Origin of the sequence: Pseudomonas sp. URMO17WK12:I11 (genome assembly GCF_007677725.1) — a bacterium.
In the GTDB taxonomy this organism is placed as follows: Bacteria; Pseudomonadota; Gammaproteobacteria; order Pseudomonadales; family Pseudomonadaceae; genus Aquipseudomonas.
Genome location: NZ_VEDF01000001.1, coordinates 316903 through 369334, shown reverse-complemented (window position 1 = coordinate 369334; position 52432 = coordinate 316903). Strand labels below are relative to the sequence as shown.

At 60.8% G+C, this 52432-nt stretch carries 73 protein-coding genes and 1 tRNA gene (2 of these 74 running past the window's edge); 33 read left to right on the top strand and 41 right to left on the bottom strand.

Translation table 11 applies throughout. The annotated features are described in order from the left end of the window. The 30 genes from FS665_RS01795 to FS665_RS01655 all read right to left on the bottom strand — a co-directional run. A protein-coding gene (locus tag FS665_RS01795; protein ID WP_145182474.1) for a phage tail tape measure protein crosses the window boundary here: on the bottom strand, positions 1-912 show its start. 2289 nt of this gene lie to the left of the window's left edge; only the first 912 of its 3201 coding nucleotides appear in the window; the start codon lies at positions 910-912; its stop codon lies beyond the left edge, outside the window. 58 nt (positions 913-970) lie between these two features. Continuing rightward, positions 971-1606, bottom strand: coding sequence for a hypothetical protein (locus FS665_RS01790; RefSeq protein WP_145182471.1), 636 nt, complete (start codon positions 1604-1606; stop codon positions 971-973). Positions 1607-1905: 299 nt separating this feature from the next. Beyond that, positions 1906-2235 carry a hypothetical protein gene (locus tag FS665_RS01785; RefSeq protein WP_145182469.1) on the bottom strand — a complete coding sequence of 110 codons (330 nt, stop codon included), beginning with the start codon at positions 2233-2235 and terminating at the stop codon, positions 1906-1908. Positions 2236-2275: 40 nt separating this feature from the next. Further along, positions 2276-2776, bottom strand: coding sequence for a hypothetical protein (locus tag FS665_RS01780; protein ID WP_145182466.1), 501 nt, complete (start codon positions 2774-2776; stop codon positions 2276-2278). A 54-nt stretch (positions 2777-2830) separates the two neighbouring features. Further along, the gene (locus FS665_RS01775; protein WP_145182463.1) at positions 2831-3217 is read right to left on the bottom strand and encodes a DUF3168 domain-containing protein; all 387 of its coding nucleotides are present in this window, start codon (positions 3215-3217) and stop codon (positions 2831-2833) included. Next, positions 3210-3710 (bottom strand): HK97 gp10 family phage protein, encoded by a 501-nt coding sequence (locus FS665_RS01770; RefSeq protein ID WP_145182460.1) that lies wholly within the window; start codon positions 3708-3710, stop codon positions 3210-3212. The genes FS665_RS01775 and FS665_RS01770 overlap by 8 nt, the downstream gene beginning before the upstream one ends. Positions 3711-3713: 3 nt before the next feature. Beyond that, a complete protein-coding gene (locus tag FS665_RS01765) occupies positions 3714-3893 on the bottom strand; it encodes a hypothetical protein (protein ID WP_145182457.1) in 180 nt (59 codons plus the stop codon). Positions 3894-3901: 8 nt separating this feature from the next. Beyond that, positions 3902-4228 (bottom strand): phage head closure protein, encoded by a 327-nt coding sequence (locus FS665_RS01760; protein WP_145182454.1) that lies wholly within the window; start codon positions 4226-4228, stop codon positions 3902-3904. Next, on the bottom strand, positions 4225-4566 hold the full coding sequence (locus FS665_RS01755; RefSeq protein WP_145182451.1) for a head-tail connector protein: 342 nt from the start codon (positions 4564-4566) through the stop codon (positions 4225-4227). Before FS665_RS01755 ends, FS665_RS01760 begins: the two co-directional genes overlap by 4 nt. 4 nt (positions 4567-4570) lie before the next feature. Next, a complete protein-coding gene (locus tag FS665_RS01750) occupies positions 4571-5086 on the bottom strand; it encodes a hypothetical protein (protein WP_145182447.1) in 516 nt (171 codons plus the stop codon). A 49-nt stretch (positions 5087-5135) separates the two neighbouring features. Further along, the gene (locus FS665_RS01745; protein WP_145182443.1) at positions 5136-6317 is read right to left on the bottom strand and encodes a phage major capsid protein; all 1182 of its coding nucleotides are present in this window, start codon (positions 6315-6317) and stop codon (positions 5136-5138) included. Beyond that, a complete protein-coding gene (locus FS665_RS01740) occupies positions 6307-7176 on the bottom strand; it encodes a head maturation protease, ClpP-related (protein ID WP_145182440.1) in 870 nt (289 codons plus the stop codon). Before FS665_RS01740 ends, FS665_RS01745 begins: the two co-directional genes overlap by 11 nt. A 16-nt stretch (positions 7177-7192) precedes the next feature. Further along, complete coding sequence (locus tag FS665_RS01735) at positions 7193-8491, bottom strand: phage portal protein (RefSeq protein ID WP_145182437.1); 1299 nt, start codon at positions 8489-8491, stop codon at positions 7193-7195. Positions 8492-8641: 150 nt separating this feature from the next. Continuing rightward, the gene (locus tag FS665_RS01730) at positions 8642-10321 is read right to left on the bottom strand and encodes a terminase large subunit (RefSeq protein ID WP_145182433.1); all 1680 of its coding nucleotides are present in this window, start codon (positions 10319-10321) and stop codon (positions 8642-8644) included. Between the two features lie 3 nt (positions 10322-10324). Then, positions 10325-10825 carry a terminase small subunit gene (locus tag FS665_RS01725; RefSeq protein ID WP_145182430.1) on the bottom strand — a complete coding sequence of 167 codons (501 nt, stop codon included), beginning with the start codon at positions 10823-10825 and terminating at the stop codon, positions 10325-10327. A 159-nt stretch (positions 10826-10984) separates the two neighbouring features. Beyond that, positions 10985-11323: an HNH endonuclease gene (locus FS665_RS01720; RefSeq protein ID WP_145182428.1), complete on the bottom strand. Its 339-nt coding sequence runs from the start codon at positions 11321-11323 to the stop codon at positions 10985-10987. Then, a complete protein-coding gene (locus tag FS665_RS23345) occupies positions 11323-11481 on the bottom strand; it encodes a hypothetical protein (RefSeq protein ID WP_178108276.1) in 159 nt (52 codons plus the stop codon). Before FS665_RS23345 ends, FS665_RS01720 begins: the two co-directional genes overlap by 1 nt. A gap of 12 nt (positions 11482-11493) precedes the next feature. Then, positions 11494-11718 carry a hypothetical protein gene (locus FS665_RS01715; protein WP_145182424.1) on the bottom strand — a complete coding sequence of 75 codons (225 nt, stop codon included), beginning with the start codon at positions 11716-11718 and terminating at the stop codon, positions 11494-11496. Next, positions 11718-11894 (bottom strand): hypothetical protein, encoded by a 177-nt coding sequence (locus tag FS665_RS23340; protein ID WP_178108275.1) that lies wholly within the window; start codon positions 11892-11894, stop codon positions 11718-11720. The genes FS665_RS01715 and FS665_RS23340 overlap by 1 nt, the downstream gene beginning before the upstream one ends. A 5-nt stretch (positions 11895-11899) precedes the next feature. Further along, positions 11900-12220: a hypothetical protein gene (locus tag FS665_RS01710; protein ID WP_145182419.1), complete on the bottom strand. Its 321-nt coding sequence runs from the start codon at positions 12218-12220 to the stop codon at positions 11900-11902. Next, the gene (locus FS665_RS01705) at positions 12220-12591 is read right to left on the bottom strand and encodes a chemotaxis protein (protein WP_145182416.1); all 372 of its coding nucleotides are present in this window, start codon (positions 12589-12591) and stop codon (positions 12220-12222) included. The genes FS665_RS01710 and FS665_RS01705 overlap by 1 nt, the downstream gene beginning before the upstream one ends. A gap of 61 nt (positions 12592-12652) precedes the next feature. Further along, positions 12653-13162, bottom strand: coding sequence for an acyloxyacyl hydrolase (locus tag FS665_RS01700; RefSeq protein ID WP_145182413.1), 510 nt, complete (start codon positions 13160-13162; stop codon positions 12653-12655). Positions 13163-13349: 187 nt separating this feature from the next. Beyond that, positions 13350-13739, bottom strand: a complete 390-nt coding sequence (locus FS665_RS01695; protein WP_145182410.1) for an antiterminator Q family protein — start codon at positions 13737-13739, stop codon at positions 13350-13352. Between the two features lie 7 nt (positions 13740-13746). Continuing rightward, positions 13747-14064: a hypothetical protein gene (locus tag FS665_RS01690; protein ID WP_145182407.1), complete on the bottom strand. Its 318-nt coding sequence runs from the start codon at positions 14062-14064 to the stop codon at positions 13747-13749. Between the two features lie 244 nt (positions 14065-14308). Then, positions 14309-15607 carry a site-specific integrase gene (locus FS665_RS01680; RefSeq protein ID WP_145182401.1) on the bottom strand — a complete coding sequence of 433 codons (1299 nt, stop codon included), beginning with the start codon at positions 15605-15607 and terminating at the stop codon, positions 14309-14311. Beyond that, on the bottom strand, positions 15604-16032 hold the full coding sequence (locus tag FS665_RS01675; protein WP_145182398.1) for a VRR-NUC domain-containing protein: 429 nt from the start codon (positions 16030-16032) through the stop codon (positions 15604-15606). The genes FS665_RS01680 and FS665_RS01675 overlap by 4 nt, the downstream gene beginning before the upstream one ends. Beyond that, a complete protein-coding gene (locus tag FS665_RS01670; RefSeq protein ID WP_145182395.1) occupies positions 16029-16325 on the bottom strand; it encodes a DUF1364 domain-containing protein in 297 nt (98 codons plus the stop codon). Before FS665_RS01670 ends, FS665_RS01675 begins: the two co-directional genes overlap by 4 nt. Before the next feature lie 2 nt (positions 16326-16327). Then, entirely contained in the window at positions 16328-17140 is an 813-nt protein-coding gene (locus FS665_RS01665) for an ATP-binding protein (RefSeq protein ID WP_145182392.1), read from the bottom strand. After that, positions 17130-17987, bottom strand: coding sequence for a replication protein (locus FS665_RS01660; protein ID WP_145182389.1), 858 nt, complete (start codon positions 17985-17987; stop codon positions 17130-17132). The genes FS665_RS01665 and FS665_RS01660 overlap by 11 nt, the downstream gene beginning before the upstream one ends. 136 nt (positions 17988-18123) lie before the next feature. Next, positions 18124-18354, bottom strand: coding sequence for a YdaS family helix-turn-helix protein (locus FS665_RS01655; RefSeq protein WP_145182386.1), 231 nt, complete (start codon positions 18352-18354; stop codon positions 18124-18126). Positions 18355-18426: 72 nt separating this feature from the next. Here FS665_RS01655 and FS665_RS01650 point away from each other — a divergent pair, with 72 nt between their 5' ends. From FS665_RS01650 to FS665_RS01625, 7 genes are all read left to right on the top strand, one after another. Beyond that, the gene (locus FS665_RS01650; RefSeq protein WP_371921210.1) at positions 18427-19116 is read left to right on the top strand and encodes a LexA family protein; all 690 of its coding nucleotides are present in this window, start codon (positions 18427-18429) and stop codon (positions 19114-19116) included. Positions 19117-19261: 145 nt separating this feature from the next. Next, positions 19262-19510, top strand: coding sequence for a DUF1654 domain-containing protein (locus FS665_RS01645; protein ID WP_145182383.1), 249 nt, complete (start codon positions 19262-19264; stop codon positions 19508-19510). 318 nt (positions 19511-19828) lie between these two features. Beyond that, positions 19829-19975 carry a hypothetical protein gene (locus FS665_RS23335; RefSeq protein WP_178108273.1) on the top strand — a complete coding sequence of 49 codons (147 nt, stop codon included), beginning with the start codon at positions 19829-19831 and terminating at the stop codon, positions 19973-19975. Between the two features lie 130 nt (positions 19976-20105). Further along, entirely contained in the window at positions 20106-21002 is an 897-nt protein-coding gene (locus FS665_RS01640) for a ParB N-terminal domain-containing protein (protein WP_256674883.1), read from the top strand. 3 nt (positions 21003-21005) lie between these two features. Beyond that, positions 21006-21389, top strand: coding sequence for a response regulator transcription factor (locus FS665_RS01635; RefSeq protein ID WP_145182380.1), 384 nt, complete (start codon positions 21006-21008; stop codon positions 21387-21389). 19 nt (positions 21390-21408) lie between these two features. Then, positions 21409-21678 carry a hypothetical protein gene (locus FS665_RS01630; RefSeq protein WP_145182376.1) on the top strand — a complete coding sequence of 90 codons (270 nt, stop codon included), beginning with the start codon at positions 21409-21411 and terminating at the stop codon, positions 21676-21678. After that, positions 21675-22160 (top strand): hypothetical protein, encoded by a 486-nt coding sequence (locus FS665_RS01625; RefSeq protein WP_145182373.1) that lies wholly within the window; start codon positions 21675-21677, stop codon positions 22158-22160. The genes FS665_RS01630 and FS665_RS01625 overlap by 4 nt, the downstream gene beginning before the upstream one ends. A gap of 22 nt (positions 22161-22182) precedes the next feature. Here FS665_RS01625 and FS665_RS01620 read toward each other — a convergent pair whose 3' ends face one another. Then, positions 22183-23238, bottom strand: a complete 1056-nt coding sequence (locus tag FS665_RS01620) for a GTP pyrophosphokinase family protein (RefSeq protein ID WP_145182370.1) — start codon at positions 23236-23238, stop codon at positions 22183-22185. A gap of 73 nt (positions 23239-23311) precedes the next feature. Between FS665_RS01620 and FS665_RS01615 the strand changes: the two genes are divergently transcribed. From FS665_RS01615 to FS665_RS01560, 12 genes are all read left to right on the top strand, one after another. Continuing rightward, positions 23312-24763, top strand: coding sequence for a DNA cytosine methyltransferase (locus tag FS665_RS01615; protein ID WP_145182368.1), 1452 nt, complete (start codon positions 23312-23314; stop codon positions 24761-24763). 251 nt (positions 24764-25014) lie between these two features. After that, on the top strand, positions 25015-25638 hold the full coding sequence (locus FS665_RS01610) for a hypothetical protein (RefSeq protein ID WP_145182365.1): 624 nt from the start codon (positions 25015-25017) through the stop codon (positions 25636-25638). Next, a complete protein-coding gene (locus FS665_RS01605; RefSeq protein ID WP_145182362.1) occupies positions 25635-26060 on the top strand; it encodes a hypothetical protein in 426 nt (141 codons plus the stop codon). The genes FS665_RS01610 and FS665_RS01605 overlap by 4 nt, the downstream gene beginning before the upstream one ends. Before the next feature lie 247 nt (positions 26061-26307). Continuing rightward, on the top strand, positions 26308-26496 hold the full coding sequence (locus FS665_RS01600) for a hypothetical protein (RefSeq protein ID WP_145182359.1): 189 nt from the start codon (positions 26308-26310) through the stop codon (positions 26494-26496). After that, positions 26493-26849 (top strand): DUF4884 domain-containing protein, encoded by a 357-nt coding sequence (locus FS665_RS01595; RefSeq protein ID WP_145182356.1) that lies wholly within the window; start codon positions 26493-26495, stop codon positions 26847-26849. Before FS665_RS01600 ends, FS665_RS01595 begins: the two co-directional genes overlap by 4 nt. Further along, the gene (locus FS665_RS01590) at positions 26846-27220 is read left to right on the top strand and encodes an ASCH domain-containing protein (protein WP_145182354.1); all 375 of its coding nucleotides are present in this window, start codon (positions 26846-26848) and stop codon (positions 27218-27220) included. The genes FS665_RS01595 and FS665_RS01590 overlap by 4 nt, the downstream gene beginning before the upstream one ends. Beyond that, a complete protein-coding gene (locus FS665_RS01585; protein WP_145182351.1) occupies positions 27217-27591 on the top strand; it encodes a DUF2591 domain-containing protein in 375 nt (124 codons plus the stop codon). Before FS665_RS01590 ends, FS665_RS01585 begins: the two co-directional genes overlap by 4 nt. Next, a complete protein-coding gene (locus tag FS665_RS01580) occupies positions 27588-27923 on the top strand; it encodes a hypothetical protein (RefSeq protein WP_145182348.1) in 336 nt (111 codons plus the stop codon). Before FS665_RS01585 ends, FS665_RS01580 begins: the two co-directional genes overlap by 4 nt. Positions 27924-27966: 43 nt before the next feature. Further along, complete coding sequence (locus FS665_RS01575; RefSeq protein WP_145182345.1) at positions 27967-28326, top strand: hypothetical protein; 360 nt, start codon at positions 27967-27969, stop codon at positions 28324-28326. A gap of 52 nt (positions 28327-28378) precedes the next feature. Beyond that, positions 28379-28738: a hypothetical protein gene (locus FS665_RS01570; protein ID WP_145182342.1), complete on the top strand. Its 360-nt coding sequence runs from the start codon at positions 28379-28381 to the stop codon at positions 28736-28738. A 35-nt stretch (positions 28739-28773) separates the two neighbouring features. Then, entirely contained in the window at positions 28774-29019 is a 246-nt protein-coding gene (locus FS665_RS01565; RefSeq protein WP_145182339.1) for a DUF4224 domain-containing protein, read from the top strand. A gap of 1 nt (position 29020) precedes the next feature. Beyond that, positions 29021-30073: a site-specific integrase gene (locus FS665_RS01560; protein WP_145182336.1), complete on the top strand. Its 1053-nt coding sequence runs from the start codon at positions 29021-29023 to the stop codon at positions 30071-30073. Positions 30074-30171: 98 nt separating this feature from the next. Here the strand turns inward: FS665_RS01560 and FS665_RS01555 are convergent. Beyond that, positions 30172-30245, bottom strand: a tRNA-Cys gene (locus FS665_RS01555). A 154-nt stretch (positions 30246-30399) separates the two neighbouring features. Beyond that, positions 30400-31419: a protease SohB gene (sohB, locus tag FS665_RS01550; RefSeq protein ID WP_145182334.1), complete on the bottom strand. Its 1020-nt coding sequence runs from the start codon at positions 31417-31419 to the stop codon at positions 30400-30402. A 195-nt stretch (positions 31420-31614) separates the two neighbouring features. On the opposite strand from sohB, the gene FS665_RS01545 reads away from it, so the two are divergent. The 4 genes from FS665_RS01545 to FS665_RS01530 all read left to right on the top strand — a co-directional run bounded on the left by FS665_RS01545 (position 31615) and on the right by FS665_RS01530 (position 34739). Beyond that, a complete protein-coding gene (locus FS665_RS01545; RefSeq protein WP_145183336.1) occupies positions 31615-32325 on the top strand; it encodes a histidine phosphatase family protein in 711 nt (236 codons plus the stop codon). Between the two features lie 56 nt (positions 32326-32381). Then, entirely contained in the window at positions 32382-32699 is a 318-nt protein-coding gene (locus FS665_RS01540; protein ID WP_145182332.1) for an SCP2 sterol-binding domain-containing protein, read from the top strand. A gap of 181 nt (positions 32700-32880) precedes the next feature. Then, complete coding sequence (locus FS665_RS01535) at positions 32881-33948, top strand: phosphotransferase family protein (RefSeq protein ID WP_145182308.1); 1068 nt, start codon at positions 32881-32883, stop codon at positions 33946-33948. Between the two features lie 23 nt (positions 33949-33971). Then, a complete protein-coding gene (locus FS665_RS01530; protein WP_145182305.1) occupies positions 33972-34739 on the top strand; it encodes an SDR family oxidoreductase in 768 nt (255 codons plus the stop codon). A 54-nt stretch (positions 34740-34793) separates the two neighbouring features. On the opposite strand, the gene FS665_RS01525 is transcribed toward FS665_RS01530, so the two are convergent. Continuing rightward, positions 34794-35144: a hypothetical protein gene (locus FS665_RS01525; protein ID WP_145182302.1), complete on the bottom strand. Its 351-nt coding sequence runs from the start codon at positions 35142-35144 to the stop codon at positions 34794-34796. A 100-nt stretch (positions 35145-35244) separates the two neighbouring features. Here FS665_RS01525 and FS665_RS01520 point away from each other — a divergent pair, with 100 nt between their 5' ends. Continuing rightward, the gene (locus tag FS665_RS01520; RefSeq protein ID WP_145182299.1) at positions 35245-35538 is read left to right on the top strand and encodes an RcnB family protein; all 294 of its coding nucleotides are present in this window, start codon (positions 35245-35247) and stop codon (positions 35536-35538) included. A gap of 194 nt (positions 35539-35732) precedes the next feature. On the opposite strand, the gene FS665_RS23330 is transcribed toward FS665_RS01520, so the two are convergent. Continuing rightward, positions 35733-35942, bottom strand: coding sequence for a hypothetical protein (locus FS665_RS23330; RefSeq protein WP_178108272.1), 210 nt, complete (start codon positions 35940-35942; stop codon positions 35733-35735). On the opposite strand from FS665_RS23330, the gene FS665_RS01510 reads away from it, so the two are divergent. The 3 genes from FS665_RS01510 to FS665_RS01500 all read left to right on the top strand — a co-directional run bounded on the left by FS665_RS01510 (position 35941) and on the right by FS665_RS01500 (position 39861). Further along, positions 35941-36333: a glycine zipper domain-containing protein gene (locus FS665_RS01510; protein WP_145182293.1), complete on the top strand. Its 393-nt coding sequence runs from the start codon at positions 35941-35943 to the stop codon at positions 36331-36333. The genes FS665_RS23330 and FS665_RS01510 overlap by 2 nt on opposite strands. A 149-nt stretch (positions 36334-36482) precedes the next feature. Next, complete coding sequence (locus FS665_RS01505; protein ID WP_145182290.1) at positions 36483-38312, top strand: SLC13 family permease; 1830 nt, start codon at positions 36483-36485, stop codon at positions 38310-38312. 124 nt (positions 38313-38436) lie between these two features. Then, a complete protein-coding gene (locus FS665_RS01500) occupies positions 38437-39861 on the top strand; it encodes a diguanylate cyclase (protein WP_145182287.1) in 1425 nt (474 codons plus the stop codon). A 1-nt stretch (position 39862) separates the two neighbouring features. Here FS665_RS01500 and FS665_RS01495 read toward each other — a convergent pair whose 3' ends face one another. After that, a complete protein-coding gene (locus tag FS665_RS01495; protein WP_145182284.1) occupies positions 39863-40621 on the bottom strand; it encodes a TSUP family transporter in 759 nt (252 codons plus the stop codon). 99 nt (positions 40622-40720) lie between these two features. Between FS665_RS01495 and FS665_RS01490 the strand changes: the two genes are divergently transcribed. After that, entirely contained in the window at positions 40721-41641 is a 921-nt protein-coding gene (locus FS665_RS01490) for a LysR family transcriptional regulator (RefSeq protein ID WP_145182281.1), read from the top strand. Between the two features lie 116 nt (positions 41642-41757). Here the strand turns inward: FS665_RS01490 and FS665_RS01485 are convergent, their stop codons facing one another. Next, positions 41758-41952, bottom strand: coding sequence for a hypothetical protein (locus FS665_RS01485; RefSeq protein ID WP_145182278.1), 195 nt, complete (start codon positions 41950-41952; stop codon positions 41758-41760). A gap of 470 nt (positions 41953-42422) precedes the next feature. Between FS665_RS01485 and FS665_RS01480 the strand changes: the two genes are divergently transcribed. Next, on the top strand, positions 42423-43202 hold the full coding sequence (locus FS665_RS01480) for a TSUP family transporter (protein ID WP_145182275.1): 780 nt from the start codon (positions 42423-42425) through the stop codon (positions 43200-43202). Here FS665_RS01480 and nudC read toward each other — a convergent pair. Together nudC and FS665_RS01470 are read right to left on the bottom strand one after the other, a co-directional pair. Continuing rightward, positions 43170-44000, bottom strand: coding sequence for an NAD(+) diphosphatase (gene nudC / locus FS665_RS01475; protein ID WP_145182272.1), 831 nt, complete (start codon positions 43998-44000; stop codon positions 43170-43172). The two genes, FS665_RS01480 and nudC, sit on opposite strands and share 33 nt — an antisense overlap. 33 nt (positions 44001-44033) lie before the next feature. After that, entirely contained in the window at positions 44034-44846 is an 813-nt protein-coding gene (locus FS665_RS01470; RefSeq protein ID WP_145182269.1) for a crotonase/enoyl-CoA hydratase family protein, read from the bottom strand. A 207-nt stretch (positions 44847-45053) separates the two neighbouring features. On the opposite strand from FS665_RS01470, the gene FS665_RS01465 reads away from it, so the two are divergent. The 3 genes from FS665_RS01465 to glpT all read left to right on the top strand — a co-directional run bounded on the left by FS665_RS01465 (position 45054) and on the right by glpT (position 48095). Then, positions 45054-45617, top strand: coding sequence for a lipocalin family protein (locus FS665_RS01465; protein ID WP_145182265.1), 564 nt, complete (start codon positions 45054-45056; stop codon positions 45615-45617). 58 nt (positions 45618-45675) lie between these two features. Next, positions 45676-46635, top strand: coding sequence for an MBL fold metallo-hydrolase (locus FS665_RS01460; protein ID WP_145182262.1), 960 nt, complete (start codon positions 45676-45678; stop codon positions 46633-46635). Positions 46636-46742: 107 nt separating this feature from the next. Beyond that, positions 46743-48095: a glycerol-3-phosphate transporter gene (gene glpT, locus FS665_RS01455; RefSeq protein ID WP_145182259.1), complete on the top strand. Its 1353-nt coding sequence runs from the start codon at positions 46743-46745 to the stop codon at positions 48093-48095. Between the two features lie 40 nt (positions 48096-48135). Here glpT and FS665_RS01450 read toward each other — a convergent pair whose 3' ends face one another. Next, complete coding sequence (locus tag FS665_RS01450; RefSeq protein ID WP_145182256.1) at positions 48136-49419, bottom strand: Zn-dependent hydrolase; 1284 nt, start codon at positions 49417-49419, stop codon at positions 48136-48138. A 10-nt stretch (positions 49420-49429) separates the two neighbouring features. Then, positions 49430-50929, bottom strand: coding sequence for an NCS1 family nucleobase:cation symporter-1 (locus FS665_RS01445; RefSeq protein ID WP_145182253.1), 1500 nt, complete (start codon positions 50927-50929; stop codon positions 49430-49432). Positions 50930-51281: 352 nt separating this feature from the next. Here FS665_RS01445 and hydA point away from each other — a divergent pair, with 352 nt between their 5' ends. Further along, positions 51282-52432, top strand: the 5' portion of a protein-coding gene (gene hydA / locus FS665_RS01440; RefSeq protein WP_145182250.1) for a dihydropyrimidinase. 295 nt of this gene lie beyond the right edge of the window; only the first 1151 of its 1446 coding nucleotides appear in the window; the start codon lies at positions 51282-51284; its stop codon lies off the right edge, out of view.

The window sequence follows — 52432 nt, the reverse complement described above, 5'->3', positions numbered from 1 at the left end:
AGTAGTGAGAGCTGCGGCACCTGCGCCTCCCATTGCTACCGCTACAAGGTCAACGTTATCCGCCAGGAGCACCAAAAACTTAGACAATCCTGCGACGGCACCGGTTTGCTCCTCCAGCTTGCCCAGGAAGGTGCCAGTGGCGTTGCTGATATTGTTCAAGGCATCTTGAACGCTGGTTGACATATCTGCAGCCGCTTTGCGGTTGACCTCAACGTTTTTCAGAAGGCCGATGTTGATGTCATCAAGAGCGAGCTTGCCCTCGCTGCCCAGCTTGCGAACCTCGTCGGTGCTCTTGCCAGTCGCTTTAGCAATCGCCTCCACCACTGTCGGCATCGCCGTTTGGATAGAAATCCAGCCGTCCGCATCCACTTTCCCAGTTGCCAGCGCTTTAGAGTAAGCATCCAGCGCCGAGCTAGCTTTGTCAGCGGAAGCGGCATTGGTGACCAGAAGGAAACTGAAGCTATCTGTGATGTCGAGCGTTTGCTGAGTGTTGAATCCGAGAGTGCGCATCACATCGGCAGTGCGGATGTAGAGTTCCTGTGCCTCCGCAAGTGGCCGGTATGTCTCCTGAGCGGTCTGCATCAGGTGCTCTTGCACCATCTGGTACTCGCCGGCACTGCCGGCTGCAGCTCTCATTCGATCAGACATCTGGCCGTATGCATCAACCTGCTTGATGATGCCGCCAACAAGACCTGCGCCCGCAACTGCTGCAAACGCCCCTCGCATAAGACTCCCGGCACTCTGGGCAGCGGCCCCCGCACGATCAAACGCTGAGTCGACCGTTGCTAGATTCCGGTCTATCGATTGACTGGTCTTGGATACTAATTGGTCAGCGTTTGCCAGCTCTCGCCTCAACTGGGCAGTCGTAGCTTCAATTTGAACCAGCATACCCTGTACTTGCTGATCGGCCATGGTCGCTCCACCCAAAAAAAAGCCCGGCTCTCAGCCAGGCTTAAATGTAAAGAATTTATCAGATAGAATTTATGATCAGATCACTTTTCCAGTCTGGGTCAAAAGTGCAGGCAGCGCGCCAATTCCTTTTAGCTCCGGATTGGCTCATTTCTTCGAATCCAAGAACCAGCCTCACGTTACCGTTCTGAGCTTTGTGATAACTAGAGTCAGACAGTTCATGAAAATTCAAAGAGACACCAGATCGATTTTGAGCATTTACTAAATCTTTGCACTTTCGGATTGCATCAGTTCTACCTATCGATTTGTCGGAATTCGAACGAACCGAACCGTTCTTGACCAAGTCGGAGCTTGTCACCTCGTAACGCTCGCGATTCTCGCAGTCCACCATGAATTTCAAGTTGTCAGCCGAGCTTTCTCGTCGAATAAAAAGAACACTTACAACATGCTTGCATTTTTTTGCCACTAATACAGCAGCTTCATTTTTCTCCCTGTTAACACGGGAAATATCATCCTTGAATTTATTGTATGTCGGATCAGCCTTGTCGCTTCCGATTATTAAAGAATTGTCTTTGTAATCCTCAAGAATCCATTCATCAATAATCCCTGAGGAACCTGAATCAGTTTTTGGATCAGAATCGCCCGCCCCGCAGCCCGCCAGGATCAGTAAGGCCCCAGCACAAATCCATTCACGCATGACAGTCTCTCCTTCAAAACGCGAAGGGTACCAAAGTCAGCCAACTGATCACTTCGTTTTTCTCCCTGTCAACGCCATCCTCAGCTTGTCGGCCACATTCGAAGCGCTTGGCTTCTCCTTCACCCCCTGCTTCTTCCCGCTGCCGAATGGGTTAGTCATCTGAGCCCATTCAATCCTGGCATCCATGGCGATGAACATTTCCGGGAGAGGCGTAGACCAGGCCACGGTGGGTGGCCAGCCCAGCCAGCCGGTGGCGATCCCGTACAGCCGGTCGACGTAGCTGCCGTTCTCGACAGCGCTTACGCCGTCCCGGCGTGGTCGTTTCCCGGGTCAACGCCTCGCGGATTGTAGAGAGCGCCAAGGTACTTGGTGACTGACGGTGTCAGCCCGGCCACGCCTTCCTGCCAGACCTTCTCAGGCAGCGCTTCGGCAGCCTTCCCCGCCAAGTCAGCGCCGGCGGCAATGATGAATGCCACCGCATCCACGCCGACTGCATGAAGGGCTCCAGATGCGCCGCGCAGGCCGCCGAAGCGGCTCTCGATTGCCCTTACCGCCTTGAGGGTAGGTTGAAGGGTAAATTCCTCATCGCCTAGCTTCACGGTGATGGTGCCGTGCAGTGTGTTGTTCATCGTTCATTCCTGTGAAGCCGGGGCCGGAACCCCGGTTCGGTTATGGGGTGACCGGCGCCGGCAGCAGTTCAAGGATGTCGGAATTGATGCCGATTGTGACGTTGCGGCGGACCACGTTGTCGGCAGCACCCGGTGCCACGGTGTTGTTCATCACCTTGCCGCGCATGTAGAACGTGGTGGGGTTGATCACCGGGATAGCGGTGGGGTCGCCGTCATTGAGGGTGATCTTGATGTTGTAGTCGCCCTTGCTACGGTCCTTGTGCGCAGTCTTGACCGCATTCTGGCCCGCATCGCCGTTGTCGAGCCCCACGGTAAGGGTCAGGTCGCCAGCGTCAGCGGTGCCCTTGTACTTGCGCACGCGGCCATCCTTCAGCGAGGTGAAGGTCACGCTGCTGAAGGTGTCGCCAAATTCGCCCAGGTCTTCGATCTCACCGACCTCTACATAGGTGTCGGCCTCATATTCAGTTTGCGTATCAGCGCCGGTTTTGCCGCCAATGAAAAAGCGGCAGCCGGCGGCTGTGTTCAGGTTGTCATCGGCCATGGGTGTTCCTCCAAAGGCACATTGGATAAAGCCGCTGGGCGGCCGGTGGTTGAATTAGTGGGTGGTGATCACGCGGACGGTGATCGATCCCTGATAGGTGACGCCGTCAGCATCGCGCTGGGCGTCGGACTGGATAACCCGCACCGACACGGCGCGCCCGACCGTCAGCGGCAGGGGCCGTTCGTCCAAGGCGGCGATAACCTCAGCGTTGATCCCTTTCACCTCGGCCTGGCCCATGGCATCGGACCAGACCGACAGGTACAGCAGGCGCTGCTCGCGCCTGCGCCCGGAGATCGGACTGACGTTGAGCGACACCTCGCGGTCAATCGACACGTAGGGCATGTCGGCATTCATTGGCGCGCCGTCGTAGATCGGGCAGCTGACCTCAGCCGTAAGCCTCGCAAATACCGCCTCCTGCAACGCCACCGAGGGATCAGCCATTGCCCACCCCCTGGCTTGCCTTGCGCAGCGTGCGCCGCACAGCTTCGTTGATGTCGGCCATCACATACTCGCGGTTCACGTCGATGGAGGGCCGAAGCCACGGGTGTGCAGGCCGCGCCGGAATGTCCGGATACTTGCCGAAGAAGTGCATGCCGTCGCTCTTGTTGGTAGCGCGCCGGTTTCTGTTGCCAGCCCGCTTGCCGCCCATATAGCCCTTGGTGCCGTACTCGATGAAGCGCAGATAGAAGAATTTGCGGTTGTCGCGCTTGCCCCGAATGCCGATCTGCGCATCCAGGCCGCTGGGAGCGACGTAGATTTTCAGCGCGGCTGCAGCGGCGCCTGTGTCCTTGGGAATGAGTTGCTGCTGGGTGGCCAGGATGCGCTCAGCCGATTTGCGCATGGCCGGCGCCAGCTCGTTGTCCATCGTCTTGTGGATGTTGCGCAGCGTGCGCCGCAGGCGAATATCGCCGCGCATCTTCGAGCGGCGGGCCATGACCTACTCCTTGGCCGGGGCAGCCTTTGAGGGCTTGCCGGAGGCAGTTGGCTCCTCCTTGATTTCCACGGCATAGCCGCGGGCGATCAGCCCCTCGCCATAGGCCTTTTCGACGACGAAAACCTCGCCTTTCTCCCGCTCACCGGAAGCGCCGGTTAATGGCCCGAGTGCTTGAATTTTCATGGTTCACCTCATGGGTTAGGTACCGATGAGCAGAGCAGCCTCATCAGGGTGTTCTCGTTGTCCCGTAACACTGCCTCGACCTGGTAGGTGCCCCCGCGCCGCGTCAGCCGAGACCCGGCAACGATGTCCAAGCGCGGCCTGGCAATGATTTCTGCCGTAACAACAGCATTCAGCTTTTCCGCGACTGCCTGTACGCGCCCTGTAGGGGTGCGGACTTCGCCCCACATTTCAGGGCGAGCTGCAGGAAGCCACGTCACTGTGGCTCCCCCGGACTTATTGCGCTCTTCATGCCGGTGGGTCACCTCGAGCCGGTGACGTAGAGGCCCGGCTCTCATACGCCCCACCCGATACGGTGCGGGGTCAGGAGCGCCTTCGACCCTTGCGGCAGTTCGGTGGCAATGGTCCCGATTACAACGTCCTCACGGTTCGCGTAAAGGTGACCGAGGATCAGCAAACAGGCAGCTTTGATCTGCTTGTTGCTGACCATGGGCGACTCGCCGGCATCCCCGGCGGCGATAGCCTCATCCAGCGCCTGCTGGTCCACATAGAAGCGGCGGTTCAGATAGTCCATCGCCTGACCTTCAGCCGCTTCGATCAGTAGTTCCAGATATGCGTCATCGTCCTCGGGATCCCGCAGGTGATGCCGGGCGATGGTCATGCTGATGACCGGCATGTCGCTACTCCTCCAACGGCTCGAATGATGCCAGCTTCCGCTCCACCAACTCCTCTGCATGCCGACGTGGCACCACGTAAGCGGGGCCGCCGCGGCGACGTAGTTCGTCCTCGTCCATGTAGGACCGCATTGGGTAGATCTGAAGAGTTGCTGGATTGGGGTTAGCCGCAATCTCACCCTCTCCAGCCGACTGATCGGCTTCGTCCGCGCTGTCGGACACGCCCGGCCCATTCTGATCTGCGACTTCCGATGCGGCCGTGTCAGCACCGGGGGCTTTGGCAATGGTGCCCAATTCGCTTGCACCGATATCCGTTCCAGTGCCCGAGTCTGCCGGTGTTTCCGGCAGCGACTGCTCTGCGCTCTTTACGGGAGCGCCCGACTCGCCAGGATTTGGCGAGGCTGGATCATCAGGCGAATGGGGCAAAGCCCTATCCACGGCTTGGCCGCCGCTGGTTTCAGTGGTCGAGACTGGTTCCTTCGGCTCAACCGTGGGTTCTAGTTTTTCCTGTTTACGTGCCATGGGAGTACTCCAATAGGGCGTCAGTGCAGACGCCCCCTTGTCAGAGAAATCAAGGAGTGATCAACGGACCGGTGACGAACGCCTCATCGCGATAAATCGCGAAAGCGAGACGCTCTTCAGCACGGATTGTGGCCATGTTGTTCTCGAAGTCCTTGTCGTTCTCGGTCGAGATCAGCACTTCGATTTCCATGCGGTCGAAGATCTGAGCGCCGAGCTTGAATGCTCCAACCAGGAAGTCGTTCTGTGTCATGGCTTGAGTGGAAACCACTGGACGATTCCAGAGTTTCGCGTTGGTGCCCTCCTGAGGCTGGCCGATGATGTAACGGCCTTCACCATCCTTGGTCAGCTCGATGGCCGCCCAGTCGATCGGGTTGAGCACGATGCCATCCGAAGGGAACTCCGCCAGTTCGGCTTGCAGCAGCGCCAGGCGCAAGCGGTCAATCCGTTGCTCGCCTACTACTGTCACGCCAGCGGGCTGGGCATACAGCTGAGCGACTGTCATCAGGCCTTGCAGGTTCGCGCCCGTGCCGCTGCCGTAGAGCAGTTGGGCTTCTTCAGCCATGTTCAGGCCGTAGCGTGCGCGAGCGTCGATGTAGCTCTGCAGTGCCTTGGCGTCATCGAGCATCTGGCGGCTCGCTTTGAACAGGTGAGCGATGGTACGGACGTTTGCGGTAGCGAGGGCGAAGGTGATATCGGAGTACGGCTTCGCGGTACCCTCCGCAACCGTACGTGCGTTGTTGGTGTAGCCAGTTTCCCGGATGTACTCGATGGAGTTCGACTCCGTCTCGCCCGGTGCCACCAGGTCGCGGATCGTCAGTCGGCGCTGCGGCGGCGCGATGACACCTGGCAAACGCTGGGCTGGAATCAGGTCGCCGCCGGTAGCAGTGGTAATAGCCGCGCGCGGCACGGAGACGCGACGCGAGCCGCGGAAGGACGAGTTCATGTCCTGCATTTCTTCGCTGCCGATTACCAAGGCACCCACCGACTTTTGCGGTTCTGCCTGATGAGAGCGGTCACGGCTCGCATTCACGAGCTTCTGCTCAGCCTCACCCAGGCGCGCCTGCAGCTCGCCCTGCTTGGTCAGCATCTCATCGACCTTGGCGCGGGTTTCGGTGTTCATCTCGCCACTGGCCTTAATCTGTTTTTCGACCGCCTCGGCCTGGCTTTTGATCTGATCGCCAATGCCCTTGAGGCTGGCATTGAGTTCCTTGACTTGGGCTTCAAAGTCCATGGTCACTTCCTTTCAGAGAATTGAGGAGATTGGTTGCCGCGCTCAGAGAGGCGGAGAGGTCTGGCGCGACAGCGCGGGGCTTATCGGTCGGGGCAGCGTTATGCGTGCCCCCGCCGGCAGCGCGAGGCATACCGGACTTGAAACTGGCGAATAGTTCGCGGCGCTCGGAGCGAGGCATTCCGCCCTTGGCCAGGGCTACGTCCATCGCCTTGAGCGCATTGGCCTGGGCGGCGTCTTCGGCTTCGCGCTCGGTGACTTCGGTGGAAGACAACAGCCCAGTGGCCAGGCCGAGTTCCACAGCACGCTTGCCGCGGATGTAGGTTTCGTCGTCCATCAGTTCGGCCATGTCTTCAGCCGACTGCCCACTGGTCTCGGCATAGAGGTCGGCCATCGCCGCGTCGAACTCCTCCATGTCGTTGGCGATATCGCGGAGGTAGTTGCGATTGCCAGCGAGCCAGGTCCAGCAGTTGTGGATCATGAGGAAGGCGCTGCTGGCTACTTCTCGCCTCTTCCCCGCCAGAAAGACAATCGAAGCAGCGCTGGCAGCCATGCCGAGCACCTTGGTGGTGACCTCGTGGCTGTGCTCTTGGAGACGGTTGTAGATGGCGATGCCTTCGAACATGTCGCCACCTGGTGAATTGATGTAGACGGTGACATCACGCTCGCCGATCGCCCGCAAGGCGGCGTCAATTCGTTTCAGGGTGACACCCTCGCCGTACCAGTCCTCGCCGATTACGCCGTACACCGTGATGGTGTCCGAAGTGTTCTCAACCGCCGCCTGGATCGCGGGGTTCCATTTATCGAGCGCGCGCGGGCTCATCTCGCTGCGAAGGCGGCGAGACTGGATTTTGTGCTTCATGGATTGCTCCCGAGATTTACTTTTCCGGCTGGTGAAGCCAGTTCATCAATGCGGCCCTTGCGGCCTGACCATCGTTTTGCTTGCCCAGCTGGTCAAGCGGCACCAGGTTCGACTGAACCGTCAGGACGTCACCGCCAGGCATGTGCGGCATGTTGTCTTTGCGGCGACCTTCGTTTCGAGTGATGAAGCCGTTCTGGGCCATCGTGCTGAGGTATGCCGCGCGCCCGGAACTGTCAGCCCTCAAGAACGCCTCAAGGGAGAACTCCGAATAGAAGTTGATCCGGTCCACCGCCGTCATGCACCACTTATTCACGCACTGCTCGATCGGCGCCGTGAAAGACATGATGCAGTAGGTGAGGAACGCGATCTGCTGTTGTTCTAGGCCGGTCCCCCAGTTACTGCCCTTGTCGGTCTTCATCACCATCCAAGGCGGGACGCCGAACCATCGGCAAATCTCCTCGATGCTGTGCCCTCTCGACTCCAGCAGCTGCGCGTCAGCGGGGTTAATGCCGATCATCTCCGGCTTCACGCCTTGCTCAAGCACCGGACTCTTGCCCGCATTCAAGGCCCCGGAGATCGTCTTGACGTACTCACGAAACTCAACGCGTTGGGCGGGGTTCAGTGTCTTGTCCACCGAAAACGCCACCGTAGGCATCATACCGTTGCGGAAAGTGCTGTTGGCCGCGTCGTCTGCCGACATCGCCGAGCCAAACACATCCGCGCCGTAGCGAATGGCCGAAAGGCCAACCCGGCCGTCTAAGGTAAAAGCCGGGATGTGCAGCATGCTCTGCCGCACAATCTCTCGGCGCTCCCCCTTTCGCGGCCTGAAGAAGTATCTCAGCCGGCCGTCATCATCAAACTCAAGGTCGACTCGGGACGGCATCAGAAAGTCCAGCGCAATGACGCGACCTGCAGATCGGTGAATCTCGCAGTAAGCATTCCCCCACAACAACATTGATGCAACGACTGCCTGCCAGAAGTGGAAGGCGGCCATGTCCTCGTTAGGGCTGGTGTGCACCACGTCGTACAGCGGGAAATCCCGTGCACTCTCACGACTGCCATCAGGCATCCTCCGGTAGATGCTCAGGGGCAAGCCCGCGACCGAGGTGGAGATGATGCGGACGCAGGCCCACACCGTGGAAAGCCGCATCGCCTTGTCGACGCTGACCGATTTTCCGCTGCTTGACTGAGCACCGAGAAACGCGCCCCAGAAGCCGCCATCTGAAAGCTTGATGCTCTTGCCCAGCCATTCGCTCATGCTGGCGGATGGCTTGGCGGCCGCAGCCCCCAAAGCCTGGGATAAGGTTTTAATCACTGGTCAGCCCTCGGCGAAGAAAACCGGCGATGCAGAAGAAGCTCACAGCTCCTGCAATCAAGGCCCAGCCAGTGCCGGCCAGTACCCATACCCCAGCACAAGCCAGGGAGAAAGCCACCAGAGCGCAGGCGATGAAAATGTGAAGTGCGTTCATGCGATCAGTGGGTCCCGAATGCCAGCCATGAAGTTGTCCATTCCCCCACGTCCCTCAGGATTGAGGCTAATCAGAGAAACGGCGTTGAATGTAGCCATCAGCGGGTCGATCTTCGCCGTGCCCGAGGCTTGCTTGGTGATCAAGAAGGCGTTGGCCGACGGCACCCCTTTGGCGTTGCCGCACGACCAGGCCATGAGTGGCTGGCCGCAATGCAACAGCGTGCCCTCAGCGAGCTTGCGCTCGGTCGTCTTGATCGCCCCAGTGAGTTTCCATCCTTGGGAGATGCCAACGACCTTTTCTTCTTCAACACCAGCATCGGCCAGGGCGTCCAGAACAGATCCAATCCCTGCCGGGTCGAGCCCGACCTTGTCCAGCAAGCCGGTCGCGTTGATGCGGGCGACGATGGCTGCGAACTGCTCCACGTCCTCACCGATGCGCTTGACAATGGTCAGGTCGCCCACCGCCTCAAGATCCTTTAGCCGCGGGGCTTCAGACTTGCGACGCTCAAGGACCGACGGGTGGGCCCAAGCGTGAGCCCAGTGGAACCACCTGCGGGTGCTCGCTTCCCGGCCAACGACGGCAAGCCCAAGCAAGTCGTCGAGCCCTCCACCATCACCACCCACATCGATGACTTCACACCGCTCAAGGATTTCATCCAGGTTGAGCCAAGTGGCTGCCTGTGGCTCCCAGAATTCGGCACCGACCCAGGCATCAGACATCAGGGCCAGTCCGATCTCGATGTTGAGGTGCTTGGCCAGGAAACCACGCAGCTCCGCCTCCCCATCGATCTCCGCCTGCATGAACAAGCGTTCAAGCGTTGGGCGGTCGACTGAGAACCCCATATTGGGATTCACCAGGTGGAAGTTCTCTGGCTTGCGGGCATCACCGCTGTCGACCATCTCCTTGGAGAATTCGTAGATGATCGGCAGGAAGCGGTTGTCGTTGATGCGTCCATCACGAACGCCGCGCGCATAGTTGAGCTTCGAACGGAACACCCCAGCTGGCGGTTCGTTTGACTGCGTGGTCAGCCAGATAACGAATCCTTCTGGCCTGGACAGCAGACCGCCGGTGGCCTCCCGAATCATGTCGGCCGCTTTCGGATTCTTGCCGAACAACCATGCCTCATCGATCAGCACGCCCACGGCCTTTTTGCCGCCCACCACGTCGCTGTCAGCAGCGACGACCTTCAGCGTGGCGCCAGTCTCCCGATGGGTGATCAGTCGAAGGTGTGGCTGCACATGCAGCAGATCCCTCAACTCGTCATCGTTGTTGACCATGTCCTTGGCCGGGACGAAGGCGTTGTCGGCAATCTCCTTGGTCGGCGCGAGGATGATGAACTCTGCCGACATCCGCCAATTCCGGACCAGGGCTGTCAGCATAATCGCGGCGGCGATGGTCGACTTGCTGTTTTTTTTCGGGATGCAGAGCATGAATTCCCGAATCAGCCGCTCACCTGTCTCGCTGTTGTAACTGCCAAACACAGCCCCTGCGAAAGCCAAGACCCATGGGGCACATGCGCTTTCGATGGTTGGACTGCCTGGGGCATCGACAATGCGAAGCCCCTTGAAAACCTCGAGGCTTTCTTCTGCCTCCTGGGGAAAGAGCGGTTCGGGGATGATGGACTCGCTGGCAGCCAGACGCCGCCACCAGTCAGGGCAGGCCGTGGTCCAAAGCATGGGTCACCCCTTGACGACTGTGAGGGGCGGCTTGCTCTGGGAGTACTTGCCTTTGCCCGCCTCTTTCGCGGCTTCCGCCTTCTGCTCTTTCTTGCCTGCCTCGGCCTTCTTCCCGTGGATGTACGGGACGGCCGTCTGCGCAGCGTTGCGCCGGTCGAAAACTTTAGCGCGAGGCTCGTTCATCAGCGCTATCAGCCACTCGAGCGGATCCTGTGTGTCTGGAAGACAGCTCAGGAACTCACCGTCCGCCTCGTTGACCTCGACAGGTTCTTCAGTGACCTCATCGGCCTTCGCTTTGCCTCTGCGTTTTTTCGGTTCAGGGTTAACACTGAGCTCTGCTCTTCGAGCGAGAATTGCGGCCACAATTTTCGGATCATTAGCCCAACGCGATCCAGCCGCTGCAGCTGCCGAGGGCTTGCTGCCCGCGGCTTCGGCCGCTTCTTTGTTAGACGCACCCCGAGCCTTAGCGTCAACAAACTGTCGCTGTTTGTCTGTTAACACCATTAACAAAAACCTTTAGGGGGGAGAAAAATGTATACGTGGGGTCGGTGGCGGTCTAGCTAGATGAGAATCCCTAGCTTTTGACCCCCCTACCCCTATCGCGGCACGTCACTGACGTGCTTCTATGGCGAGGCGTTGGGCTTTCGACGATCCGCTGACGCCTCAGCCACCGAGCCCAGCCGCCTCCTCGGCCTGCTTGACAGAGTCGTGGCAGGTTTTGCAGAGGCTCTGCCAGTTGGTCTTATCCCAGAAGAGAACCATGTCACCGCGATGCGCAACGATGTGGTCGACCACCTTTGCGGCAGCAGTTCGGCCGTTTCGCTCGCAGAAGACGCAGAGTGGGTGCTCATTGAGATAATGCTCTCGCGCTTTCTGCCATCGGTAGTCGTAGCCACGCTGGGAGCTGGTCAGCCCGCTACGCCAGCTGCCAGGCGTGACGACCTTGACCCGCGAACTTGAGCTCTCCTTGATGCGCGGTCCAAGAGTCTTGAGCCTTGCCATCAGTGCACCTCGACCTTAATGCCGCGCTCTATCCATCGAAAGACGCGCCCCATGTCCGGCTCGCGCCCGGTTATGTGGGACACGACGAGGACGCCGGCAAGGTAGTACTTCAGCCACCAGATCTGCCGGCAGACGATCGTTGCCTGCACCTTCGCCATAGCCAGTACTCCTCATCTCTTGTACCAAGTCAGCTGATAGCACCGCGCATCAGGCGGCACCTCAGCGATCGGCCAACGCAGGCAGTCCATATGCTTGCGCTCAGGCCTCGTGCTGCTCACCCGAAGCTTCTGCACCAGATAGGCAGAGCCGGCGGCGGTGGTGATGAAGTCGCCGACGGCGATCCCATCGGCTCCGTCCACGTACAGCTGGCACGGGGTGTAGGGGCGCTTGCGCATCAGGGTTCGAGAGACAGCTTGATCGTCGCCAGGATCACCCCAAGCCCGGCGGCCTGGGAGGACATGCCCAACTCGGTAACAAGATCCTCGACTCGCTTCACTTCGGCCTGCTCTTCGGCAGACAGGTCACTGACCATGCCCTTGATCTGGTAATACTCAGCACTGGTTTTGCTCACGGTCGCTACTCGCTCTGTACGCGGTTGAGTGCTTCATCAGCCTTGTCTGCCGCTTGGGTTGCGGTGGTTGCAGCCTTCGACGCCTTGGTAGCGGCGCTCTCGGCTTTGCTGGTCAGGTCGTCCAGACGCCTGTCACGTTCAGCCACGGCTGCGTCGTAGGCCTTCCGTATTTCGTCAACCTGATGCGACTGGGTGCTGGCCATCGACCAGTAGGCAGACTGCCAGCCCAGTACTGCGCCGCCTGCAATGAGCACCACGGCGATGACCCACACCTCGGCTCGTCGCCACCAGCGTCGAGCAATGAATTCCAAAGCGCATTTGTCCATCAGGCTGTACCTCCAAGCTGGGAGCGAAGCCGGGAGATCTCGGCGCTCTGGGTGGTCACCTTCTCGGTGAGTTGGCCCACCTGGCTGGTGAGTGCTTCGATCTTTCCCTCCATCCGCCCTACAGCTGCCGCAAGTTCGTTGCGCTCTTTGGCGAATTGATCAGCACGAGCCTCGGCCAACTTGCGGGCCTCGCGCTCGGAGTCGAGCAGCTCATTAAGCCGGCGGACGGTGCCGATGTCGGCGTTATCCATGGCGCGGTCTGCAGCGTCCTTGGATAGGAAGCGGCGCACCCAAAGCAGCGCGCCAGTAACGACGATGCCACTACCGCCCAGCCAGGTGGCTGTGCCTGGGCCGAGGTCGGTCGGGTCCATCCAATATCTCCAAAAATGAAAAAGCCCGCACAAGGCGGGCAAGGGGAGCTACACAGAAAAGTTAAATCTGGTGGCTATAGAACAGGGAATATGACTCTATGCCGTCGTTCGGCTGCTTGATACCAGCATTGGAGTAGTGAATCGCTCGGATACCAACCTTCTGCGTCTCGCCGATCTTCAAGCCTGCGCCGATACGGTCTTCGAAGTTGAAGGCCGAACCGAACTCCTGATCGCCTGCGGACGTGCCGGAGAAGACTGCAACGCCAATGCCCGCCTCAATGAATGGCTTCACACTACTGCTGCCGAACTCATAAACAAACACTGGCGCGAAGGACAGCGAATGAGCTCCACCAGAAGCATCTCCTGCTTCCCAATAGGTGTAGCCAGCATCCCAGTAACCGGTAAGGCGGCCAGTGCTCGTTTCAAACCAGCTCCTATCCCAATCGAAGCCTACAGCAGCACGAGCGGTCAAACCGCCCTGGCTTGTCGCACCGATAGCGCCGGATAGGCTAGCGGCTTGTACGCCGGAGGCCAGAAGTGAGAACACCGCAGCAGCGATGATTTTTTTCATGATCACGGAATCCTGATGGGTTTTTCTTAGCAAGCTATCAGAATCAGAGTGCCATCAAATCGTTCCGCTGTAATGCGAAAAATCTCATTAAAACCCTAGCGACATAGCCAAGGTTTGTAAGTGTCGCGTTGCTTGCAAGCTGGACACGCTGCTATGAAAACAGGTGTTTATCCGCGCGGAAAGCTTTTTATGCTACCTCCCGCAACTGCTCGAGCGCGCAGTCGATCCAAGCCACGCCGGTGTTGATCAGCTCGCGGGCTTTTGCTTCGCCAATCCCGTGCGCACGAGCGATCCGCAGCGCTGGCCACTTCGCGCCGTAGTAGAGCCACACGAAGCCACCCATCTGCGGATTGCGCTTGTTGAGCCTGGCAACTGCCCCATCTACTGCTAGAGCGAAGTCGTCGGTGATGACGTACTGCTTGACCCCTCCTACCGCAGGAGCATGTTCTTTCATGAGCGCGTAGAGAGGACAGACGTACCGGGGAACCCCCATTCCATCCATTCGCCACCAGCCCCACTGCTCAAGCATGTACGCGGTATCGCCCAAGGCCTTGTCGACGTAGGTTCGTTTTTTCATCTGCTTGTTAATCCCCGGTGTAGTTGGTTCCGCCGGCGCCGCGGCGGTTGTTCGTTTCGTACTGCCCAGAAGGGCCTTCGGTGCGCGGTGGCCGCTGGCGATCAGCCTGCTGCTCCAGCTCACGCACTCGCAGACCCAGCTGCGTTACAAGTTCTTCCAGCGGCAGCGGCTCGCCAGTGAGGGCTGATACCCAGCCCGATGCGTTACAACGGCCGCAGGGCAGCTCATAGAAAACACCCTTCACCACTGCCCTGCCCTGGCAGTCTGAGCACTTGGCCAGGATGACTTGCTCCTTGCGCAGCGCCGGGCCGTGGCTCTTCTTCATGCCTTACCTTCCTTCACCCAGCGTCGAATCTTGATCTCGCAGCCGCTGCAGAGGCCGACGCCATTCGCCATACCGAGGTGCGTTGCTCGACGTTTGCAACCACATGAGCAGCGCCGCCGGGAAGTCGAGGGCACTGGCTCCATGTAGCGGATATGACCTGGCAGGCTTCCAATCTGGCCCCATCCATCCATGCCGCCTCGCATCGCGGCCGATCTCGCTGCCGGCGAAAGATCATTCAGATTGCTCATTTTGAATCCTCGCTAATTACAAATGCGGTAAGGTCGCTCGGCGCCACGGCTGGCGTGGCCTCAGGCGAATTCTGCGAAATTTCAAATAAGGCCTTGGTAAGGCCGTGGACGGCTGCGAAGCCAACCCGATCCAGCCATGCGTGCCACTTCTCCAGCGCGGCGCGGCGCTGCTGCATGGCCTGGGTGTGGATGTAGGTGCTGGCGATCTTGCCCAGCTTGTGGTTCAGCAGCATTTCGCCGATGTGGCCATCAATGCCGAGATCGGTCCAGGTGCTGCGGGATACCTTGCGTAGGTCATGGCTGGTCCACTCGCCCTGCCCGAGGCGCTTGAACACATTGCTGGCCTGTGTCTCGCTCAGGCACAAGCCACGGCGATTCGGGAACAGGTACACACCTTCGTAGCCCTCGGCCTCCTGGATGGTTCGGTACCGGGTGAGCAATTCTTGCACCTGGGTGGTCAGCGGCAGGCGGTGTTCGGTTCGGGTCTTGGCATTGGCCGCTGGGATGAACCACTCAGCCGCAGCCAGCGAAATCTCGTTCCAGCGCGCCATGCGTGTCTCGCCGATCCGGGTGCCATGGGCCAGCATCATCAGCGCCAACATGGCGTCGCGCGGCTCCTGCTCGAAGGCCTGGGCCAGCAGCTGCATCAGCTCGGGCAACTGAACGTCACGCAGGCGGGCTGCTTTTGGCAGGATCTTGGCCTTGGTGAAGTCGTTGAAGCGCATCCCGGCCATTGGGTTGCGATCGATCAGACCCAGCTGCAGGGCCTGGCGGAATGCGGTCAGCAGCAGCGCGAACATCTGCCGCAGGTAGGACAACGACACTTCGGCTTGGCACGGCCACATCAGGTGCTTGTCCAGGGCATCTGCACTCACGTTGGCCACGGCCAGGTCATCCAGGCGCGGCTTCAGGTGCTGAGCAATGGCAGAGCGGGCACCTGCTTTGCGCTTGGCCGACAGCGAACGGTCGCGGCCCATCCGATCGCCGTACCAGTCCAGCAGCTGACCCACAGTGGCCATGCCCGACACCACCGGCGCGGTGGCCGGTTCGCGCAGCAGGCGTTGACGAAGCGCGGGCAGCTCGGCGATTACGGCCGCAACGGTCAGATCAGGCCAGCGGGCGACCGGCACCCACTTCTTGCCGCGCACCAGGTGCCAGGTGCCGCGCTCGCGGTTGCTCCAGAACCGCAGGTACAGGCCTGGGTGGCGTGGGTCGCGCAGGTCCCGTACCGACTTGTCTGCGGACTGCCGGCGCACCTCAGCCTCGCTCAGCTTCACTTCCCGGGTTGCGCTCATGCAGCCACCGTGGCAGGCAGCAGCAGGTAGGATCGAATCGCTTCGACGGCATCGATACTGCCTCGGCAGACGATGGCCAGGTAGTTCTGCGCCGTGAGCATCTGCAAATACGCATCCTGGCTCGGCGAGACCTCGGCATCGAAGGGTGGCTTGGCTTTGAACTCGATGTACAAGCCAAAGTACCCACCGCGCGCCATCGGCAACACCAGGTCTGGTACTCCAGCCTTCACGCCTTGAGCCTTGAGCTTTCCAGCCACGGCCTTGATCCGGTGTCCGCCGTTCGGCACGTGGTAGATCAGCTTGTAGGCCTGCGGGTAGCGCAGCTGCAATTCTTTCATCAGCGCAGCCTGCTCCTGCCCTTCTCTATCGACGGGCTTGGCGCGGGCCGGCTTGGCCTTGAACGGGCGAAGGGCGGGAGCATTCATGCGACCAGCACCCCCTCGTTGATCAGCAGCGCCTGGGTGCGCATGACGCCCTCGGCGTGGTACTGGCGAGCGGTGTCGCGATCTACGGCCTTGCTGCGCCCGTCGCAAGCGTCATGGCAGGCGCTGCAGCACCAGGCGCCTTGCATGTCGTGAGGCTTCTTGCCTATGCCGCAGGTGCCGGCCAAGCGGTAGTGAGCCAGGACAGTGGTCTCCGGGTTGCCGTTACACACGCCAGGGATGCGTACCTGGCACTCCCGGCCGCGCGCAGCCTTGGTCAGCTTGGTTTGACGCATGGTCAGAACTCCTCCTTGCCACGGTGGGATTCCCACTCGAAGGGCACCACCACCCCGCCGCCCTCGCGCAAGCGGTCGTAACACCGCTCGCCCATGGCGTGGCGCAGCTGGCTGGCCTCCAGATTGGAGATCACCACCGTGGGGCGCATCTGCTCGTAGCGCCCGTTGATGATCGAGAATAGGGTGGTCAGCTCGAACTCGCTCGGCTGCTCCTTGCTGACACCGACCTCGTCCAGCACCAGCAGCGATGGCTCGATAAGGCTGGACAGGATGTCGGTCTCGGACTGTTCGCTGTGGCGGTCGTAAGTGGCGCGGATGGACTGCAGGATCGCGCCCACCGTGCGATACACGGCCGTCGCCGACGTGTTGCGCATCAGCTCGTTGGCCATGCCGGCACCTAGGTGGGTCTTGCCGGTACCGACCTTGCCCAGCAGCATCAGGCAGCGCCCGGTGCGTTCGATCTCCTCGAACGCGGCCACATAGCGCGTGCAGTAGGCCAGGGCCTTGCGCTGACCTTCATGCTCGACGCGATAGTTGGCCAGAGTGCGCTCGGCGAAGCGCTTCGGGATCAATGCTGACCCCAACTTGCGGGTCATGGCCTCGCGCTTCAGGCGGGTTTCTTCGGCATGTTGCTTGGCCTGGCGCTCGGCAATGACGGCCTTTTCGCACTCAGGGCAGCGACCAACAATCTCCCGCCCCATCAGCATGGTTACCCGCTGCTCGAAGTCGCCGTGATGCTCACAGTGCGCGGGCTGGACGCGGAAACCGGCGGCGTTTCGCACGTCGGACATGGTGATCACCGATTCAGATCGCATAGGTACCGTCCTCCCGCGGGGCCAGGCCAGCGGTGTAGTCGCGCTCGTTGAAGCCGTGATGACGGCTATTGGGGTTGGCTTTGGCAGGCGCCTGGCCACCAACGCGCTTGGTGATCCATTCCACCTCGAAGCCGCGCCAGCCGCTCTCGACCGCAATCTCCAGGGCCTGGGCTGGCTGGACGCCGAAGACCTTGCACTGCTCGAGCTTGGCGTTCAGGCCGGACCAGATCCGGGCAGTGACCGGGGCTTTGGCGGCCTTGCGGACAGCCAGGTAGTCAGCGATCAGCGATTCATCCAGGCCGTGGGGGTTGTCGGCCAGCATGGCGGCCTTCCCGAATGGGGTCTTGCGGTCAGCTTTCGCCGGCGCCTCGGCCGCTTCGCTGGGGGGGCATGTATCTTCTTCCGAAGGAAGAAATACATAGGGGGTTTGTTTCTTAGAATAAAGAAGGGACTCGGCGGTTTTGGTCTGTTTCGACTCCGAGCCGATTCGGACCACTTGAGCCGAGTCGGCTGTTTTGGTCTGTTTCGGATCAGTGACGTAGACCCAGTCTTTCGGGTCATTCACGCCGATATCGCCACGAGCGCCACCCTCACGAAACAGCACGCGACGACGCAGCAGGCTGGAAACGGCCTTGGACACGGTGTCCGGGTGAGCGTGGATGGCTTTCGCGATATCGGTGGCCGGGATGCGCTGGGCGCCTGCCCCGAAGTTGATGGTGGCCTTGACCACGTACAGCACGATCTTCATTTCACGTGCCGGAAGATCGATAGCCAACAGGCCATCCATGAGCTGGTTGTCCATCCGGGTGAACCCCCTGGACTTGTCAAGTGGGACGATGTTTGTCATGCTCTGGTCTCGATTGAAGCTGTAGAGAAAGCCGCCCTGCCAGGCGGTTTTTTTTCGTCTGCGATTCCGGTACTGGATGGATTCGCAGGTGTTTCGGCCATCTACTGGCGAGGCGCCACAAGACGGATAATGCTCATCACGAAGCGGCTTGATCCTCAGAGGGATAGAGGTCTGGTCTCAGCTGATGGCGCGTTACTTGCCCGCCAACAGCCTTCTCAAAGGGAATGACCAGATCGGCTGGAACCTTCTGGTTGCGGTGAACGCATTGCCAGATGCGCGGCTGGCTCGTATTGCATCGCCTGGCGAGCTCTGCCTGGCCCCCGGCCAAGCGCACCACCTCGTCGATTGGTCTTTCGGTGTTCGGCATGTCTGCGTGCCTCAATGGATCGTGCACCCGATGATAACTCAAGTTATAGATAAGGCAAACACATGTTATTTGATGGCTAATAACGTGTGTTTTACCCTTGCAGGCATGAACAAACCTTCCGAAATGCTCAAAGACCGAATACTGGAACGGCGCACGGCGCTAGGCCTCAGTCAGGCTCAATTGGCCGAGAAATCTGGGGTAAGCCAGGTCACGATTCAGCACCTCGAGAGTGGTCGGAACTCGACTTCCAAGAAGCTGCTCGACATTGCGCGAGCGCTCGGGGTGACAGCTGAATGGCTGGCTTCCGGGGAAGGACCTCTTCGCGAGGCCAGCAATGTTCAATCGGTGAGCCAGCAGCCCGAGTCGTTCCGCTATCCGGTGATCAGCTGGGTAGCTGCAGGGGCATGGGCCGAGGCAGTAGAGCCGTTCCCGCCTGGATACTCCGACCGATATGAGATGTCAGATTACGATTCCAAGGGGATCGCATTCTGGCTGGAGGTGAAGGGTGACTCGATGACCTCCCCGGTCGGTACGAGCATTCCCGAGGGGATGCTTATTCTGGTTGATACAGAAGCCGAAGCGATCCCCGGCAAGCTGGTGGTGGCCAAGCTAGCCGACAGCAATGAGGCGACCTTCAAGAAATTGGTTGAAGATGGAGGCCGGCGCTTCCTCAAGCCACTAAACCCAGCCTACCCAACGGAGATGTGCCTAGAAGGCTGCCGAATTGTGGGCGTAGTGGTGAGGGCCACGATCAAGCTGTAACGCCCCAGCTCTCTAACGCCCGGTGCATGCCGGGCTTTTTTTCGACTGCTGAAGGTGACGGTGGCAAAGAATCCTGCCCTAGGTATTGAAAAATCCGACAGCACGGGATAACTGTATGTATGTACAGTACAAGGAGCCCCACTCAATGTTTCAGCTCGCCTTCTCGCACTCACCTTCCCTGTCCTATGAGCGGCTTGGATACCGCATCCAACAAGCGATCTCATCTCCACACGTTCAGAAAAGGCAGTGCGTGGAGCTTCGACCAAACCATGACGAATCCCCCGCCGACTGGCGCCGGCTGATCGCCGACCTGGAGGAGACCTCGGGCATCGAAGTAGAGGCCCTGGAATCAGGTCTGATCAGGATCGGTTGGCGAGAATTCACAGACGCATGAGGAACTGCCCGCTGATTGCGGGCTTTTTTTTGGTCTGATTTATAACTTGGGTTATTGACACTCAGAAAACCTGAGTTATGATTTGATCCATAACACAGGTTATAGGCAGCTACAGCAACCACCGCTCTTTAAAAACCAGCAGATGAGCCACCAGGCGCCGAGTTAAGCCGGCAATTGAGTTCTGGTGGACGTCACGCAACGCAGCAAGCTTCCTCGCTCGACATGTCGGCCCGCAGGTTTGCTGAGCAACACCGATTTCACTGGCTGGCCTTGGCGACAGGGCCAGACGGGAAATCAACCGCCCTGGAGGGCAAGACGATGAACGAACGCCAAGCTTACCTGCTCGAGCAAAGCAACTCCTTCCAGGTTGGCTTTCGAGACCAACGCGCAGGCCTCCCACTCGACGAGCGCATGAGTGCCGAATGGCAGCGCGGGTGGAAGTGGGCAAACCTCAACCGCCCCTGAACAACCAGCGCCACGTCAGCCTGACGTTAACTGCCCGATCTACCTGGTTCCCCATCACCAGGCTGTATCGGTGGAGTAACTGGTCGAGGACTACCCCGCCCCTCATGCGCATGCCGAAGCGGGTCGCGCCATGAAGCCAGTTGCTCCACCAATGCAGCCCGAACGGAAGTTAATTGCGATGAAGTCATTCAAGCAGATGATCAAAGATGGCGATGTACGCCGCGCAGACGCCATGCGAGTAAAGCTGGAGGATCTTCACGAAGAACCTGGCTTCAACCTACGCATTGAAGGCGTGGCACTCGAAACCAGTATCGACCTGCTTGCTGAGTTCATCGCAAACGGGGGCCAGATCCCTCCTCTTGAGGTTCGCCCACGTGCAGAAGGTGGCGTTTGGGTTGTCGACGGCCACCGGCGTCGGCGGGCAATGCGAAAGCTTGATGAGGCAGGACGGCTTCCCCGCACGCCAAGCAAGCAAGACCCGGCTGTACTGGAAGCCTGGGTGCCAGTCATTTCGTTTGAAGGCAGCGATGCAGATCGTGTAGCACGGATCATTTCGAGCCAAGCGAACGAGAAGCTCTCCCCGCTTGAGCTGGCTGAAGGCTACAAGCGATTAAGGGCCTTCGGTTGGACTCCTGAGCAGATCGCCAAGAAGGTTGGCAAGACTCGGCAGCACGTGGAGCAGGTGTTGACCGTTGGCAACGCTAACACCGATGTTCAAAGCCTTGTCGCAGCCGGCCAAGTCTCGGCGACAACAGCCGCTCAGGTCGTGCGCGAGCACGGAGACGGCGCCGGAAAGGTACTTGGCACAGAGCTAGAGAAAGCGCAGGCCAGCGGCAAAAACAAGGTCACGGCAGGCTCGATGAAAGGCCCCTCCATTCCCAAGCCGCGCCTTGAAGCCGTGCACAGAGCATCGCGCAAGTTGATTGCATCGCTTGGGCAAATCGACGAAGACAGCCGATCGCTCACTCTCCCCACCGCGCTTGTCCTCGAGCTGCGTAAAGCTCTCGAAGGCGCCACGCCGAGATAACTCATGGAAACGATCACCTGCGGCTCATGGATTGGCCAGCTCGGCAAGGCGCTGGCTCCACGCGAGCTCGAAGCAATGCTCTGGGTCGCTCAGGGCCTCACCACTAAAGAAATCGCCCGCCAGATGTCGGTAAGCCCCGGCACTGTGGCCAATCGCATCGAAGCCGCGCTGTTCAAGCTGGAAGCCGGCCGACGCATCGAGGCGGTCACCAAGGCCATGCGGCAGCAGATCATCAGCCCGCTCTGCATCGCCCTGGCCGGCCTCATCGCCATGCACGCAGTGATCAACGACAGCGACCCAATGCGCCGCGACCGCCGCGCGCCGGAGCGCCGCACCGCCCAAGTTCGAATCGTTCGCAAGGCCGAGGCCTTCGAATACCACGCCTGACCCCACCGAGGATCACCCCATGCAGACAGCAATGCACCCTGCTTTCGAGCAGAAGCTTGCCGTGCTCGCGGCCCTGCTCGAGCGCAGCAAGTCAGTGAGAGCCGAGGCGCACGCCAAGGTCGCTCAGTCAGCCCCGCGCTACCAAGCATCGGGCAAGGCCGGCACCTGGGATGTGGTCGAGATCGCTACCGGTACGGTGCAAGGCTTTGCCTACAGCTACAAGGCGGCAATGCGCTTTGTCGATGCCTGCGAGGCCGGGGCGGCAAGCAAGACAGGCACCCGACAATGAGCAAGCGCAAGCCCCACAACATGCGGGTACGCCTGGAGCGGACCTGCCGGGCCTTAGTCTCTGCCAACCACGCCGCCGTGGTGAACATCGACCCCAGCGGGCAGCAGGTGCTGATCAACTGGAAGAACCTCAAGCAGATCCGCGTGCGCCAGGTCGTCGACGCCGTCTGCGACATCCCGCACCGCTGGACCATCTACCTCAGCGTGCTGTGCCGTGACCACTTCGGGGCGCGGTACCACAAGTCAATAGAGGTCGCGCCGCAGGGCAACTACCGGGCCGAGCACCTGACTGACGTGATCGAGGCGACCTATACCGACCTGCGGGCCACGGCCAACCCCAACCACCTGGTGGCATCCGGATGGATCGCCATCCCCACCGACACAACACTCGACGAAGCAGAGGCTGCAAAGATCTTTGCTGCCGTCGGCGCCTGGAATCAGCAGAAAGGTGTATGTGAAAATCATTGCGCCTGTACGGTATAACCAGCGGCAGCGATTCAACGATTTACCGAATATTTTGCCCCTGATAGAAGTTAAGAAGATAGCTCTTGAACGACGACGCAAGTCCACGAATCTTTAGAAAACCATCAATAATATCTTCGTTACCGCTCTTCGCCGCCAGCATTTGAGTAAGATAAAAAACACAAACTCCGCGAGAAGCTAACGATACTTTATCTGAACTTTTAGTACTAGCAATATCGTGAACTCGCCGACGGATATCATCCTGAAAATCAACCAAAGATTTACTCAACTGGTCTACAGTTTCAATGCCAAAATAGCTCAACGCCTGCAACTGCTTAGCCACGTTTTTGGGCTCGTCCATAAGTTTTAGATTGCAGATCGCAGCACTTTCGTTATCCAAATCCAAGCATCTTTCATCGGTCTGCACGAAATTGAGATATGTAACCTTGTCCAACAATACTTTTTCTGGGCTTCTGGCGGCTTCAGCGAGCATACTTTTTTGATACTTACTCAACTCCGAACGTATCGCAACAAACTCCTGATCTGCAAGCTCCAGCAGCCCTGCCATTCTTGAAAACTTCCGCTTAATCACCTTCGGCACTTCAACAGAACTTTTATATCCAATATCATGCTCTATTTCCGCCCAAGTATGCTGGAGAATTGACCTAATTTGGATCTCCAATTTCAGCCCTTTGAAAGCAGCATACTCATCTAAAACTTCCCGCTCTCTTTTTAACGAAACGACGTAATGTAGAGATAAGTATCCAAACCTATCGGGGTCGAGAGCGGCACGCTTATCAATTGAATTTTTTCGGTCAATCTTAAACTCAGACTCTATCATCGAAGCGACAACATCAACATCATCAGAAAAATGAGTAATTATTCTGACACCTGCTAGGTCAGTAACATCTTCAAGCGCTGAATACGACTGCTTTATATCTACTTTTCGCTCAAAGCTTTCTTTAGTTTTACATCTGAACGAAATTGAGTGGTAACTAATCTTCCTTGCGTCAATCAGCCGATTGATTAAATCGGCCATTGTTTTCGCAAGGGAGTTATAAGCCTCCCGCCTCCGATCAAACTCAGCAATTAAATCCATTTCATATTCCTATTCAAAGCGGCACACAGGAAGTCAATTGATTGGCTTCACATCATACCGGCCAGGAGCCATCATGCCCATCACCTACGGAAGCGTCTGCAGCGGCATTGAAGCTGCGACCGTTGCCTGGCACCCGCTGGGCTGGCGCGCCGCCTGGTACGCCGAGATCGAGCAGTTCCCCAGCGCGGTGCTGGCTCACCACTACCCTGACACCCCGAACCACGGCGATATGACCCGCCTAGCTGCCCTGGTGCTTTCCGGCAAAATTCAGGCGCCCGATGTCCTGGTCGGCGGCACACCTTGCCAGGCATTCAGCGTGGCAGGCATGCGCGAAGGCCTGGCTGATCCCCGCGGCGCCCTTACCATCAAATATGTGGAGCTGCTCGATGCAATTGACCATGTTCGAACAAAGCGTGGCGAGCCCGAGGCCGCCTGTGTCTGGGAAAACGTCCCTGGAGTCCTCTCAGACAAAGGCAACGCGTTTGGCTGCTTCCTCGGCGCCTTGGTGGGCGAATCCGCAGAGCTCAAGCCGCCAGGGGGCAAATGGAAGGACGCTGGTTGTGTGTATGGACCCACGCGAACAGTCGCATGGCGGGTTCTGGATGCCCAATATTTCGGCCTGGCCCAACGACGCCGCCGTGTGTTCGTTGTCGCAAGTGCTCGAGCAGGATTCGATCCCCTCGAAGTACTTTTTGAGCGCGAAGGCGTGCGCCGGGATACTGCGCCGCGCCGAGGCGAGGGGCAAGCAGCTGCCGGCACAATTACAGCAAGCACTGGAGGCGTCGACGAGAACGACGCAGCAGACGGCCGCCTGACCGTATTCGGCGGGAACAATACCGCAGGGCCAATTGATGTGGCCCCTGCACGCAACGCATGTGCCAGCGCCAGCGGAAGAATGGATTTTGAGTCCGAGGCCTTCGTCGTCAGCGGCACACTCCAGGCCAACGGCAAGGCGGCCGGCAGCGCCACCCAGCAGGATGCCGAGAACGGCATGCTCGTGGTGCACGGCACGCAAGATCCTTGCACTCTCCACGACCAGGCGTTTGCACTCGGGAGGAACAGCGGCCAAGAGAATGCGGTGCTGGCCTTTGCGGAAAACAGCCGTAGCGAGATCCGGCTGGAAGGCGGAGATGGCCAAGTAGTGGGCACGCTATCAACAGGCGGCGGCAAGCCAGGCCAAGGTCTGCCCTGCATCGCTTTCCAAGAAAGAGGGCGAGAAGGCGGTAGATCTTTGGAGGTCGGCGGAGACATCGCCTACGCGCTCACCGCACCTGGCGACGGAGGTCGATCTCAAGAGCGCAACGTGCTTACAGGGTCAGCCGTGCGCAGGTTGACTCCGCGCGAGTGCGAACGGCTTCAGGGATTCCCTGATGACTACACGCTGATCGCCTATCGCGGGCGCGTCGCAGGCTTGTGCCCGGACGGCCCACGCTACAAGGCAATCGGCAACAGTAAAGCGGTGCCCGTCGTGCGCTGGATCGGATGGCGCCTCGAGAACCAGCTCATAGCCAGCCTGAGCGTGTGATTGCATCGATAAGCCGCACAACAGCGGACAAGAAGTTGATCCAGTCAGTAAATCGCTTCATAGCGTGATGCCCCGTCGATGTGATGCGCACATCGTTGCATCACGACTTTCGAAGGCGTACTGGGTGAAACATTCATCAGCCTAAGCATGCCGGGAAACTTTTCCCGATAAACACCCCCTTGACAGCCCATTCGGTCGTGATGATCGCGAGGTATCCCATGCCCACAGAAAACCGATCCAGCAACACAGAGATGGTCAGCGTGCCGCGCGAGCTGCTCGAGCGCCTTGACCTCGGCAAGAACACGGCAACAGCGCTGGGCGCGCTTCCCGAGTTGCGGGCCATCCTTGCACAGCCAGCGCCCCAGCCCGACCCTATAGCCTGGATGGTTGATACTGCCATCTGGTGGACCAAAGAAGAGGCAGAGCGGGATGCAGCGGCTACTGGGCTGCCGATTGTTGGGCTGGGGCCGATGGCTGGGGTCGCGCCAGCCGTGCAGCACCAGGGCGAGCCGGTGGCGTGGCGCGGCATAAACGAGCTCGGCGATATCGTTACCGAATGGATAGACGGTGCTCCACCAGCGGCGATGGTCGACCTATGCGGACAACCCGCCAGCTTTGCAAGTCTTGAGTTGGCCTACACCCACGCCGATCCTGCCCAGGTTGAGCGGTGCGAAGCAAGACTGCATGAGGTTGCGAGCCTATGCGCCAGCGTCGAGCAAGAGCGCGATGCCCTGCGCGCCCAGGTGGCCGAGGCCTTGGCACGGGCAGAGCTTGTTCGAGATACCGTGCCAGGCTTGCAGCGCCAAAGACTGAGTGAGTTGCTAGCCCATTTGTTGAAAGCATCCGCCAGCGCAGAGCCGGAGGTGGAATCGTGACCGATTCAATCGTTTCAACCCTTCGCGCCATGGCTCGCAATTATGCTGGCGGGCATAGCTGGGATCACTTGGACGGCGAAGCGGTATCGCAGGCGGCGGATGAAATTGAGCGGCTGCGCGCCGTCATTGAGCAGCAGAAAAGCCTGATCGAATCGTTGCGCGCGGAGCTGGTCGAGTCGCACAGCATCGACGCCAGCGCAGAGCCGAGCGCGCCGAACGACTACGCCATTTGTCGTGACCTGGGCAACCAGTGCATGGAGTGCGAGGAAGGCGAGTTCCGCGAATGGGCCGACCGACACTTCGCCGCAGCCGACTACCGCAAGACCGATGCCGGGGTGTTCATCCAAGACTGGATGCGTCACGCATATGGCGCTTGGTGCGCACGCGGCGCAGCAATCTATAAAAAGGATTGTCGCCAATAGGCCTGCCTTACTCGAGGCATCCTAGGCAGCGCAGCAACTCGACTAGCTCACGGGTCAGCTTCAGGAACTCGGTCAGAACCATAAGAACCACACGTACCTTCTTCATAAGTCACCTCCTCTGTGTAGCCGCCAGAACATTTCCAGCAGCAGCCACAGTGAGGGTTTTTGAAGAGTGCGACGCACCCCACCCCGCTGTAACCCCTCTCCCCTCTTTTCACTGCCGCGATATGGCGGCCAAGGATCTCCTGTGCCCAAAACGATCATCCTGACCGGCCGAGCCATCGTGAACTTCAAGCGGGTCATGTACGACATGCCGGACGACGAAGTCCAAGAGCTACTCGAAAGCAACGATTTGCGGGAATCGCAGATTGATGACGGCGATCTTCGCGACATCGAATGCATCCACGACGACGTAACGATCGAGGTGAAGGAATGAGCCGCCTCGCCCTCAGCCTCCTGCTGCTGGCCACCCTGGCCGGCTGCCTGGAACCTACACCGCCGGCCACCTCTTCCGTCGCCAGAGGCTTCAAGGTGGAAAAGCTGTTCACCGTGGATGGATGCACCGTTTACCGCTTCCTCGACGGGGGCTGGAATCGTTACTTCACCAACTGCTCAGGGTCGGCCTCGTGGTCCCAGGACTGCGGCAAGGGCTGCCCATCAGCCCAAGAGATATCGGGCGGCAACCATCAGGCCGGCAACGAGCGCCAGCTCTCCCCGCACGAAACCCAACCCGAACCTACACCCGCTATGGCGCCTGGGCGCTGGATTGATGAGAGGTATCAGCTGTGAAAGCACTATCAATTAAGCAGCCATGGGCCTGGCTGATCATTCACGGCGGCAAGGACGTCGAAAATCGAACTTGGCACACGAAAATGCGCGGGCGGTTTCTGGTGCATGCGTCCAAAGGCATGACCCGTGCCGAATACAACGAGGCGACGTGGATTTTCGGCCCGCTTGGCGTCGAAGTTCCGCGCTTTGAAGACCTGGAGCGCGGCGGAATCATAGGCTCAGTCGAGCTGGTCGACTCTGTCGATTGCAGCAACTCGCCTTGGTACTCGGGAGATAAGGCGTTCGTGCTGCGCGATCCTAAGCCTATCCCTTTCATCCCGTTCAAGGGGCAGCTTCAGTTTTTTGAAGTGCCCGAAGGCTTGCTGCCATGACCAACCTGATCGAAGTGAAGACGGGCGACCTGGCCGGCGAGTCGCTTGGGTGGGCAGTCGGTATGGCCGAGGGCCTGGACCTGTTCCTAGCGCCGCCGGAGTACGGTAACCCGTGGCGGGTGTTCGCCCGCTACCAGGGCCAGGTCATCGAGCACACCAAGCGCTACAACCCGTGGGAAGACTGGGCGCTGGCTGGCCTGCTTTTGGACAAACACCGTATCAGCCTGATCTACGCCTTCGAAGAGTATGAGGCTCTGATTGGTATGACCGGAAGCGGGTACCACCCAAGCTCTACCATCGCCGCCTGCCGCGCCATCGTCGCCGCCAAGCTCGGCGATACCGTCCAGGTGCCGAAGGAGCTGATGCCGTGACCGAACAAAGCAAAAAGGAATTCTACTCTGTAGATCAAGCATCTCAGCATGCTGCTGAATGGTGCAAACGCAACCCCGCATGGCGCCGGATCTGTGATATCCCGGATATCTCCGTGTTCGAAAAAACCTACGATGAGATTCCAAAGCGCGAGCGCGCCTACTGGGAAAAGAACGGCGGCGAAGAATGCTGGCGTGAATTCGGCGCCGGAGGAACCAAGGTGCCTACCGGATTCATCTCTGGTAAGGGCGAGTTCTTCGACCACGTCCTCAAAGTGCCACTCCATCACAACATGATGACGGTGTACCGCGTCGGCAAGAGGTGGAAGCCATGATCGACCTCGCCTACATGGCCTACCTGGTATGGAGGGCGCCGCGATGAGCAACATCTTCGGAATCACCGATGAGGAGTGCTTCGAGATCATGAGGGCGGCCGATGAGGCCCAGACCCAGTACCTTCTGGATCAGCAGGCGCGCAACGCCCCTGTGCTGGAAATGGTAAAGGTCCTGGTTGGTGATGAGGTTTTCGCCCAGGTCGAGGAAGAGATTGAAGCGGCCGAGAACACCTACGACTACGAGATCGTCGACGAGCCGGCCGGCGCGCCTCAGGACAACGGCTTCGCCCTCGGCGACGTGTACATCGATCAAGAATGCGGCATGTCCGGCGATGACTTCTCCGGCACCGTAGCACTTCCCCTGCCTGACGGCCGCTACTTCCAGTTCGCCTTCAACTGCTAACCCCCTTACAACTCAAGCCCGCCGACATGCGCGGGCATGGAGAGCTATTGCCATGACGAAACATAAACACACGCCAGGCCCATGGTTCGTTGAGTCCACCGACAAAACCCCGATCTACGTCTCGCCAGTTGCTCGCCACGAGCAGATCGGCATCTGCAACGTCATGGTCATTGATGAGGATGAGTCGAGCGATTCAGGCGAGTGGTTCAACGGCCATCAGACCAAGGCCAATGCCCGACTGATCGCCGCGGCGCCCTTGCTACTGGACGATCTTATCGATGCAGCCGCCCAGTTGCGCAAGTACGAAACACTGCACCGCGCCAAGGGCACCGCCGACAGCCTGGCCAAGGCCGAGGTGAACGCCAACCTGGCCGCGCGCTTCGAGCAGACCATCGCAAAGGCTACCTCCTGACAACCTGCCGCCACCGGCGGCGTGGAGACCATCCCATGGATACCGAGATCCTTTCGGACGAAGAGCTGGTGGTGATCACCGGCTACAAACCCCGGGCGTGGCAGCGCCGCTGGTTAAAAGAGAAAGGCTGGCATTTCGTCGAGAGCCGCGGTGGTCGGCCCCTGGTGGGTCGCCTGTACGCACGCCAAAAGCTCAGCGGCGTGGTGATCGACACCGTGCCTGTCGCTGCAGCCCCGCCCCCGGCGCCCGCCTGGACCCCTGATTTCTCCCGAGTAAAGTGAAATGCGACCCAGAAGTACCGAGAACCGCGACCTGCCGCCGGGCATGTACCGGCGCAAGCGGACTAGAAAAAACGGAAAAGTGTGGGTTGGGTACTACTACCGCGATCAGGCCGGCAAGGAAATCCCTCTCGGTACCGACCTGGTGCAGGCCAAGCTGAAGTGGGCCGATTTCGAAGCCAAGGCCACCCCGGCCGAGCTGACAACCATGAAGGGGATCTTCGACGAGTATCTGCTGAAGATCATCCCCGGCAAGGCCACCAGGACCCAAAAGGACAACATCTACGAGCTCAAGCAGCTGCGCGCCGTGTTCGACTCGGCGCCGATCGACGCCATCACGCCAGCCATGATCGCGCAGTACCGCGACTCGCGCTCGGCGAAGACCAGGGCGAACAGGGAAATCGCACTGCTCTCGCACGTATTCAACACGGCCAGGGAATGGGGGCTCACAACCAGAGACAACCCGTGCCTGGGCGTGAGGAAGAACAAGGAGAAACCGCGCGATTTCTACGCCAACGAAACGGTGTGGCAGGCGGTGTATGAGGAGGCTCCACCGGAGCTGAAGGATGCGATGGACCTGGCTTACCTGACTGGCCAGCGGCCGTCAGACGTGCTTTCCATGCGAAAGGACGATATGGAGGGGATCTACCTGCTGGTCAGCCAAGGCAAGACCGGCAAGCGACTGAGGATCGTCTTGGAGATGGACGGGGTGAAGAACAGCCTGGGTCAGTTGCTCGAGCGAATCATGCGCAGGACCAGCGAGCACCTGTCGCCGTTCTTCATCGTCAACGAACACGGCAAGCGCATGAGCTGGCCCATGCTGCGCAACCGGTGGTCGGATGCCCGCGAGGCTGCAAGGGTTAAAGCTGAACTGGAGAAGAAGCCAGACCTGGCCAATCGAATCGCCCAGTTCCAGTTCCGCGATATCCGGCCGAAGGCCGCATCAGAGATCAACGACCTAAGCGAGGCAAGCGTGCTGCTTGGCCACTCGAAAGAGGGAATCACCGAGCGCGTTTACCGGCGCGTCGGCGCCATCGCCAAACCCTCGAAAGGCTGAAGTTTCGGAACTCCAACACAAAAGTTTCGGAACTCATGGTGTTTTATGACCCATAAAGAAAAACCCCGCAGACGTTAATCTGCGGGGCTTTCGAATGGTGGAGGCCGAGGTCGGAATCGAACCGGCGTAGACGGATTTGCAATCCGGAGCATAACCACTTTGCTACTCGGCCTCAAAGTTCGGAGGTAACGGCTTACGCTTCGCTATCTCCTTGAAACACCGCTGCTTTTTCAAAGCTTGCTGCGTTTCGATGGGCGCCATTATGTCTGCATTCGAATCACCTTGCAACCCCCTAAACAGAAAAAAATTTCAGCGGGTTCAAGGTGTTAGCGCAGACGGTTGAGTTTACTCCACAGCCCCACCACCGCGTTCTCGACGCTGCCGCTCGCCGCCATGCCGATGCGCTCCTGCAAGCTCTTGCGCTCGGCGTAATGCAGGTGGAACACGTTGGCAGTACGGGCACGGCCGCTGAGGTATTCGTCGCTGGTCTGCAGCTCGTCGACGAGCTGGCGATTGAGTGCGGCCACGCCCAGCCAGACCTCGCCGGTGGCCACTTCATCGATGTGCAGCTGCGGACGATAGCGGGCGACGAAGTCCTTGAACAGCTGGTGCGTGATGTCCAGGTCCTGCTGAAACTTTTCACGGCCCTTCTCGGTGTTTTCGCCCAGCACAGTCAGTGTCCGCTTGTACTCTCCGGCAGTCAGGACTTCGACATCGATGTCGTGCTTCTTCAGAAGACGATTGATATTGGGCAATTGCGCGACCACCCCGATCGAGCCGATCACGGCGAACGGCGCGCTGATGATCTTCTCGCCGATGCACGCCATCATGTAACCGCCGCTGGCGGCGACCTTGTCGATGCACACCGTCAGCGGAATGCCAGCTTGCCGGACACGGGCCAACTGCGAGGCTGCCAGGCCATAACTGTGCACCAGCCCACCGCCGCTCTCCAGGCGCAGTACCACCTCATCACGCGGGGTCGCCAAGGTCAGCAATGCGGTGATTTCGTTGCGCAGGCTCTCGGTCGCCGAGGCCTTGATGTCGCCGTCGAAGTCGAGCACGAACACCCGGCCAGGCTCCTGAGCCTTGCCTTTTTTGTTCTTCTTTTCACCTTTGGCCTGTTGCTTGCGCAGGGCCTTGAGCTGCGCTTTGTCGAGCAAGCCGCTCTCCAGGCGCTCGCGCAGCTCTTTATAGAACTCATTGAGACGGGTGACCTGCAATTGCCCACCGGCCTTGCGCCGGCCCTTGCCGCGCAACCCGGCAAGGGCTGACAACACCACGAGAATGGCGATGACCAGGGTGGCGGTTTTGGCGAGAAAGCTTGCGTACTCGGCAAGAAACTCCACGTTGACTCCTTATGAACCTGCGCCAACCTGGCGCGAAACTGAAGCAAGCATACCGTTGCGCCCCTGCCCTCGCCAGCGCAGGTAAACGCTGGCAACACAGTTCAAACAACCTTTTCAAACGCTTGTATGTTTTTTCGTTGACAGCCTGGGTGGCGCATCCTAACCTCGCAGCAACACCCAATGCCGGATACCTCTGTGGGCAACCTCTACCTCATTCGCCATGGCCAAGCGTCCTTCGGTGCCGAGAACTACGATGTCCTCTCGCCCATCGGCGTTCGCCAGAGCCAAGCATTGGGTGCACACCTGGCCCAGCTTGACCTGCGCCTGGACCGCTGCGTCGCCGGTGATCTGCGCCGCCAGCAAGACACCGCGCAGCATGCGCTGCAAGCCATGCACGCGGCAGGGGTGGCGGTGCCGGCCATTGAGACCGATGCAGCGTTCAATGAGTTCGACGCCGACGGCGTCATTCGCGCGCTGCTGCCGGGGCTGCTGGCCGAGGAACCCAATGCGCGGGAAATCCTGCGTAATGGCGCGCACAATCGTAGCGAATTTCAACGGTTGTTCGCCGTGATGGTGCAGCGCTGGCACGCCGGCGATCATGCCGATGACGGCCTGGAAACCTGGCAAGCGTTCACCGCCCGTGTCCAAACCGGCCTCCAGCGGCTGCTCGACGCCGCCAGCAGTGGCGGAAATATCGCCGTGTTCACCTCCGGCGGCACCATTGCCGCCCTGCTCCACCTGGTTACCCGAATCACGCCAGCACAGGCATTTGCGCTGAACTGGCAGATCATCAACACGTCGTTCAGCCAGCTCAAGTTTCGCGGCCGCGACGTGGCCCTGGCTTCCTTCAACTGCCAAGCCCATGTCCAGCTGTTGAAGGCGCCGGAGCTCATCACCTTTCGCTGAGCCCGGCCTGTTTTGTCCCCGCGGGGATATCACCATCACTCAATAAGGAATGCACCATGACCTCCGTAGCCGATGCCGTGAAAAAGATGCAAGAGAAGTTCAACCCGTCCGCTGCTGAAGGCCTGGACCTGGTGTTCGGCTTCAACATCACCGACGAAGACAAGCACTATGCGCTGATCGTCAAAGATGGCACCTGCGACCTGCAAGAGGGCGAAAACCCCGATGCCAACTGCACCCTGGTCATGGACAGCGAAACCCTCAAGGGTATCGTCAGCGGTGAAACCGACGGCATGCAGGCGTTCATGAGCGGCAAGCTGCGCGTGGAAGGCGACATGATGCTGTCGATGAAGCTCAGCGAGTTGTTCCCGGCCTGAGGCAGGCCCAGCCCCCAGTGCGAACCGAAGCCTGAGCGGCTTCGGTTTTTTTTTGCGCGCCATTCGGGCCAGTGATCGGCCTGCAACACCAAGGTCTATGGGGTACTTGGCACGCTTGTCCCACCGGCTGCAGCCCATTAGATTAACCAATAGTCCTTGCAAGAGATAATAAGGAAAACGCATGACGCTCACCGACCAGTCCACCCAGGTACGCCCCGGCGAAGAACTCGACGCGGCCGTCATCGACCCTTACCTCAAAAGCCGGATCCCGGGCCTTACCGGCAGTCCGTCGATCACCCAGTTTCCGGGCGGGGCGTCGAACCTGACCTACCTGGTGAGCTACCCTGAGCAAGACTTCGTCCTGCGCCGCCCGCCCTATGGCCACAAGGCCAAGTCGGCCCACGACATGGGCCGGGAATTTCGCATACTCAACCAGCTCAACAACGGCTTCCCCTATTGCCCCAAGGCTTATGTGCACTGCACCGACACGTCGCTGATCGGGGGCGAGTTCTATGTCATGGAGCGGGTCAACGGTGTGATTCTGCGCTCGGACATCCCTGCAGAGCTGGGGCTGGATGCGCAGCGCACCGAAGCGTTGTGCAAAAGCTTCATCGACCGATTGGTCGAGCTGCATCAGGTGAACTATAACGCCTGCGGCCTCGCGGACCTGGGCAAGCCTGAAGGCTACGTGCAGCGCCAGATCGAAGGCTGGACCAGCCGCTACCAGAAGGCCCTGACGCCGGATGCCCCGCTTTGGCAACAGGTCATTGCCTGGCTCAACCGGAAGATGCCGGCCGACCATCCGCGCCCGGCCATCGTGCACAACGACTATCGCTTCGACAACGTGATTCTCGATGCCGATAACCCCATGCGCATCATCGGCGTGCTGGACTGGGAGATGGCTACCCTTGGGGATCCACTGATGGATCTGGGCAATAGCCTCGCCTACTGGATCGAAGCCGCTGATCCAGCGCCGGTGCAACTGATGCGCCGCCAGCCGAGCAATGCGCCAGGCATGCTCAGCCGCCGCCAGTTCGTCGATTACTACGCCGAGCGTGCCGGCATCAACATCGACAACTTCGATTACTACTACTGCTATGGCCTGTTCCGCCTAGCCGGCATCGTGCAACAGATCTACTACCGCTACTACCACGGCCAGACCCAGGACAAGCGCTTCGCCCAGTTCATCCAGATGAACCGGTTGCTCGAGCAGATGAGCCTGCAGGTCATCGACACGTCCACGCTTTGATGCCAGACCACAAGGAAACCCGCATGTCCAAGACCCAACTGTTCGACCTCGAGGGCAAGATCGCCTTCGTCTCCGGCGCCAGCCGTGGCATCGGCGAGGCCATCGCGCACCTGCTGGCCCAACAGGGCGCTCATGTGATCGTCTCCAGCCGCAAGCTCGAGAGCTGCCAACACGTCGCCGAGGCGATCGTCGCAGCCGGCGGCAAGGCCACCCCGGTGGCCTGCCACATCGGTGAACTGGAGCAGATCCAGCAGGTGTTTGCCGGTATCCGCGAGCAGTTCGGCCGCCTGGACATCCTGGTCAACAATGCCGCCACCAACCCGCAGTTCTGCAACGTGCTGGACACCGACCCCGGGGCTTTCCAGAAGACCGTCGACGTGAACATTCGCGGCTACTTCTTCATGTCTGTGGAAGCCGGCAAGCTGATGCGCGAAAACGGCGCAGGCAGCATCATCAACGTCGCCTCGATCAACGGCGTCAGCCCTGGTCTGTTCCAGGGCATCTATTCGGTGACCAAGGCAGCAGTGATCAACATGACCAAGGTATTCGCCAAGGAATGTGCGCAGTTTGGCATCCGCTGCAACGCTCTGCTGCCAGGCTTGACCGACACCAAGTTCGCCTCAGCCCTGGTCAAGAACGACGCCATCCTCAATGCCGCGCTGCAACAGATCCCGCTCAAGCGGGTGGCCGATCCCAAGGAGATGGCCGGTGCCGTGTTGTACCTAGCCAGCGACGCCTCAAGCTATACCACCGGCACAGCGCTCAACGTCGATGGCGGTTTCCTCTCCTGACGCGTGGCATGGCGAGGGCGCTGCACGGGCGGCGCCCTCGCCTGCAATGAGGGGTTACAAGCAGGTCGCTGCTGCAGCACGGCGCTGCAAGGCCATGCTGTCGTTGTGCTGGGCGTAATAATCGACACGGGTACCACCGGCCTGCTCGTACACATCGACGAACGACTCAGCCTCGCGGGTATACACGGTAACGCCGCCCTGTTCGCGCGCCTGCAGGTACGCCCCAGCGTCGTCGCCAAACACTTCGTCCCGCTGCCAGCTGAACTGGATGCACTGGGCCACCAATTGCGGCGCCTTGCGCGAATCGAGCTGCGCCGTCGGCTTGCCGGCGCGGGCCGCCTCCATGGTGGCGCTGGCGCAACCGGCCAACATCAGCGCTGCAACCACCGGCACAATCGCTCGCATGTTCGTTCCTCGGAAAAAAAGAAAGCGACTCTAGCACCGCAAAGGAATTGTCCCAAGCTGCTTGCTGTCGCATTAACAGATGCCAACCAAGGAAATCGTCATGAAAGCCAAACATCTGTTGCCTGCCCTGCTGTTCGCCGCCCTGCCCATGGTGACCATGGCGGCGCAATCCACCGAAGAGACGGTGTCCGGGCCTGAGACCCACAACCGCGAGTTGAAAAAGGGTGACAAGGCGCCGGATCAATACAAACGCAAGGAGAGTGCCGTTACCGACTGGAAAGCCAAAGGGCTGTCGGCACCTGAGAAAGAAAGCCAGTGGGTGAAGATGGGCTCGCAGTACGTGCTGGTCCAGACCACTAATGGCGTCGTGCTGGACATCCACCCTTCGCACTGATTGGCCTTAGCCAACACTGAAGCAGACAAAGCCGCAGCCGCCTATCGCGTTGCGGCTTTTTTTCGTCTGCAAAGGAAACCAAATGGATCGATTCCAGTCTCAGCAAGTGCCCGGTAAACCTTTGTAGATCAAGGACCTGTATCGTGACCGTTCGCCTTGCAAGCTTTTCGCTGATGGCCGCTTTTGTGTTGCTCTCAGGCTGCTCCCACCATCACCATCGTGACGACGGGGGTTGGCGCGATGATGATCGCGGCCACCGTCACCATCACCGCCACGACCGCGACGACGATGACGATCGCCAATGGCGCGGTGACCGTTACTCGCGTTGATGCCGTTGTCCTGAATTGACCTGCCGCGCCACGGCCCGGCGCTTCTCCTGATGTTTCACCCGAGGTTCTCATCATGCGTCTGACTCTTCCTTCCCTTGCCCTAGGCCTGCTGCTCAGCCAGGGCGCTTTGGCCGGTGACGGCACTGCCGCCATTGGCGGCGGCCTGGGCGGCGTGCTGGGCAATGTCGTCGGCCAGCAAATGGGCGGCCGCACTGGTGCGGCGATTGGCGCCGGCGTCGGTGGCGCAGCCGGCAGCGCAGTCGCTGCACGCAAGGGCAACCGTACCGAAGCCGCTTTGGGCGGTGGCCTGGGCTCAGCGGGCGGTTCGTTGCTCGGCGGCGCGGTCGGCGGCAAGACCGGCTCCACTGTGGGCGCGGGTCTGGGCGGTGCTGCCGGGGGTGCGCTGGGCAACCATTATGGCGACAACAATGGCGGCAAAAAGCACCGCCGTCATCGCCACCGTTGATTCCAGCCAGGAACGGGCCGCACTGCGGCCCCTATCGCAAGGCAAATACGTAAAACCTGCAACACATCAACACCGCCTTCACTCCACCCAGTCACACTGGGCTGCTACTGTCTTTCGTGCCCCTTTGAGTGAAGGAACACCGTCTCCCCATGAACCAGGAATTGCTCTGGGTCCTCGGCCTGCTGGCCGTGGTCGTCACCCTGTTCGTCATCAACCGTCCGCGCATGGACGTCGTCGCCCTGCTGGTGATCCTGGTGTTGCCAGTGTCCGGCGTGCTCACCGTCGAGCAGGCGTTGGCCGGCTTCAGCGACCCCAACGTGGTGCTGATTGCCGCGCTATTCGTGATTGGCGAGGGCCTGGTGCGCACGGGCATCGCCTTGCGCATCGGCGACTGGATGAGTGAACGCGCCGGCAACAGCGAAGCGCGGCTGCTGGTGCTGCTGATGGTCTCGGTCGCCGGCCTGGGCTCGGTGATGAGCTCGACGGGCGTGGTGGCGATCTTCATCCCGGTGGTACTGAGCATCGCCGCGCGCCTGAAGCTGTCACCCAGCCGCTTGATGATGCCGCTGAGCTTCGCCGGCCTGATCAGCGGCATGCTCAGCCTGGTCGCCACCCCGCCGAACGTGGTGGTGCACAGCGAGCTTGTGCGCCATGTCGGTTCAGGGTTCGGCTTTTTCAGCTTCACCCCGTTTGGCCTGGTGGTGCTGGTGTTGGGTATCGCCTACATGCTGATGACCCGCCACTGGCTCAATGGCGAGGTGCGCAAGGACGGCCGGGTGGAAAGCCGTCGCACCCTGCTCGACCTGGTGCTCGACTACAAGCTCAAAGGCCGCGAACGGCGGCTGCGCATTCGCCCGCAGTCGCCGTTGATCGGCCACAGCCTGGGCGAGCTTGAATTGCGCACCCGGCATGGCGCCAACGTGATCGGCATCGAGCGCCAGCACAAGTTCACCACTCGGGTGATCAGCGCCGATCGCAGCACCGTGCTGCATCAGGGCGATGTGCTGTTGCTGGACCTGTTTGCCAAGCAGGACAACCTGCGCAGCCTGTGCCAAACCATGCACCTGGAGCCGTTGCACTTCAAGGCTGCCTATTTCATCGACCAATCCCAGGAGCTGGGCATGGCCGAAGTGTCGTTGCCGCCAGGCTCGCAACTGATCGGCAAGAGCATCCTGGAGCTGACCTTCCGCAGCCGCTACGACCTCAACGTGGTGGGCCTGCGCCGCGATCAAGAGGCCATCGACCAGCAGCTGGTCGAGGAAAAACTGCGCCTTGGCGATACATTGCTGGTGGTGGGCCCATGGAAGGCGATACGCCAGCTGCAGGCCCAGGCGAAAGACTTCCTGGTGTTGAGCCTGCCAGCTGAAATCGATCAAGTGGCCCCTGCGCGCAGGCGTGCGCCACAAGCCCTGGCCAGCCTGGCGATCATGGTGGTGTTGATGGTCAGCGGCGTCGTGCCCAACGTCATCGCAGCGCTGCTGGCCTGCCTGCTGATGGGCGCCGGCCGCTGCATCGACATGAACAGCGCTTACCGCGCCATCCATTGGCAGAGCCTGTTGTTGATCGTCGGTATGCTGCCCTTCGCCCAGGCGTTGCAGAAAACCGGCGGCATCGACTTGGCGGTCAGCGCTCTGGTCAGCCTGCTGGGCACGGCCGGGCCTACGGCAATCCTGGCCTGCCTGTTCGCGGTGACGGCGGTGATTGGCCTGTTCATCTCCAATACCGCCACGGCGGTACTGATGGCGCCGATCGCCATCAGCACGGCCACGCAGTTGGGCATGTCGCCCTACCCGTTCGCCATGACGGTGGCGCTGGCCGCCTCGGCAGCGTTCATGACCCCGGTGTCGTCGCCGGTCAACACCCTGGTACTGGGGCCTGGACAGTACCGCTTCGCCGACTTCGTCAAAATCGGTGTGCCGTTCACCTTGCTGGTGATGGCGGTCACCGTGGTCATGGTGCCATGGATGTTCGGCCTGTAGACGTTGCCCAGGTGCGTGGGCGTACCTGCGATCAGGGCAGATTGACATCAAGCACTGGGTGCCAACACACTAAGGCGTCATTGACCCAGGTGCCCCTCGCCGTTGTCCTGGATTTCGTTTCCGCTTGTCGGTCGAGCCTATGGTGTTTCCAGTCCAATCGCGTGTGTTGTCAGGTGTTGCCCTGTTCGGTCTGACCTTTGCCCTGAGCCTGGGCGGCATTCTCGCGCGGCCGATCGAGTCGCTGTCACTGTTCTGGCCGGTCAATGCGGTCCTTGCTGGTATCCTGCTGCGCTACCCTCGGCATGCCGGGCCGATGAGCCTCGGGATGATCTGGCTGGCGATGGTCAGCGCCGATCTTGCCTGCGGCAGCGCCTGGCCACCCGCGCTGTGGTTCAACCTGTGCAACCTGGGCGTGGTGGTAACCGCATGGTGGATACTGTCACGCCTGCCCCGTCGACACCAGCGCATGCGCACGCCGCAGGGGGTGCTGAGCGTGTTCGCAGCCTGTGCGGCCGGTGCCATGGTCGCCGCCAGCTTGGCCTGCGCGATGGCCGCGCCGTGGTTCGACAAGTCGTTGCAAGCCACGTGGCTTGCCTGGTTCAGCGAGCAATTTTCCACCAGCGTGCTGGTGTTGCCGGTGCTGCTCACCGCCCCGTCGACCCGCGTCGTGCTACGCAGTAATGCCCACGCCATCCGCCTCTGGCCGTTGCTGGTGCTGCTGGCTTCGCTGGCGGTGAGCATCGGCTTCGGCGGCCCAGGCGCCATCGCCTTCCCTATCGCTGCGCTGCTCTGGTGCGCCTGGACCTATTCACCGTTTCTGGTTTCGCTGCTGGCGCTGACTGCGGGTAGCACGCTGATCGTGGCAGTGGCGCAGAACCTCATGCATTTCAGCGTGCCGCAGAGCGAACCTGGCGTGACCACTTTGATGTCGGCGCGCCTGGGCATCGCCATGTTGGTGCTCGGGCCACTGGTGGTCGCTTGTGTCAGCCAGGCCAATCGCAGCCTGGTGGCCCGCCTGGGCCGCCAGGCCAACATCGATCACCTGACCGGGCTGCTCAGCCGTAGCGCCTTCACCCGCCGCGCCTGCGCCTTGCTGGACAGCCGCGCGCAGCACGGCCCACGCCTGCCGCTGACCTTGATGATGCTCGACATCGACCACTTCAAGGCGATCAACGATCGGCACGGGCACGCCACCGGCGACCTGGTCCTGCGCCAGTTCGCCCGTACCCTGCAGGCTCAGCTGCACGACGACGAGCTGGTGGCGCGCCTGGGTGGCGAAGAGTTCGTGATCGTGCTGCCTGGGCTTGCGCCCGAGCATGCTCACTTCACCGCCGATCGCTTGCGTCGCGCCGTTCAGGAGTTGCACGCGACGCAGCATGATCCGCGCTTGCAGATCACCGTCAGCATCGGCCTGGCCGGCTGCGAAGCGCACGAAACAGCACCGAGCCTGGATGAGCTGCTGGCCCAGGCCGACCAGGCCCTGTACCGGGCGAAGGCGCGCGGTCGCAATCGCGTGGAGCAGGCCGAACGTGAGCGCCAGGCGATCTGAGTCAAGCCAGCAGGTCCCACGAGAGTTTGGCGATCAACACACACAGCAGCAGCAAAAACAGCCCACGCACGAAACCTGCGCCCTTGCGTACGGCCAACCAGGTGCCGGTCAGCGCGCCCAGCACGTTGCACACAGCCATGGGCAGGGCAATGGCGTAGAGCACATTGCCGGAAGGGATGAAAAACACCAATGCAGCAAGGTTGGTGGCGATGTTCACCACCTTGGCCGACGCCGAGGCGTGCAGGAAATCCAGCGCGAAGAAGCGGATGAACAGGAAGATCAGAAAGCTGCCGGTGCCTGGGCCGAACAACCCGTCGTAGAAACCGATGGCCGCGCCGATCAGAACCGCCAGGCATTGCTGTTTGCGGCCGACCGTCTGCGGCGTGTGCAGGGTGCCGAAGTCTTTCTTGAGAAAGGTGTAGATGGCCATGACCACGATCAACACCAGTACCGCCGGGCGCATCACACTTGGCGGTACCAGCGAGACCGTCGCTGCACCCACGAACGACATGACGAAGGCACTGAGCGCGGCAGGCAGGATCAGGCCCCAGTCCAAGGTGACCTTACGGATGAACGCGCGCGCAGCGAACGCTGTGCCACAGACCGATGCCAGTTTGTTGCTGCCCAGCAACGCTGCCGGTTGAGCACTGGGCAGGACGTTGAACAGCGCCGGAATCTGAATCAGCCCGCCTCCGCCGACTGCGGCATCGATCAAGCCGGCGGCAAAAGCGAAGAGGGAAAGAACGACGATATCCATCATGGGGCGATTCCTGGCAGCGAAAACAAGCTGCAAGGCTAATCAAAACAACGCCGCTGTGTTGAAATGCCACATTGCGAAAACTGCAATGAGGAACTGCGTGTGGCGTTGGACATGTTGCGTGAAATCCAGGCGTTCGTCAGCGTTGCGCACAAGCGCAGCTTCGTCACCGCAGCCCGTGCTCTGGGCCGCTCACCGAGCGCCGTGACGCGCGCGGTGCAAGCCTTGGAGGAGAATAGCGGCTGCACGCTGCTCAACCGCAGCGCCAATGCCGTCACCTTGACCGAAGCGGGCGAGCGCCTGCTGCCCCATGCCGAGCGCTTGCTCGATGTGCAACGCGACGCCGCCGATGAGCTGGCCGCCCTGAGCGGCAGTGCGCAAGGCTGGGTACGCTTCGCCGCCCCCCAGGTGCTGGCTGAGCAGATTCTGCCCAAGGTGTTGGCCAGCTTCAGCCAGCGCCACCCGCAGGTCATCCTCGACGTGCAATACAGCGATGCGAGCGTGGACCCCTTGCAGGGCAAGTTGGATTTCGTGATCCGTGGCGCCTTTCCACAGTCAAGCGAATTGATCGGCTATCCGCTCTGGCGTTATCGCCGCCATCTGTACGCCAGCCCGGCCTACATCGCTCGGGCCGGCAAGCCCGACCACCCCGAGCAATTACCCGGCCATGCGTTGATTCTGCACACCGCACCACGCATTCTCAAAGCCTGGCACTTCTGCCGCAACGGCCAGATCAGCAGCCTGCGGCCACATCCGCGCTTGCGCCTGGGCACGGGCGATGCGGTGTATCACAGCGCCCTGGCAGGCGCCGGAATCGCGCGCCTGGCTGACTGGATCGCCGAGCCACAGGTGCAGGCAGGACGCCTGGTGCGGGTGTGCGCGGATTATCGGCTGACCTCAAGCACCGGCGCAGATCCGCAGATGCATGCGGTCTACCCAAGCGCTGAACTGCCAGCGCGGGTACGTGAGCTGCTACTGGCGTTGCGCCAGGCCGGCAGTGTTGCAACTGCGCAGACCGGCTAAACGCTGCTCAAAATCTGTCCAATTTGACAGAGCCCGCAACGCTATTGGCCTTCAGCACTTTATCCACAGACCTACCCACGTTTTTTGTGGACAGATTTCTCCGCGCAATGAAGGACTTATCGCACATGCAGCAGCGCGTTGTTCGCTGCTCTGACCAGCTCGACCCATTCCTGAACAGTGATCGTCCCGGCCTGCTCCAATGCCTCGGCATTGCGCAATGCCTGATCGTACTGGGCCTCCTCCAGGATGCCTTCGCTAAGGAAACGGCTGCGCCACTCCAACATCGCTGAAGTGCCTTTCTTGCATTCCATCTATGTACAGACTCCCAAGGCAAAAGACCGGCTCGCCACCGCGACCCATTATGACGCGCCCGGGAGACTACACGAGGCTTTGACGATTGAGAATGACCGGCTTCGACCACTAGTCCAGCGGTACGGCCTGGCGCGTAGGCTGGCAAACAGGGCCCGTCTGCGGAGGAGACGGGCCGGCGGGCGTGCTGCAGCTCAACCCGGGGGAATGGTACCCAACAGGCCAATCAACACGGTTAACAGTAAAAAGCCACCTAGAAACAGCGCAAGCTTGCCCATCGGAACCTCTTCAGTGTGATAGCAGGGTTGACACTATTGTCGGCGACACACTGATACGGTTACAGATGCACCTACACGATAAAAAACCGGATCAGATGCGCTGCGCTGGCAGACGGACGCTGCCGGCATTACCATGTGCCGCCTCCAGCGCGGCGTTTTGCCGCATGTCCTGCCCTTCGCTTGCCAGGCCCCCCATGCCTTTCGAACTCACCGTTGAACCGCTTACCCTGCTGATTCTGGCGCTGGTCGCCTTCGTTGCCGGCTTCATCGATGCCATTGCCGGTGGCGGTGGCCTGTTGACCACCCCTGCCCTGCTCACGGCCGGCATGCCGCCACACCTGGTGCTCGGTACCAACAAGCTGAGCTCGACGTTCGGTTCGGCCACCGCCGGCTTCACCTACTACCGGCGCAAACTGTTCCACCCCGCGCAGTGGCGCCCGGCGCTGTTCGGCACGTTGATCGGCGCCCTGATCGGCGCGGTGGTCGCCCACTACATGCCCGCCGAATGGCTGAACAAGATGCTGCCGGTGATCGTGTTCGCCTGTGGTGTCTATTTGCTGTTTGGCGGCACCCCGAAAGCACCGGTGGATGCCGACGTGCCCATCGGCAAGAAGTGGCAACTGCCCCAGGGTTTCACCCTGGGGTTCTATGATGGCGTGGCGGGGCCAGGCACCGGCGCGTTCTGGACGGTGAGCACGCTGCTGCTCTACCCCATCGACCTGGTTCGCGCCAGCGGCGTTGCCCGCAGCATGAACTTCGTCAGCAACATCGCCGCGCTGACGGTCTTCGTCATCTCCGGGCAGGTCGACTACATCGTCGGCCTGTGCATGGGTTTGTCAGTGATGGTCGGTGCGTTCTTCGGCGCCCGCACGGCAATCAGTGGCGGCAGCAAGTTCATCCGCCCCGTGTTCATCACCGTGGTGCTGGCCCTGACCGTGCGCCTAGCGTGGCAGCACTGGTTCGGGCAGGCCTAAGCGGCGGGCTACGTAGAGGTCGATCAGATAACGGGCGATCGATCGCCCCGCTGGCAATGGCGGCAGGTCATGGACGCTGAACCACTGGGCATCCTCGATTTCGTCCGGCTGCATGACGATTTCGCCGCCGGCATATTCAGCATGGAAACCGAGCATCATCGAATGCGGGAACGGCCAGCACTGACTGCCAACGTACTGGATGTTGCGCACCTCTACCGCCACTTCTTCGCGCACCTCGCGCACCAGGCAATCCTCGGCCGACTCGCCGGGTTCGGCAAAACCTGCCAGGGTGCTATATACCCCTGAGACAAAGCGCGGCGAGCGCGCCAGCAGGATCTCGTCACCCCGGGTCACCAGCACGATCATGCTAGGCGAGATACGCGGGTAGCTGCGCAGATCGCACGCCTGGCAATGCATCGCTCGCTCCCAGCGGATCTGCGTCATGGCCTGGCCGCAACTGCCGCAGAAACGATGTTCGCGCGCCCAGGTGCCGATCTGCGCGGCGTAGGCGAGCACGGTATAGGTGTCGAAATCGCCTTCGAGCATGAACGCGCGCAAGCCGCGCCAGCTGCAGCCAGGCACGTCAACTGCGTTGCGCAGCTCGAGCAGGAACACCGGTTCACCGTCGAAGTGACCGATGCCATGCTCGCACAACACCTCGAGCGCCTGGCGCTTGAGCCATTCACGGGGGAACAGCGCGCCATTGGCATCAACCAGAAAACCTTCCGGGCTGCGCGCCACGGCCAGCCCACCGGCAAGCTGTGGGTCGAGTACTGCGGTGCTCCAGCGAGCTGACATATCAGGGGTTCCTTGAATGCGCCCGCGACCCGGTCAGTCGGCGAACGTCGGTTTCTGTTTGCTCATGTGCGCGGCCACGGCCACCCGCAAGTCTTCCGATTGCAGCATGGCGGCGTTCCAGGTGGCGATGTAGTCCAAACCATCATCGATCCGGTGGTCGCGCATGTAACTGAGCAGCTGTTTGGTACCCGCCACGGCGATGGGTGATTTTGCGGCAATCTCGCGGGCGATGGCAAAGACGCCGTCGAGCAAGGCTGCGTGATCAGCATACACGCGGTTGACCAAGCCAATACGCGCCGCCTCTTCAGCCTGCACGGTGCGCCCGGTGAACGCCAATTCGCGCATGATGCCGTCGCCGATGATGCCAGGCAAACGTTGCAGGGTGCCGACGTCGGCGGCCATGCCCATGTCGATCTCCTTGATCGAGAACTGCGCATCTTCGCTGCAATAGCGCATGTCGCAGGCCGAGATCAAGTCGATGGCGCCGCCGATACAGTAGCCCTGCACCGCTGCCAGGACCGGCTTGCGGCAGTCGGCCACGGCGCTGAAGGAGGCCTGCAGGCGCTGGATGGTCTTGCGCAGCAAGCGCGCATTGCGACCAACATCCTTGCCCATTTCACCGGCCAGCGAGGCCAGCATCATCAGGTCGATGCCCGCCGAGAAGTGCTTGCCGGCGCCGCTGATCACGACTGCGCGCACGGCATCGAGGTCATCGATCCACCGGAAGATGGCGATGATTTCCTCCCAGAAGGCGCCGTTCATGGCGTTGATCTTCTCAGGGCGGTTGATCTGCACGTGGGCGATGTTGTCGGTCAGGTCGACCTTGAACGCGGTGTACTCGGTCACAGGCGGCGCTCCTCTGCGGATGATTGGCACGGCCGATGGTAACCCAGGCTCGGCACCGCGCTTGTGCCAAAACCGGGACTGCGCTCGCTGTCGCCGGCCCCGGCTCGGTAATGCTGAAAGCTGCGAACGTGCCAAGCTGATACAACTTTTTCTCCATGGCCGTATCGAAGCCTTGGAGAGCCCTACTCGCTGACAGGAGGTTTTGCCATGGCGATGCGCACGGCCCTGATGCTTTCTTGCATGTCCCTGGCCCTGATGGGCTGCGTCGGTTCCAGCGACGATCATCACACCCCACCGAACACTGTGCAGGTCGATCTGCAACGCTACCAAGGCACCTGGTACGAGCTGGCGCGACTGCCCATGTTCTTCCAGCGTAACTGCGTGCAGTCCGAGGCCCACTACGGCTTGCGCGAAGACGGGCGCATCGACGTCACCAACCGCTGCATGGAGAAGGACGGTGAGTGGAACGAAGCCCAGGGTGTCGCCGAGGCTCAAGTGCCGGGCAAGACCGACAAGCTCTGGGTCCGCTTCGACAACTGGTTCAGCCGCCTGGCGCCGAACCTGACCAAGGGTGAATACTGGGTGCTGTACCACGACAAGGACTACCGCGTGGCATTGGTGGGCCATCCCAATCGGGAATACCTGTGGTTGCTGTCGCGTACCCCGGCGATCACCGACCAGACGCGTGAGCAACTGCTGTCGATCGCGCGCAAGCAAGGCTACGACACCAGCGAGCTGATCTGGCGCCAGGACCCCGCCACGGCGCCTTGAGCATCGACGCACGGCTGGCGGCCGGTCAAGGTGGCCAGCTCATCTTCGGAGCGCGACAGTGGACCTGCAGTTCTTGGGCACCTCCTCGGGGGTGCCGACCAAATCCCGCAATGTAAGTGCCACTGCAGTCATCGAAACTACCGGCAAGCGCTGGTACTTGGTGGACTGTGGCGAAGGCACCCAGCACCAGCTGCTGCGCTCTGCGCTGTCGCTGCATGATCTGCGTGGCATTTTCATCACGCATGTTCACGGCGATCACTGCTTCGGCCTGCCCGGCCTGCTGGCCAGCGCGGCCATGGCTGGGCGCAGCGAAGCGCTCGATGTCGTGCTGCCGGCGGCCCTGCACGACTGGCTGCGCCTGAGCCTTTCGGCCACTGCCACCTGCTTGCCTTTCGCACTGCAGCTGCTGGCCGTCGAGGACATGGGCCAATGGCGCAGCGATGCACTCGCGGTCGATACCGTGCAGCTGTCGCATCGGGTACCGAGCTTAGGTTTCGTGTTCACCGAGACCGCCCCCAATCACCGGCTGGACACCCAACGGCTGCAAGCGCTCGGCATTCCACGCGGCCCCTTGTGGGGCGAGCTGGCCAGAGGCCTGACCGTCCAGCATGCCGGACAGCGCTGGCATGGGCGTGATTTTTTCCAAGCCTCGCGCCCGCCGCAGCGCGTGATTGTCTGTGGCGACAATGACAACCCCGGCGCCCTGGCAGATCTGGCGCAAGATGTCGATGTGCTGGTCCATGAAGCGACCTACACCCGGCCGATCGTCGCGCGCAATGGCAACGCCTTCGGCCACAGTACTGCGGCGTCCATCGCGCACTTCGCCGAGCAAGCCAGGGTGCGCAATCTGGTACTGACGCATTTCAGTGCCCGCTATCAGGCTGACCCACGCCGCAGCCCTTGCATCGATGACGTACGCAATGAAGCGCGCCAATTCTACACCGGCCACCTGACCCTGGCGCGCGACCTGCAACGCTATCACCTTGGCCGCAACGGCCAGCTGACCTTGGCGGACTAAGGGCATCGTTGCATCACTCGAAAATCCAGCCGACGAAAGCATTATTTTTTCTTTAACGAAAATGTAATATTCGCTTTCGCATACCTATAACAAAGCTGGAGCTTCGCATGTTTGCCTTCTTCCGCCCTGCTACCCACCGGGCGCCGCTGCCCGACGATCGCATCGACAGTACCTACCGCCGCCTGCGCTGGCAGATCTTCGCCGGGATCTTCTTCGGTTATGCCGGCTACTATCTGCTGCGCAAGAACTTCTCCCTGGCCATGCCCTACCTCATCGAAGAGCAGGGCTACACACGCGGTCAGCTGGGCGTGGCGATCTCGGCCATCGCCATTGCCTATGGGCTGTCGAAGTTCCTCATGGGCCTGGTGTCGGACCGCTCCAACCCGCGCTACTTCCTGCCATTCGGCTTGCTGGTATCAGCGGCGGTCATGTTCGTGTTCGGTTTCGCGCATTGGGCAACCTCGAGCGTGGCGATCATGTTCGTGCTGCTGTTCATCAATGGCTGGGCACAGGGGATGGGCTGGCCGCCGAGCGGTCGAACGATGGTGCACTGGTGGTCGCAGAAAGAGCGCGGCGGCGTGGTATCTGTGTGGAATGTGGCGCACAACGTCGGCGGCGGCCTGATCGGCCCGTTGTTCCTGCTGGGCCTGGGCTGGACCAACGACTGGCATGCGGCATTCTACGTGCCGGCGGCGGTGGCTGTGCTGGTCGCGGTCTTCGCGTTCGCGGCCATGCGCGACACACCGCAGTCGGTGGGCCTGCCGCCGGTCGAGCAGTACAAGAATGATTACCCCGAAGGCTATGACGAAAGCCACGAGCAAGAGTTTTCCGCCAAGCAGATCTTCGTCCAGTACGTACTGCGCAACAAGATGCTGTGGTACATCGCCCTGGCCAACGTGTTCGTCTACCTGCTGCGCTACGGCGTGCTGGACTGGGCGCCGACCTACCTCAAGGAAGCCAAGCACTTCAGCGTCGACACGACCTCGTGGGCATACTTCTTCTATGAGTGGGCTGGCATTCCCGGCACCCTGCTGTGTGGCTGGATGTCGGACAAGATCTTCCGCGGCAATCGCGGCCTGACCGGGATCGTGTTCATGGCCCTGGTGACAGTGGCCACCCTGGTGTACTGGCTTAACCCACCGGGTAACCCGACCGTCGACATGATCGCGCTGTTCTCCATCGGCTTCCTGATCTACGGGCCAGTGATGCTGGTCGGCCTGCAGGCGCTGGAGCTGGCGCCGAAGAAAGCCGCCGGCACCGCCGCCGGCTTCACCGGCTTGTTCGGCTACCTTGGCGGCTCGGTGGCCGCAAGCGCGGCGATGGGCTATACGGTCGATCACTTCGGCTGGGATGGCGGCTTCGTGATGCTGGTAGCCGCCTGCCTGCTGGCCATCGCCTTCCTGCTGCCAACCTTGCGTCACAGCAATGTGGCCAGCAGCCGGCGCGACGCCCTGGCCTGATCGCCAGGCCCGGGCTTGAGCGGCGCCGAGCAAGCGCCACTCAAGCCGCCAGGCGTGCGCTGGCGATGGCCTCGGAGGCTGCCAGCATCGCCCGCAGCAAGACCGCGCACCCTGCGCCCAGGTCTTGCTGTGTGGCGTTCTCGATCTCGTTGTGGCTGATGCCGTTCTCACAGGGCACGAAGATCATTCCTGCCGGGCCCAGCTCGGCAAGAAAGATCGCGTCATGCCCCGCCCCGCTGACGATGTCCATGTGGGGCAAGCCCAGCGCCTGCGCCGAATCACGCACCGCTTCGACGCAGCCTCGGTCGAAATACAGCGCCGGGAAATCCGCCGTGGGCGTCAGCTCAAAGCTCAGCCCGTGCTCGGCACAGGTGGCCTCGATCACCTCGCGCACCTGGGCGATCATCGCGTCCAGACGCTCGCCTTGCAGATGGCGGAAATCCAGGGTCATGCGCACTTCACCTGGAATGACGTTACGCGACCCCGGATAAGCCTGCAGGCAACCGACCGTGCCACAGGCGTGTGGTTGATGGGCATGGGCCGCGCGATTGACCGCCGCGACCACTGCCGCCGCTCCCACCAGTGCATCTTTGCGCAGGTGCATGGGCGTCGGCCCTGCGTGGGCCTCGACCCCACGCAGGGTCAGGTCGAACCATTTCTGCCCCAGTGCGCCCAGGACCACGCCGATGGTCTTGGCCTGGTCCTCGAGGATCGGCCCCTGTTCGATATGCGCTTCGAAGTACGCACCGACCAGGTGGCCGAGGACTTCGCGCTCGCCGGCATAGCCGATGGCGTTCAACGCCTCGCCCACCGAAACGCCCTGGGCGTCGCGCTTGGCCAAGGTGTCATGCAGGGTGAACTTGCCGGCAAATACCCCCGAGCCCATCATGCACGGGGCGAAGCGCGAGCCTTCTTCGTTGGTCCATACCACCACCTCCAACGGCGCTTCGGTCTCGATACCCAGGTCATTGAGGGTGCGCAACACCTCCAGCCCTGCCAGGACGCCGAAACAGCCATCGAATTTGCCGCCAGTGGGCTGGGTGTCGATATGGCTACCGGTCATTACCGGCGGCAGCTCGGGATTTCGCCCGGGGCGGCGAGCGAAGATATTGCCCACGCCATCGACGCTGACCTGGCAACCGGCCGCCTCGGACCACTGCACGAAAAGGTCCCGCGCCTGGCGATCAAGGTCGGTCAGCGCCAGGCGGCATACCCCGCCTTTGGGCGTGGCGCCCAGACGGGCAAGGTCCATCAGCGACTGCCACAGGCGCTCACTGTCGATATGCTGCTCGCTTGAAGTCAGGACGTTCCGAGCTTGGCTCATGGTTTTCTCCTCAGGCGTTTTTATTGGTCGGGGTAGGCGTTACCGCCAGGCCAGCCACCACCCGCGCGCCGAGGGCGTAGTACAACGCGCCGCCCAGCAGTGAGCCGGTGAACCAGCCGTAGTCGTAGAACCAGCTGAAGCGGCTGTCGCCGATGGCCACTACGGTCAGCGCCACCGGCACGCCGAAGGCGACGAAACCGGCCCAGTTCCAGGCCGGGTAGACGTCGTCGCGGTACAGGCCGGCCAGGTCCAGGCGCTGGCGGCGGATCAGGAAATAGTCGACCACCATGATTCCCGCGATCGGCCCCAGCAGGCTCGAATAACCCAGCAACCAGTTGGAATAGACGCTTTCCAGGCTCAGGTCCGAAACGATCCAGCCGAGTTTTTTCAACAGCTCGTGGCTCATCAGCGCCAAGCCAATGAAGCCGGTCAGCCACACCGCGCGGGTACGCCCGATCAGGCGCGGGGCGATGTTCTGGAAATCATTGGTGGGCGAGACGATATTGGCCGCCGTGTTGGTCGACAATGTGGCGATGACGATCAGCGCCATGGCCAGCGCCACCCAGCCAGGGCTCTGGATCTTGCCGATCAGGGTCACCGGATCGGACACCGTTTCCCCCACCAGCGATGCCGAGGCTGCGGTCATCACCACGCCCAGGGCGGCGAACAGGAACATGGTCAGCGGCAGCCCGAAAATCTGCCCGAGGATCTGGTCCTTCTGGCTTTTTGCATAGCGACTGAAGTCGGGAATATTCAACGACAGGGTGGCCCAGAAGCCGACCATGGCCGTCAGCCCGGCGCCGAAGTAGCTCAGTACGCTGGCCCCTTCTGGACGCTTGGGTGGCTGGGCCAGCAGTTCGCTCATCGACATGTGCGGAAAGGCCCAGATCAGCAGCCCCAGGCCGAACGCGACGAGCAACGGTGCGGACAGGGTTTCCAGCCATTTGATCGACTCGGCGCCGCGTAGCACCACCCAGAGGTTCAGCGCCCAGAACAGCATGAAGCCGATCACTTCCCCGGTGCCACCCAGGGCTTTCCAGCCGTCGAATACCGAGCCCAGAAACAGGTGAATGGCCAGCCCACCGAACAAGGTCTGGATGCCGAACCAACCACAGGCGACCACCGCGCGAACCAGGCACGGCACGTTGGAGCCGATGATGCCGAACGAGGAGCGCAGCAGCACCGGAAACGGGATGCCGTACTTCGTGCCGGGAAAGGCATTGAGCGTCAACGGAATCAGCACGATCAGGTTGGCCAGCAGGATCGCCAGCAGCGCTTCACCGACGCTCAGGCCAAAGTAGGCGGTCAGCACACCGCCCAGGGTGTAGGTCGGCACGCAGATCGACATGCCCACCCACAGCGCGGTGATGTGCCATTTGTTCCAGGTGCGCTGGTGCACTTTGGTCGGTGCGATGTCGTGGTTGTAGCGAGGGCTGTCGAGTACGTCACTGCCGGCATCCAGCTCGCACAAGCCTGCCTGCTCGATCACTTGCGATCTATTCTGCTGCATGGCCTTTCTCCAGATTTCTTGTAGTTGTTCGCTCATCGGGCTACTGCGACGGCCGGAGTGACGCACGTTCGGAAACAGCAAGGTTCGGATAGCAAATCTTGCTTAAAATCGGATCCTGTCAAGTGAGACAGGATGGGCAGGCGGCTGACCAAAGCCCCTCATCTACTGGCTTACCGTTATTTTTCAATGGGTTAAAGACCTTATTAATTATCGGGAATTTTTTCTTGCTCAAATTCCGATCAGCAACTAGCCTCGAATCTTGTCAGGTCTGACAGGATTGAACCTCACCAGGCCATGGCATACGACAATTCCAAGAACCGGCACAGACCGGTCAGCCTGCGAGGAAGACGGCATGTCCCTGTTGATCCGTGGCGCCACCGTGGTTACCCACGAAGAGAGTTACCCCGCCGATGTCCTGTGTGTCGATGGCCTGATCCGCGCCATCGGCAAAGACCTGCAAGCCCCTACCGATTGCCAGATCCTCGACGGCAGCGGGCAGTACCTGATGCCAGGCGGTATCGACCCGCACACCCACATGCAGCTGCCCTTCATGGGGACCGTCGCCAGCGAGGATTTCTTCAGCGGCACGGCAGCCGGGTTGGCGGGCGGCACCACCTCGATCATCGATTTCGTCATTCCCAACCCGCAGCAATCGCTGCTCGAAGCGTTTCACACCTGGCGTGGCTGGGCACAGAAAAGCGCTTCGGACTATGGCTTTCACGTCGCCGTGACCTGGTGGAGCGAGCAAGTTGCCGAAGAGATGGGCGAGTTGGTGCAACAGCACGGCGTCAACAGCTTCAAGCACTTCATGGCCTACAAGAACGCGATCATGGCCGCCGACGACACCCTGGTCGCCAGCTTCGAACGTTGCCTGCAACTGGGCGCGGTGCCAACCGTGCATGCCGAGAACGGCGAACTGGTCTATCACCTGCAGAAAAAGCTGCTCGCCCAGGGCATGACCGGCCCGGAAGCGCACCCGCTGTCGCGCCCTTCACAGGTCGAAGGCGAGGCAGCCAGCCGCGCCATTCGCATCGCCGAAACCATCGGTACGCCGTTGTACGTGGTACATATCTCCAGCCGCGAGGCCCTCGACGAGATCACCTACGCCCGGGCCAAAGGCCAGCCGGTCTACGGCGAGGTGCTGCCCGGCCATCTGCTGCTCGATGACAGCGTCTACCGCAACCCGGACTGGGCCAGCGCTGCCGGCTACGTGATGAGCCCGCCCTTCCGCCCGCGCGAACACCAAGAGGCGCTGTGGCGCGGCCTGCAGTCGGGCAACCTGCACACCACCGCCACCGACCACTGCTGCTTCTGCGCCGAGCAGAAGGCCATGGGGCGCAATGATTTCAGCCGCATCCCCAATGGCACCGCCGGCATCGAAGACCGCATGGCCGTGCTCTGGGATGCCGGGGTCAACAGCGGGCGCTTGTCCATGCACGAATTCGTCGCGCTGACCTCGACCAACACCGCCAAGATCTTCAACCTGTTCCCGCGCAAAGGTGC

Bases quoted from the DNA above. Each gene is read 5' to 3' on its own strand.
- FS665_RS01790 (WP_145182471.1), bottom strand. From the start codon at position 1,606: ATGCGTGAATGGATTTGTGCTGGGGCCTTACTGATCCTGGCGGGCTGC.
- FS665_RS01785 (WP_145182469.1), bottom strand. From the start codon at position 2,235: ATGAACAACACACTGCACGGCACCATCACCGTGAAGCTAGGCGATGAG.
- FS665_RS01780 (WP_145182466.1), bottom strand. From the start codon at position 2,776: ATGGCCGATGACAACCTGAACACAGCCGCCGGCTGCCGCTTTTTCATT.
- FS665_RS01775 (WP_145182463.1), bottom strand. From the start codon at position 3,217: ATGGCTGATCCCTCGGTGGCGTTGCAGGAGGCGGTATTTGCGAGGCTT.
- FS665_RS01770 (WP_145182460.1), bottom strand. From the start codon at position 3,710: ATGGCCCGCCGCTCGAAGATGCGCGGCGATATTCGCCTGCGGCGCACG.
- FS665_RS01765 (WP_145182457.1), bottom strand. From the start codon at position 3,893: ATGAAAATTCAAGCACTCGGGCCATTAACCGGCGCTTCCGGTGAGCGG.
- FS665_RS01760 (WP_145182454.1), bottom strand. From the start codon at position 4,228: ATGAGAGCCGGGCCTCTACGTCACCGGCTCGAGGTGACCCACCGGCAT.
- FS665_RS01755 (WP_145182451.1), bottom strand. From the start codon at position 4,566: ATGCCGGTCATCAGCATGACCATCGCCCGGCATCACCTGCGGGATCCC.
- FS665_RS01750 (WP_145182447.1), bottom strand. From the start codon at position 5,086: ATGGCACGTAAACAGGAAAAACTAGAACCCACGGTTGAGCCGAAGGAA.
- FS665_RS01745 (WP_145182443.1), bottom strand. From the start codon at position 6,317: ATGGACTTTGAAGCCCAAGTCAAGGAACTCAATGCCAGCCTCAAGGGC.
- FS665_RS01740 (WP_145182440.1), bottom strand. From the start codon at position 7,176: ATGAAGCACAAAATCCAGTCTCGCCGCCTTCGCAGCGAGATGAGCCCG.
- FS665_RS01730 (WP_145182433.1), bottom strand. From the start codon at position 10,321: ATGCTTTGGACCACGGCCTGCCCTGACTGGTGGCGGCGTCTGGCTGCC.
- FS665_RS01725 (WP_145182430.1), bottom strand. From the start codon at position 10,825: ATGGTGTTAACAGACAAACAGCGACAGTTTGTTGACGCTAAGGCTCGG.
- FS665_RS01720 (WP_145182428.1), bottom strand. From the start codon at position 11,323: ATGGCAAGGCTCAAGACTCTTGGACCGCGCATCAAGGAGAGCTCAAGT.
- FS665_RS23345 (WP_178108276.1), bottom strand. From the start codon at position 11,481: ATGGCGAAGGTGCAGGCAACGATCGTCTGCCGGCAGATCTGGTGGCTG.
- FS665_RS01715 (WP_145182424.1), bottom strand. From the start codon at position 11,718: ATGCGCAAGCGCCCCTACACCCCGTGCCAGCTGTACGTGGACGGAGCC.
- FS665_RS01710 (WP_145182419.1), bottom strand. From the start codon at position 12,220: ATGGACAAATGCGCTTTGGAATTCATTGCTCGACGCTGGTGGCGACGA.
- FS665_RS01705 (WP_145182416.1), bottom strand. From the start codon at position 12,591: ATGGACCCGACCGACCTCGGCCCAGGCACAGCCACCTGGCTGGGCGGT.
- FS665_RS01700 (WP_145182413.1), bottom strand. From the start codon at position 13,162: ATGAAAAAAATCATCGCTGCTGCGGTGTTCTCACTTCTGGCCTCCGGC.
- FS665_RS01695 (WP_145182410.1), bottom strand. From the start codon at position 13,739: ATGAAAAAACGAACCTACGTCGACAAGGCCTTGGGCGATACCGCGTAC.
- FS665_RS01690 (WP_145182407.1), bottom strand. From the start codon at position 14,064: ATGAAGAAGAGCCACGGCCCGGCGCTGCGCAAGGAGCAAGTCATCCTG.
- FS665_RS01680 (WP_145182401.1), bottom strand. From the start codon at position 15,607: ATGAGCGCAACCCGGGAAGTGAAGCTGAGCGAGGCTGAGGTGCGCCGG.
- FS665_RS01675 (WP_145182398.1), bottom strand. From the start codon at position 16,032: ATGAATGCTCCCGCCCTTCGCCCGTTCAAGGCCAAGCCGGCCCGCGCC.
- FS665_RS01670 (WP_145182395.1), bottom strand. From the start codon at position 16,325: ATGCGTCAAACCAAGCTGACCAAGGCTGCGCGCGGCCGGGAGTGCCAG.
- FS665_RS01665 (WP_145182392.1), bottom strand. From the start codon at position 17,140: ATGCGATCTGAATCGGTGATCACCATGTCCGACGTGCGAAACGCCGCC.
- FS665_RS01660 (WP_145182389.1), bottom strand. From the start codon at position 17,987: ATGACAAACATCGTCCCACTTGACAAGTCCAGGGGGTTCACCCGGATG.
- FS665_RS01655 (WP_145182386.1), bottom strand. From the start codon at position 18,354: ATGCCGAACACCGAAAGACCAATCGACGAGGTGGTGCGCTTGGCCGGG.
- FS665_RS01650 (WP_371921210.1), top strand. From the start codon at position 18,427: ATGGCTAATAACGTGTGTTTTACCCTTGCAGGCATGAACAAACCTTCC.
- FS665_RS01645 (WP_145182383.1), top strand. From the start codon at position 19,262: ATGTTTCAGCTCGCCTTCTCGCACTCACCTTCCCTGTCCTATGAGCGG.
- FS665_RS23335 (WP_178108273.1), top strand. From the start codon at position 19,829: ATGAACGAACGCCAAGCTTACCTGCTCGAGCAAAGCAACTCCTTCCAG.
- FS665_RS01640 (WP_256674883.1), top strand. From the start codon at position 20,106: ATGAAGCCAGTTGCTCCACCAATGCAGCCCGAACGGAAGTTAATTGCG.
- FS665_RS01635 (WP_145182380.1), top strand. From the start codon at position 21,006: ATGGAAACGATCACCTGCGGCTCATGGATTGGCCAGCTCGGCAAGGCG.
- FS665_RS01630 (WP_145182376.1), top strand. From the start codon at position 21,409: ATGCAGACAGCAATGCACCCTGCTTTCGAGCAGAAGCTTGCCGTGCTC.
- FS665_RS01625 (WP_145182373.1), top strand. From the start codon at position 21,675: ATGAGCAAGCGCAAGCCCCACAACATGCGGGTACGCCTGGAGCGGACC.
- FS665_RS01620 (WP_145182370.1), bottom strand. From the start codon at position 23,238: ATGGATTTAATTGCTGAGTTTGATCGGAGGCGGGAGGCTTATAACTCC.
- FS665_RS01615 (WP_145182368.1), top strand. From the start codon at position 23,312: ATGCCCATCACCTACGGAAGCGTCTGCAGCGGCATTGAAGCTGCGACC.
- FS665_RS01610 (WP_145182365.1), top strand. From the start codon at position 25,015: ATGGTCAGCGTGCCGCGCGAGCTGCTCGAGCGCCTTGACCTCGGCAAG.
- FS665_RS01595 (WP_145182356.1), top strand. From the start codon at position 26,493: ATGAGCCGCCTCGCCCTCAGCCTCCTGCTGCTGGCCACCCTGGCCGGC.
- FS665_RS01585 (WP_145182351.1), top strand. From the start codon at position 27,217: ATGACCAACCTGATCGAAGTGAAGACGGGCGACCTGGCCGGCGAGTCG.
- FS665_RS01575 (WP_145182345.1), top strand. From the start codon at position 27,967: ATGAGCAACATCTTCGGAATCACCGATGAGGAGTGCTTCGAGATCATG.
- FS665_RS01570 (WP_145182342.1), top strand. From the start codon at position 28,379: ATGACGAAACATAAACACACGCCAGGCCCATGGTTCGTTGAGTCCACC.
- FS665_RS01565 (WP_145182339.1), top strand. From the start codon at position 28,774: ATGGATACCGAGATCCTTTCGGACGAAGAGCTGGTGGTGATCACCGGC.
- FS665_RS01560 (WP_145182336.1), top strand. From the start codon at position 29,021: ATGCGACCCAGAAGTACCGAGAACCGCGACCTGCCGCCGGGCATGTAC.
- FS665_RS01540 (WP_145182332.1), top strand. From the start codon at position 32,382: ATGACCTCCGTAGCCGATGCCGTGAAAAAGATGCAAGAGAAGTTCAAC.
- FS665_RS01535 (WP_145182308.1), top strand. From the start codon at position 32,881: ATGACGCTCACCGACCAGTCCACCCAGGTACGCCCCGGCGAAGAACTC.
- FS665_RS01530 (WP_145182305.1), top strand. From the start codon at position 33,972: ATGTCCAAGACCCAACTGTTCGACCTCGAGGGCAAGATCGCCTTCGTC.
- FS665_RS01525 (WP_145182302.1), bottom strand. From the start codon at position 35,144: ATGCGAGCGATTGTGCCGGTGGTTGCAGCGCTGATGTTGGCCGGTTGC.
- FS665_RS01520 (WP_145182299.1), top strand. From the start codon at position 35,245: ATGAAAGCCAAACATCTGTTGCCTGCCCTGCTGTTCGCCGCCCTGCCC.
- FS665_RS01510 (WP_145182293.1), top strand. From the start codon at position 35,941: ATGCGTCTGACTCTTCCTTCCCTTGCCCTAGGCCTGCTGCTCAGCCAG.
- FS665_RS23330 (WP_178108272.1), bottom strand. From the start codon at position 35,942: ATGATGAGAACCTCGGGTGAAACATCAGGAGAAGCGCCGGGCCGTGGC.
- FS665_RS01505 (WP_145182290.1), top strand. From the start codon at position 36,483: ATGAACCAGGAATTGCTCTGGGTCCTCGGCCTGCTGGCCGTGGTCGTC.
- FS665_RS01495 (WP_145182284.1), bottom strand. From the start codon at position 40,621: ATGATGGATATCGTCGTTCTTTCCCTCTTCGCTTTTGCCGCCGGCTTG.
- FS665_RS01485 (WP_145182278.1), bottom strand. From the start codon at position 41,952: ATGGAATGCAAGAAAGGCACTTCAGCGATGTTGGAGTGGCGCAGCCGT.
- FS665_RS01480 (WP_145182275.1), top strand. From the start codon at position 42,423: ATGCCTTTCGAACTCACCGTTGAACCGCTTACCCTGCTGATTCTGGCG.
- nudC (WP_145182272.1), bottom strand. From the start codon at position 44,000: ATGTCAGCTCGCTGGAGCACCGCAGTACTCGACCCACAGCTTGCCGGT.
- FS665_RS01465 (WP_145182265.1), top strand. From the start codon at position 45,054: ATGGCGATGCGCACGGCCCTGATGCTTTCTTGCATGTCCCTGGCCCTG.
- glpT (WP_145182259.1), top strand. From the start codon at position 46,743: ATGTTTGCCTTCTTCCGCCCTGCTACCCACCGGGCGCCGCTGCCCGAC.
- FS665_RS01450 (WP_145182256.1), bottom strand. From the start codon at position 49,419: ATGAGCCAAGCTCGGAACGTCCTGACTTCAAGCGAGCAGCATATCGAC.
- FS665_RS01445 (WP_145182253.1), bottom strand. From the start codon at position 50,929: ATGCAGCAGAATAGATCGCAAGTGATCGAGCAGGCAGGCTTGTGCGAG.